This window comes from Micromonospora sp. SYSU B005 (assembly GCF_055362685.1).
The window spans coordinates 1-56213 of record NZ_JAXCFU010000005.1 but is presented as its reverse complement, the minus strand read 5'-3'; the positions used below and the strand labels follow the sequence as shown (position 1 = coordinate 56213).

General features: G+C 72.5%; 56 protein-coding genes (1 of these 56 running past the window's edge). 36 read left to right on the top strand and 20 right to left on the bottom strand.

Annotated features, from left to right (window positions below):
• Positions 1–217, top strand: partial view of an acyltransferase family protein gene (locus tag SM452_RS13895; protein ID WP_463840050.1) — the end only. 1958 nt of this gene lie to the left of the window's left edge; the window shows 217 of its 2175 coding nt (coding positions 1959–2175); the start codon falls outside the window, past its left edge; its stop codon occupies positions 215–217.
• Positions 218–261: 44 nt separating this feature from the next.
• On the top strand, positions 262–843 hold the full coding sequence (locus tag SM452_RS13890) for a DUF3592 domain-containing protein (RefSeq protein ID WP_463840145.1): 582 nt from the start codon (positions 262–264) through the stop codon (positions 841–843).
• A 29-nt stretch (positions 844–872) separates the two neighbouring features.
• Here SM452_RS13890 and SM452_RS13885 read toward each other — a convergent pair whose 3' ends face one another.
• Positions 873–1493, bottom strand: a complete 621-nt coding sequence (locus SM452_RS13885; protein WP_463840049.1) for a pyridoxamine 5'-phosphate oxidase family protein — start codon at positions 1491–1493, stop codon at positions 873–875.
• Between the two features lie 165 nt (positions 1494–1658).
• Here SM452_RS13885 and SM452_RS13880 point away from each other — a divergent pair, with 165 nt between their 5' ends.
• The 3 genes from SM452_RS13880 to SM452_RS13870 are packed head-to-tail and all read left to right on the top strand — an operon-like array spanning position 1659 to position 3869.
• Positions 1659–2165 (top strand): DUF2231 domain-containing protein, encoded by a 507-nt coding sequence (locus tag SM452_RS13880; protein ID WP_262015365.1) that lies wholly within the window; start codon positions 1659–1661, stop codon positions 2163–2165.
• Entirely contained in the window at positions 2162–2698 is a 537-nt protein-coding gene (locus SM452_RS13875) for an Hsp20/alpha crystallin family protein (protein ID WP_262015366.1), read from the top strand. The genes SM452_RS13880 and SM452_RS13875 overlap by 4 nt, the downstream gene beginning before the upstream one ends.
• Before the next feature lie 7 nt (positions 2699–2705).
• Positions 2706–3869: a glycosyltransferase family 9 protein gene (locus SM452_RS13870; RefSeq protein ID WP_463840048.1), complete on the top strand. Its 1164-nt coding sequence runs from the start codon at positions 2706–2708 to the stop codon at positions 3867–3869.
• On the opposite strand, the gene SM452_RS13865 is transcribed toward SM452_RS13870, so the two are convergent.
• Together SM452_RS13865 and rfaE2 are read right to left on the bottom strand one after the other, a co-directional pair.
• Entirely contained in the window at positions 3844–4716 is an 873-nt protein-coding gene (locus SM452_RS13865; protein ID WP_355512385.1) for a glycosyltransferase family 2 protein, read from the bottom strand. The two genes, SM452_RS13870 and SM452_RS13865, sit on opposite strands and share 26 nt — an antisense overlap.
• Positions 4713–6539 (bottom strand): D-glycero-beta-D-manno-heptose 1-phosphate adenylyltransferase, encoded by a 1827-nt coding sequence (rfaE2, locus tag SM452_RS13860; protein ID WP_262015369.1) that lies wholly within the window; start codon positions 6537–6539, stop codon positions 4713–4715. The genes SM452_RS13865 and rfaE2 overlap by 4 nt, the downstream gene beginning before the upstream one ends.
• A 120-nt stretch (positions 6540–6659) precedes the next feature.
• Here rfaE2 and SM452_RS13855 point away from each other — a divergent pair, with 120 nt between their 5' ends.
• Both SM452_RS13855 and SM452_RS13850 read left to right on the top strand, forming a co-directional pair.
• Entirely contained in the window at positions 6660–7217 is a 558-nt protein-coding gene (locus SM452_RS13855; protein ID WP_194798915.1) for a type 1 glutamine amidotransferase domain-containing protein, read from the top strand.
• Between the two features lie 53 nt (positions 7218–7270).
• Positions 7271–8938 carry an MDR family MFS transporter gene (locus SM452_RS13850; RefSeq protein WP_463840047.1) on the top strand — a complete coding sequence of 556 codons (1668 nt, stop codon included), beginning with the start codon at positions 7271–7273 and terminating at the stop codon, positions 8936–8938.
• 7 nt (positions 8939–8945) lie between these two features.
• Here SM452_RS13850 and SM452_RS13845 read toward each other — a convergent pair whose 3' ends face one another.
• Complete coding sequence (locus SM452_RS13845) at positions 8946–9437, bottom strand: NUDIX domain-containing protein (protein ID WP_018785677.1); 492 nt, start codon at positions 9435–9437, stop codon at positions 8946–8948.
• Between the two features lie 100 nt (positions 9438–9537).
• Here SM452_RS13845 and SM452_RS13840 point away from each other — a divergent pair, with 100 nt between their 5' ends.
• The gene (locus SM452_RS13840) at positions 9538–11172 is read left to right on the top strand and encodes a fatty acid--CoA ligase (protein WP_355512438.1); all 1635 of its coding nucleotides are present in this window, start codon (positions 9538–9540) and stop codon (positions 11170–11172) included.
• A 180-nt stretch (positions 11173–11352) separates the two neighbouring features.
• Here the strand turns inward: SM452_RS13840 and SM452_RS13835 are convergent, their stop codons facing one another.
• A complete protein-coding gene (locus tag SM452_RS13835; protein WP_463840046.1) occupies positions 11353–12366 on the bottom strand; it encodes an NADPH:quinone reductase in 1014 nt (337 codons plus the stop codon).
• A 203-nt stretch (positions 12367–12569) separates the two neighbouring features.
• On the opposite strand from SM452_RS13835, the gene SM452_RS13830 reads away from it, so the two are divergent.
• Both SM452_RS13830 and SM452_RS13825 read left to right on the top strand, forming a co-directional pair.
• Positions 12570–14825, top strand: a complete 2256-nt coding sequence (locus SM452_RS13830) for a hypothetical protein (protein WP_463840045.1) — start codon at positions 12570–12572, stop codon at positions 14823–14825.
• Between the two features lie 78 nt (positions 14826–14903).
• Entirely contained in the window at positions 14904–15308 is a 405-nt protein-coding gene (locus SM452_RS13825) for a hypothetical protein (protein WP_355512392.1), read from the top strand.
• Between the two features lie 49 nt (positions 15309–15357).
• Here SM452_RS13825 and SM452_RS13820 read toward each other — a convergent pair whose 3' ends face one another.
• Together SM452_RS13820 and SM452_RS13815 are read right to left on the bottom strand one after the other, a co-directional pair.
• A complete protein-coding gene (locus SM452_RS13820; protein WP_463840144.1) occupies positions 15358–16206 on the bottom strand; it encodes an SCO6745 family protein in 849 nt (282 codons plus the stop codon).
• A 139-nt stretch (positions 16207–16345) separates the two neighbouring features.
• Complete coding sequence (locus SM452_RS13815) at positions 16346–17095, bottom strand: FKBP-type peptidyl-prolyl cis-trans isomerase (protein ID WP_262015373.1); 750 nt, start codon at positions 17093–17095, stop codon at positions 16346–16348.
• Between the two features lie 63 nt (positions 17096–17158).
• Between SM452_RS13815 and SM452_RS13810 the strand changes: the two genes are divergently transcribed.
• Entirely contained in the window at positions 17159–17551 is a 393-nt protein-coding gene (locus SM452_RS13810; RefSeq protein ID WP_120572015.1) for a PPOX class F420-dependent oxidoreductase, read from the top strand.
• 49 nt (positions 17552–17600) lie between these two features.
• Here SM452_RS13810 and ku read toward each other — a convergent pair whose 3' ends face one another.
• Complete coding sequence (gene ku, locus SM452_RS13805) at positions 17601–18596, bottom strand: non-homologous end joining protein Ku (RefSeq protein ID WP_463840044.1); 996 nt, start codon at positions 18594–18596, stop codon at positions 17601–17603.
• 87 nt (positions 18597–18683) lie between these two features.
• Between ku and ligD (SM452_RS13800) the strand changes: the two genes are divergently transcribed.
• The 7 genes from ligD (SM452_RS13800) to SM452_RS13770 all read left to right on the top strand — a co-directional run bounded on the left by ligD (SM452_RS13800) (position 18684) and on the right by SM452_RS13770 (position 26831).
• Entirely contained in the window at positions 18684–19622 is a 939-nt protein-coding gene (gene ligD / locus SM452_RS13800; RefSeq protein ID WP_463840143.1) for a non-homologous end-joining DNA ligase, read from the top strand.
• Positions 19612–20526 (top strand): non-homologous end-joining DNA ligase, encoded by a 915-nt coding sequence (gene ligD / locus SM452_RS13795; RefSeq protein ID WP_366618357.1) that lies wholly within the window; start codon positions 19612–19614, stop codon positions 20524–20526. The genes ligD (SM452_RS13800) and ligD (SM452_RS13795) overlap by 11 nt, the downstream gene beginning before the upstream one ends.
• Positions 20527–20584: 58 nt before the next feature.
• Positions 20585–21283 carry a TIGR03089 family protein gene (locus SM452_RS13790; RefSeq protein WP_463840043.1) on the top strand — a complete coding sequence of 233 codons (699 nt, stop codon included), beginning with the start codon at positions 20585–20587 and terminating at the stop codon, positions 21281–21283.
• 316 nt (positions 21284–21599) lie between these two features.
• A complete protein-coding gene (locus SM452_RS13785) occupies positions 21600–22457 on the top strand; it encodes a GNAT family N-acetyltransferase (protein WP_463840042.1) in 858 nt (285 codons plus the stop codon).
• A 108-nt stretch (positions 22458–22565) separates the two neighbouring features.
• Positions 22566–22673 carry a toxin-antitoxin system HicB family antitoxin gene (locus SM452_RS13780; RefSeq protein WP_463840142.1) on the top strand — a complete coding sequence of 36 codons (108 nt, stop codon included), beginning with the start codon at positions 22566–22568 and terminating at the stop codon, positions 22671–22673.
• Positions 22674–22817: 144 nt separating this feature from the next.
• Positions 22818–23774, top strand: coding sequence for a zinc metalloprotease (locus SM452_RS13775; RefSeq protein ID WP_463840041.1), 957 nt, complete (start codon positions 22818–22820; stop codon positions 23772–23774).
• 150 nt (positions 23775–23924) lie between these two features.
• A complete protein-coding gene (locus SM452_RS13770; protein ID WP_463840040.1) occupies positions 23925–26831 on the top strand; it encodes an RHS repeat domain-containing protein in 2907 nt (968 codons plus the stop codon).
• Between the two features lie 47 nt (positions 26832–26878).
• Here the strand turns inward: SM452_RS13770 and SM452_RS13765 are convergent, their stop codons facing one another.
• Positions 26879–28558 (bottom strand): DNA repair helicase XPB, encoded by a 1680-nt coding sequence (locus SM452_RS13765; protein WP_463840039.1) that lies wholly within the window; start codon positions 28556–28558, stop codon positions 26879–26881.
• Positions 28559–28774: 216 nt separating this feature from the next.
• On the opposite strand from SM452_RS13765, the gene SM452_RS13760 reads away from it, so the two are divergent.
• Both SM452_RS13760 and SM452_RS13755 read left to right on the top strand, forming a co-directional pair.
• Positions 28775–29650 carry a L,D-transpeptidase family protein gene (locus SM452_RS13760; protein ID WP_463840038.1) on the top strand — a complete coding sequence of 292 codons (876 nt, stop codon included), beginning with the start codon at positions 28775–28777 and terminating at the stop codon, positions 29648–29650.
• Between the two features lie 145 nt (positions 29651–29795).
• A complete protein-coding gene (locus SM452_RS13755; RefSeq protein ID WP_262015385.1) occupies positions 29796–30032 on the top strand; it encodes a hypothetical protein in 237 nt (78 codons plus the stop codon).
• Position 30033: 1 nt separating this feature from the next.
• Here SM452_RS13755 and SM452_RS13750 read toward each other — a convergent pair whose 3' ends face one another.
• Entirely contained in the window at positions 30034–32496 is a 2463-nt protein-coding gene (locus SM452_RS13750; RefSeq protein WP_463840037.1) for a helicase-associated domain-containing protein, read from the bottom strand.
• 37 nt (positions 32497–32533) lie between these two features.
• Here SM452_RS13750 and SM452_RS13745 point away from each other — a divergent pair, with 37 nt between their 5' ends.
• Together SM452_RS13745 and SM452_RS13740 are read left to right on the top strand one after the other, a co-directional pair.
• On the top strand, positions 32534–33157 hold the full coding sequence (locus SM452_RS13745) for an HAD family hydrolase (protein WP_262015387.1): 624 nt from the start codon (positions 32534–32536) through the stop codon (positions 33155–33157).
• Positions 33158–33185: 28 nt separating this feature from the next.
• Positions 33186–33572, top strand: coding sequence for a cold-shock protein (locus SM452_RS13740; protein ID WP_026267952.1), 387 nt, complete (start codon positions 33186–33188; stop codon positions 33570–33572).
• On the opposite strand, the gene SM452_RS13735 is transcribed toward SM452_RS13740, so the two are convergent.
• Both SM452_RS13735 and SM452_RS13730 read right to left on the bottom strand, forming a co-directional pair.
• A complete protein-coding gene (locus SM452_RS13735) occupies positions 33533–34363 on the bottom strand; it encodes a 1,4-dihydroxy-6-naphthoate synthase (protein WP_463840036.1) in 831 nt (276 codons plus the stop codon). The genes SM452_RS13740 and SM452_RS13735 overlap by 40 nt on opposite strands.
• 34 nt (positions 34364–34397) lie before the next feature.
• Positions 34398–35108, bottom strand: coding sequence for a TetR/AcrR family transcriptional regulator (locus SM452_RS13730; RefSeq protein WP_463840035.1), 711 nt, complete (start codon positions 35106–35108; stop codon positions 34398–34400).
• 118 nt (positions 35109–35226) lie between these two features.
• On the opposite strand from SM452_RS13730, the gene SM452_RS13725 reads away from it, so the two are divergent.
• Positions 35227–36210, top strand: a complete 984-nt coding sequence (locus SM452_RS13725; protein ID WP_463840034.1) for an NAD(P)-dependent alcohol dehydrogenase — start codon at positions 35227–35229, stop codon at positions 36208–36210.
• A 57-nt stretch (positions 36211–36267) separates the two neighbouring features.
• Here the strand turns inward: SM452_RS13725 and SM452_RS13720 are convergent, their stop codons facing one another.
• On the bottom strand, positions 36268–36963 hold the full coding sequence (locus SM452_RS13720; RefSeq protein WP_463840033.1) for a futalosine hydrolase: 696 nt from the start codon (positions 36961–36963) through the stop codon (positions 36268–36270).
• Positions 36960–38576, bottom strand: a complete 1617-nt coding sequence (locus SM452_RS13715) for an MFS transporter (protein WP_463840032.1) — start codon at positions 38574–38576, stop codon at positions 36960–36962. Before SM452_RS13715 ends, SM452_RS13720 begins: the two co-directional genes overlap by 4 nt.
• Before the next feature lie 87 nt (positions 38577–38663).
• Between SM452_RS13715 and SM452_RS13710 the strand changes: the two genes are divergently transcribed.
• Positions 38664–39503, top strand: coding sequence for a DUF3027 domain-containing protein (locus SM452_RS13710; protein ID WP_135242967.1), 840 nt, complete (start codon positions 38664–38666; stop codon positions 39501–39503).
• Positions 39504–39507: 4 nt separating this feature from the next.
• Here SM452_RS13710 and SM452_RS13705 read toward each other — a convergent pair whose 3' ends face one another.
• Positions 39508–39771: a DUF2530 domain-containing protein gene (locus tag SM452_RS13705; protein ID WP_135242968.1), complete on the bottom strand. Its 264-nt coding sequence runs from the start codon at positions 39769–39771 to the stop codon at positions 39508–39510.
• Positions 39772–39863: 92 nt separating this feature from the next.
• Here SM452_RS13705 and SM452_RS13700 point away from each other — a divergent pair, with 92 nt between their 5' ends.
• The 5 genes from SM452_RS13700 (at position 39864) to thpR (ending at position 44367) form a co-directional block, all read left to right on the top strand.
• The gene (locus SM452_RS13700) at positions 39864–41345 is read left to right on the top strand and encodes an NCS2 family permease (RefSeq protein ID WP_355512420.1); all 1482 of its coding nucleotides are present in this window, start codon (positions 39864–39866) and stop codon (positions 41343–41345) included.
• Between the two features lie 61 nt (positions 41346–41406).
• On the top strand, positions 41407–41856 hold the full coding sequence (locus SM452_RS13695; RefSeq protein ID WP_030274920.1) for a MarR family winged helix-turn-helix transcriptional regulator: 450 nt from the start codon (positions 41407–41409) through the stop codon (positions 41854–41856).
• Between the two features lie 68 nt (positions 41857–41924).
• Positions 41925–43211: an MFS transporter gene (locus tag SM452_RS13690; RefSeq protein WP_262015392.1), complete on the top strand. Its 1287-nt coding sequence runs from the start codon at positions 41925–41927 to the stop codon at positions 43209–43211.
• A gap of 75 nt (positions 43212–43286) precedes the next feature.
• Positions 43287–43796 carry a hypothetical protein gene (locus SM452_RS13685; protein ID WP_463840031.1) on the top strand — a complete coding sequence of 170 codons (510 nt, stop codon included), beginning with the start codon at positions 43287–43289 and terminating at the stop codon, positions 43794–43796.
• A 4-nt stretch (positions 43797–43800) separates the two neighbouring features.
• Positions 43801–44367: an RNA 2',3'-cyclic phosphodiesterase gene (gene thpR / locus SM452_RS13680; RefSeq protein ID WP_463840030.1), complete on the top strand. Its 567-nt coding sequence runs from the start codon at positions 43801–43803 to the stop codon at positions 44365–44367.
• Between the two features lie 64 nt (positions 44368–44431).
• Here the strand turns inward: thpR and SM452_RS13675 are convergent, their stop codons facing one another.
• The 4 genes from SM452_RS13675 to SM452_RS13660 form a co-directional block, all read right to left on the bottom strand.
• Complete coding sequence (locus SM452_RS13675) at positions 44432–45418, bottom strand: aldo/keto reductase (protein ID WP_463840029.1); 987 nt, start codon at positions 45416–45418, stop codon at positions 44432–44434.
• Between the two features lie 62 nt (positions 45419–45480).
• Positions 45481–46569, bottom strand: coding sequence for a septation protein SepH (gene sepH, locus SM452_RS13670; protein ID WP_355512428.1), 1089 nt, complete (start codon positions 46567–46569; stop codon positions 45481–45483).
• Positions 46570–46760: 191 nt separating this feature from the next.
• The gene (serC, locus tag SM452_RS13665) at positions 46761–47888 is read right to left on the bottom strand and encodes a phosphoserine transaminase (RefSeq protein WP_463840028.1); all 1128 of its coding nucleotides are present in this window, start codon (positions 47886–47888) and stop codon (positions 46761–46763) included.
• Between the two features lie 251 nt (positions 47889–48139).
• Positions 48140–49246, bottom strand: a complete 1107-nt coding sequence (locus SM452_RS13660; protein WP_262015397.1) for a citrate synthase 2 — start codon at positions 49244–49246, stop codon at positions 48140–48142.
• A gap of 273 nt (positions 49247–49519) precedes the next feature.
• On the opposite strand from SM452_RS13660, the gene pdxH reads away from it, so the two are divergent.
• From pdxH to SM452_RS13625, 7 genes are all read left to right on the top strand, one after another.
• The gene (pdxH, locus tag SM452_RS13655; protein WP_209310504.1) at positions 49520–50149 is read left to right on the top strand and encodes a pyridoxamine 5'-phosphate oxidase; all 630 of its coding nucleotides are present in this window, start codon (positions 49520–49522) and stop codon (positions 50147–50149) included.
• Complete coding sequence (locus tag SM452_RS13650) at positions 50146–51438, top strand: MFS transporter (protein WP_262015398.1); 1293 nt, start codon at positions 50146–50148, stop codon at positions 51436–51438. The genes pdxH and SM452_RS13650 overlap by 4 nt, the downstream gene beginning before the upstream one ends.
• Positions 51439–51454: 16 nt before the next feature.
• A complete protein-coding gene (locus tag SM452_RS13645) occupies positions 51455–52381 on the top strand; it encodes an aldose 1-epimerase family protein (protein ID WP_262015399.1) in 927 nt (308 codons plus the stop codon).
• A 2-nt stretch (positions 52382–52383) separates the two neighbouring features.
• Entirely contained in the window at positions 52384–52986 is a 603-nt protein-coding gene (locus SM452_RS13640) for a nitroreductase family protein (RefSeq protein WP_262015400.1), read from the top strand.
• A 53-nt stretch (positions 52987–53039) separates the two neighbouring features.
• Positions 53040–53345 carry a type II toxin-antitoxin system VapB family antitoxin gene (locus SM452_RS13635; protein ID WP_013283726.1) on the top strand — a complete coding sequence of 102 codons (306 nt, stop codon included), beginning with the start codon at positions 53040–53042 and terminating at the stop codon, positions 53343–53345.
• A gap of 31 nt (positions 53346–53376) precedes the next feature.
• Complete coding sequence (locus SM452_RS13630; RefSeq protein ID WP_463840027.1) at positions 53377–54537, top strand: acyl-CoA dehydrogenase family protein; 1161 nt, start codon at positions 53377–53379, stop codon at positions 54535–54537.
• A 99-nt stretch (positions 54538–54636) separates the two neighbouring features.
• Positions 54637–55407 (top strand): DUF4230 domain-containing protein, encoded by a 771-nt coding sequence (locus SM452_RS13625; RefSeq protein ID WP_262015402.1) that lies wholly within the window; start codon positions 54637–54639, stop codon positions 55405–55407.
• 85 nt (positions 55408–55492) lie between these two features.
• On the opposite strand, the gene SM452_RS13620 is transcribed toward SM452_RS13625, so the two are convergent.
• Positions 55493–55696 (bottom strand): PspC domain-containing protein, encoded by a 204-nt coding sequence (locus SM452_RS13620; RefSeq protein WP_135242981.1) that lies wholly within the window; start codon positions 55694–55696, stop codon positions 55493–55495.
• Positions 55697–56213: the final 517 nt, after the last annotated feature.

Below are 56213 nucleotides of genomic sequence, written 5' to 3'. Positions count from 1 at the left end.
GCAGCGGCAGGCGGTGTCCGGCGCGCCGAAGGTCAAGATGATCGACCTGTTCGACGCCGTCTGCCCGACCGACAGGTGCCCCGTGGTGTTCGGCAACGTGCTCATCTACCGGGGTGGCTCGCACATCGGGGCGGCGTACGTGAAGACGACAGCGCCGCACCTCGCCCGCGCCCTGTCCGACGTCGGCGTGCCGGCGCGCTTCAGCCCGGCCGGGTAGCTCGCCCGGGGGTTGCGGCGCCCGGTCACGATATCGGCGTGATCATGCGTCGGCCGCTCTGGCTCAGCTTCGCGTACGCGCTGCTGGCGGTCGCCGGTGCCGCCCTGCTCTGGCTGCCGTTCCACACCCAGTCGGCGCTCGACGACTGGGCGGTGACGCTGCGCGAGCGGGGTACGCCCGCCCGGGCGACGGTGGTCGACCAGGTGACCGAGAGCGGCGGTAACAAGGGTTCCTCGTCGAGCACCATGTACTTCAGCTACGTGGTCGACGGCCGGACGCACGCGCAGGAGGTGCCCTGCTTCGAGGTGTGCCGGGCGGCGGGCACCGAGGTGCCGATCTGGGTCAACCCGGCGGACCCGGGCGACTTCGTCACCGACTTCGGGCAGCTCAGCGGCCATCGCGGGCGCGTGCAGGGCGTACTCGGCGTGGTCGGGCTGGTCGCCCTGGGCGCCGGCGTGGTGCTGACGCTGTCCCGCATCCGGCGCGCCGCCCGACCAGGCCACGACCGCGAAGCCCGGCCGGGCAAGGACCGCGCCGTCCGGCTGCGCCGGGTGGCGCCGGCGTCGGTCGGAGACGGCCGCCCCTACACCGGCCGGGGCAAACGCAAGCGCAACGTCCGGCGCTGACGCGAACGCACCGCTCGGCGCCGACGCGCTCAGCGGTAGAGCGTCTCCAGGTAGCCCGGGCCGTAGTGGCGTTCCAGGTCGGCCAGGCTCTCCGCCGGGGCCTCCACCTCCTTGATCAGCCGGGCCCGCGTCGGCAGCACGTCCGGCTGCCAGGTCTCCGGCTGCCACAGCTCGGAGCGCAGGAACGCCTTCGCGCAGTGGTAGAAGATCTGCTCGATCGCGACCTCGACGGCCAGCACCGGCCGGTGGCCCTTGACCTCCATGCCGGCGAACCACGGCGCGTCGGAGATCAGCCGGGCCCGGCCGTTGATCCGCAGCGTGTCGGTGCGGCCGGGGATCAGGAAGATCAACCCGACGTGCGGGTTGGCCAGGATGTTGCGGTAGCCGTCGGCCCGCCGGTTGCCGGGCCGCTCCGGAATCGCGATCGTGGTGTCGTCGAGCACCAGCGCGAAGCCCGGCGGGTCTCCCTTGGGGGAGACGTCGCAGGTGCCGTCCGCGCCGGCGGTGGCGATCAGGCAGAACGGCGAGGCGGCGAGCCACTCCCGGTCGCGTTCGTGCAGCGTACGGCGGTCCTTGGCGGCCGCCCGCGGCATCGGTGTGCCGATCAGTTCGCGTAGCTCGGCCTCGCTGGTGATCTCCCGGGTCGTCACGTCTTCCTCCCCCGTCCGTTGATCGTCACGACGGTTCCGGCCCGCGACGGGCTGGTTTCCGCCACTGTCAGCCTAGGAGACGCGTCGAGTGCCGGTTTGCCCCCGGGGCCGGCGGGTAGGGACCGGTTCGCAGCGTGCGTCCGGACGTGACGGATGGAGGCCGAGATGGAGAGCCGACTGAAGGTACTCGGCCATCCCGTGCATCCGATGCTCGTGATGTTCCCGGTGGCGCTCTTCGTGACCGCGGTGATCTTCGATGTGGTGGACACCGTGGGCGGGCCCGGCTTCCTGGCCGAGGTCGCGTACTGGAACATCACGGTCGGTCTGATCGGCGGCCTGCTGGCCGCGGCGGCCGGGGCGTTCGACCTGCTCGCCCTGCCGGCCGGCACCCGCGCCAAGCGGGTCGGTGTCACCCACGCCGCCGCCAACGTGGCGGTGATCCTGCTGTTCGCCGCGGTCTGGGCGGTCCGGCTCAACGCCGACTCCCGCGCGGCCGGCGGCGCGCTGATCGCCATCGAGGTGGTCGCCCTGGCGATCCTCGGCGTCAGCGCCTGGCTCGGCGGTGAACTGGTGGACCGGCTCGGTGTCGGCGTCGACCCGGAGCACGATCTGAACGCGCCCAGCTCGCTGCGACCCCCCTCGGCGACACGGCGGATCGGAGACGCGCGATGACCGAACAGGGCAGCGGACGGGGCTGGCGTGGCCGCCAGCAGGGTTGGGATCCGATGGGCGAGCTCCAGTCGCTGCGCTCCGAGCTGAGCCGGCTGGTCGGCGGACGGTCCGGCAGCCAGGACGTGGATCTGGCCGAGACGGCCGACGGCTGGGAGGTGGTCGTCCGGCTTCCCGGCGTGGCGCCGGAGGAGGTCGCCGTCGAGCTGGACGACCGGGAGCTGTGCGTACGTGCCCGGTCGGAGGCCGAGGTGAACGCCGACCACGGCATCGCTGGCGGGTTCACCACCCGGGGCTTCGAGTACCGCGTGGACCTGCCGTCCCGCGTGGACCCGGACCGGATCGACGCGGTGATGGACCACGGCCTGCTCCGGGTGCGCCTTCCCCGGGCGTCCCGGCCCGCGCCGCGCACCATCACCGTCGGTCGTACCGGCCCGCGACCGGGCGCCGGCCGTACGCAGATGCCCGCCGACCCGGCCGCGGACCGGGAGCTGCACCACCCGGACACCGCGCTCGACGAGATCGACAGGCCGTAGGGGCCGCGTGACCAGCCCGTCGGGCGACTCCGACTCGCCGCGCCGCGACCTGGGGCCGTCGTCGGTGCTCGGACCGGTCGGCGAGCGAGTCCCCGACGTCGAACGGATCGCCGTGCTGCGCGCCAACGCGCTCGGCGACTTCATCTTCGTGCTGCCGGCGCTGGACGCGCTGCGGTCCGCGTACCCGTCGGCAGAGATCGTGCTGCTCGGCGCGCCGTGGCACGCGGCGCTCTGGCGCGACCGTCCCGGCCCGGTGGACCGGGTGCTGGTGGTGCCGGCGGTGCCCGGCATCCGCGACCCGGGGCCCGGCGAGTCGCCGGGTGACGTCCCGGCGTTCCTGGCCGCCGCCCGCGCCGAACGGTTCGACCTGGCGTTGCAGGTGCACGGCGGCGGCGGCAACTCGAACCCGTTCGTGGCCGGGCTCGGCGCGCGGGTCACCGCCGGTCTGCGGGCCGAGGGAGCGCCGCCGCTGGACCGGTGGCTGCGCTACGTCTACTACCAGCACGAGGTGATCCGCTACCTGGAGGTGGCCGCCCTGGTCGGCGCGCCCGCCACCACGATCACCCCGGCGCTGGAGGTCACCGCCGCCGACCGGGCGGAGGCCGCCGCCGTGCTCGGCGAACCCACCCGGCCGCGGGTCGCGCTGCACCCGGGCGCCACCGACACGCGGCGGCGCTGGCCGCCGGAACGCTTCGGCGAGGTCGCCCGCGAGCTGACCGGAGACGGGTACGAGGTGCTGGTCACCGGCACCCCCGCCGAGCAGGAGACGGTCGACGCGGTGGTGGCGGCAGCAGGCGTTCCGGTGCGTCCCCAGGTCGGCACGCTCAGCCTGGGCGCGCTCGCGGCCGCGTACGTGGACTGCGCGCTCGTGGTCTCGAACGACACCGGCCCGCTGCACCTGGCCGCCGCGGTGGGCGCGCCGACAGTCGGTGTCTTCTGGGTCGGCAACCTGATCAACGGGGCGTCGCCGCTGCGCGGGCGGCACCGCCCGATCGCCGCCTGGACCACCCACTGCCCGGTCTGCGGCGTCGACTGCACACCCGGGATCTACCCGCACCGGCCCGGCGACGGCGAGTGCCCGCACCGGGTGTCGTTCGTGGCCGACGTGCCGGTGGCCGAGGTGGTCGAGGCGGCCCGCGAGCTGCTCACACCTCCGCCGGCGACTCGCTGAGCACCACTTCCCACGCCTCCACGTCGCGTTCGGTGACAGTGGTCGGCGACTCCAGGTGGTAGGCCCCGCTGGGCAGCACCCCGGCGCCGCCGTGGCGCTCCAGCACGGCGAGCTGCGCGGCCACGTCCTCGCCCTGGTGCCGCTCGGGCAGCCGCTCCCAGAAGTCGAAGCCGCCGGCGTCGACGAGCTTGGCCCGGTCGTAGAGCACGCACCCGCCGACCCAGGAGACCTTGTACGCGCGCCACTCGCCCGCCGCCAGGTTCAGCTTCTCGGTGATGTGCAGCAGGTTCGCCGCCGGGTGGATGGACGCCCGGTGCCACTCCGGCGTGCCCGGCATGATCCGCTCCGGCACCGGCGGCCCGGTCCACTCCTCGTAGTGCTGGTGCGTGTCCGGGCGGACGTCGTCGGCGTAGGAGAGGCCGTGCACCGCGTTGCCGACGAACCCGCAGCCCAGCTCGTCGAGCGCGGTGACCAGGCGGGACAGCGCACCCGGCTCCAGCCACACGTCGTCGTCGAGGCAGAGCACGGCGTCGGCCGCCGACTGGGCCAGCAGGTACGACCGGTGCTCGGCCAGGCCGCGCCGGGGCAGCCGCCGGGTCAGCAGCACCGGGTGCCCCCGGTGGCGCAGCGCCCGGACCATGGTGGCCGCCGCCGGGTGCGCGTACGCGGGCTCACCGTCGGACTGGTCACTGACCACCACCCCGAACCCGGGTACGCCCTCCTGGGCGGCCAGCCCGGACAGGGTGACCGCCAGTTCGGCGGGCCGGTTGCGGGTGGGGATCAGCACGTCGAGCCGCCGGTGGTGCCGGAACCGTCCGGGCGTGCCCGGGTCGAGCGGACGGGTCACGCCGGCCTGCTCTCGCCGACCGTGTCAGTGACCGGGTGGGCGCGGATCCGGTCGATGATCGCCGAGGTGGAGCGGTCCGGCACGTACCCGAGTGTGCGCACCTGCCCGCCCAGCCGCCGTACCAGCGGCGCCTCCGGCACCATCTCCGGCGGGTAGTCGCCGCCCTTGACGTAGACGTCGGGCCGGACCGCCTCGATCAGCCGGGCCGGCGAGTCCTCCTCGAAGACCACCACGTGGTCGACGCAGGCCAGCGCCGCCAGCAGCGCGATGCGGTCCTCGACCGGGTTGACCGGCCGGTCCGGGCCCTTGAGCCGGCGGACGCTGCCGTCCGAGTTGACCGCCACGATCAGCAGGTCGCCGAGCGCACGGGCCTGGGTCAGGTAGCGGACGTGCCCGGGGTGCAGCACGTCGAAGCAGCCGTTCGTGAACACCACCGACCGGCCGGCCTGCCGGTGCTCGTCCACCAGCGCGGCCAGTTCGTCGGCGCCGACCAGTGCCGGGTGCCCGCCCTCGTCCGGGCCGGTGCCGAGCGCGGCCAGCAGGTCCTGCCGCCGGCACACGCAGGTGCCGGTGTCGGCCACAGTGATGGTCGCGGCGAGCTGGGCGAGCTGGGCGGCGGTGGGCAGGCCCGCGTCGGCGGCGAGCGCCAGCGTCATGGCCGCCAGGTACGCGTCCCCGGCGCCCACCGCGTGGCTGGCCGGGACCGGGGTGCTGTGGCTGCGCCGGGGCTCGCCCTCGGCGCCGCCGACCACAGCGCCCTCGGTGTCCAGGGTCACCGCCACCACGTCGGCGCCGGTGTGCGCGCGCAGCTCGGGCAGGCGTGACTCGGCCAGCACGGCCCGGTCCACGCCGGCGCCGGCCGCCGCGCTCACCGTCACGCCGGTCCCGGTGACGCTCAGGCCGTCGCCGGTCAGCGCCACCCGCTCCTCGCCGGGCATCGGCTCGCCGGTCGGGCCGGAAGGGGCCTCGGCGGCGGGCGTACCGGAGGTCGGGTGCGGGCTGCCCGGTACGCGCTCACCGGACCCGCCGGGCGCGGCGCCCACCATCAGCTCGGACGGGCCGTCGGCCTCGGCCGGGTGGTCCAGGTGCACGTCGCCGCTGGGGACGGCACCCCGTTCGGCGTGCGCGAACCCGGCGGCGGCGCGGGCCAGCAGCCGGGTCGCCTCGGCGAAGCTCGGCGTCACCACTGTCGGGTTCAGTCCGCGCCAGTCGGCCAGGTCGTGCGCGTCGAGCGCCACAGTGCCGTACCGGTCGCGGTTGGCGACCAGCCAGGCGCGCACCGCCGACGGCAGCGCGCCCAGGCCGTAGTCGCAGACCACAAGCGTGAGCGGCTGGCCGGCGGCCACCGCGCGCAGCTCCTCGGTGGCGCAGTGCAGCGCGGTCAGCAGGCGGGCCACGCCGTCGGCGTCCAGCCCTTCCTCCGGGCCGCCGGAGTCCTCGCGGAGCAGGATCTGGTTGCCGGCGAGCATCCGCCGCTTGACCGGCGTGGGCCGGCCCGGCTGGCTCACCGTACGGTCCCAGACCGCCGCCCGGTCCAGGCAGTCGTGCAGTTCGTCGCCGGCCACGTCGGCGCCGACCGGGGCGACCAGCGCGGCCCGGCCGCCGAGCGCCGCCACGTTCACCGCCGTGTTGGCGGCGCCTCCCGCGGCGGAGATCCGCCGCCGCAGGGTGAGGACCGGTGCGGGCGCCTCCCGGCAGAGCCGCTCCGACTCGGCGAACCGCCACTCGTCCAGCATGGCGTCCCCGACGACCAGCACGGGGCGCTGCTGCCAGCTCGCCACGACTGTGGCGAGCCGGCGCTCTTCCGCTGCTGCTCCTGCCATGCCCCTGCGGATCCCCCCGGGCCGTCGGGCCAAACGCGACGCGGGCCACCCGATGCGTCCGGTTTCGCGGCATCGGGCGGGGGAACCGTCTCAGACGTACCCCGGAGAGGAGAGAACAGCATGGCAGCGACACTTCAGGGCAAGCGCATCGCCTTCCTGGCCGCCGACGGCGTCGAGGAGGTCGAGTACACCAAGCCCCGGGAGGCGGTGGAGAACGCCGGCGCCCAGGTCGAGCTGGTCTCCATCGAGTCCGGCACGATCCAGGCCTTCAACCACCTCGACCACGGCAAGCAGTACCAGGTCGACGTCACCACCGAGGAGGCGGACGCCGGGGCGTACGACGCCCTGGTCCTGCCCGGTGGCGTGGCGAACCCCGACTTCCTGCGGACGGACCCGGAGGCGGTCCGGTTCGTCAAGGCGTTCTTCGACGCCGGCAAGCCCGTCGGCGTGATCTGCCACGGCCCGTGGACGCTCGTCGAGGCGGACGTGGTGCGTGGCCGCACCATCACCTCCTGGCCGAGCCTGCGCACCGACCTCACGAACGCCGGCGCGAAGTGGGTCGACCAGGAGGTCGTCACCGACAACGGGCTGGTCAGCAGCCGCAAGCCGGACGACCTGCCGGCGTTCTGCGCCAAGATCGTCGAGGAGTTCGCCGAGGGGCGACACGCCGCCCGCTGAAACTCGTACGCCCACCGGGGGCATGATCCGCCCCCGGTGGGATAGGAAGCGGGATGACCGCCCAGGCCGCCCGTCCCGCATTGCCCGCCCGACAGATCCGCCTGCTGATGTTCGGTCTGATGACCGGCATGCTGCTGGCGGCGCTGGACCAGACCATCGTCGGTACCGCGTTGCCGACCATCGTCGGCGAACTGGGCGGCATCAACCACTACTCGTGGGTGGTCACCGCGTACCTGCTGGCCTCGACCGCCTCGACGCCGCTGTACGGCAAGATGGCCGACCTGTACGGGCGCCGGCCGGTCTTCCTGTTCTCCATCGGGATGTTCCTGCTCGGCTCGCTGCTGGCCGGGCTGTCGCAGGACATGACCCAGCTGATCGTCACGCGGGGCGTGCAGGGCCTGGGCGCGGGTGGCCTGATGACGCTGGCGTTCACCATCATCTCGGACGTGGTGTCGCCCCGGGAGCGCGGCCGCTACCAGGGGTTGTTCGGCGCGGTGTTCGGCGTGTCGTCGGTGGCCGGACCGCTCGTCGGCGGTTACTTCGCGGAGAACAACTGGCGGTGGATCTTCTACATCAACGTGCCGCTGGCGATCCTCGCCATCGTGGTCTGCTGGCACGTGATGCGGCTGGTGCCGTTCGAACGGCGGGAGCACACGGTCGACTGGATCGGCGCGGCGCTGCTGGTCGCCGGCGTGAGCTGCCTGCTGCTGGCGCTGAGCTGGGGCGGCGCCGAGTACGCCTGGGGCTCCGGCGTGATCTTCGGGCTGTTCGCCGCGGGCGCGGTGCTGGGCGTGCTGTTCGTCGTCCAGGAGGCCCGGACCAGGGAGCCGATCCTGCCGCTGCGGCTGTTCCGCAGCGCCACGTTCGCGCTCGCCAACGGCGCGGGTTTCGTGCTCGGTCTGGTGATGTTCGGGTCGATCATCTTCATCCCGCTCTACCTGCAGATCGTCAAGGGCGCCTCGCCGACCCGCAGCGGTCTGCTGATGCTGCCGATGATGGCCGGCGTCATCGTCACCTCGGTGCTGACCGGCCGGGCGATGAGCCGGATCGGCAGGTACAAGTGGTTCCCGGTGGCCGGCGCGGCCGTGCTGGTGGCCGGCATGCTGCTGTTCCAGCAGCTCCAGGTGGACACCTCGCTCTGGCTCGCGTTCGGCTACATGGTGGTGATCGGCGTCGGGCTGGGCCTGTGCATGCAGTCGCTGATCCTGGCCGTGCAGAACGCGGTGAGCGTCCGCGACCTGGGCGCGGGCACCTCGTCGGCGACGTTCTTCCGGTCGCTCGGCGGCTCGTTCGGCGTGGCCATCCTCGGTGCGGTGCTGTCGTCCCGGCTCACCTCGGAGATGTCCGCGCGGCTGCCGGGTGCGCTGGCGCAGCTCCCGCCGGAACAGCGCGCCGCGGTGACTGCAGGCGGGGACTTCTCGATCAACGATCCGGCGGCGATCCTCGCCCTGCCCGCCCCGGTACGCGCCGCCGTCCAGGCCGCGTTCGTCGAGTCGCTGCACCTGGTCTTCCTGACCACCGGGCTGATCGCCGTGGTCGCGGTGCTGGTCACGCTGGCCATGCCGAACCTTCAGTTGCGCGGCACCGGCCCGCAGGGCGCCACCGGCGGCGCCGACCCGCTCGGCGGGAAGGCGCCCGCGCCGGGCGGCAAGCCGCTGACAAAGGAGTCGAAGGACGAGGCCGCCGCCGACATGGAGGCGAAGTCGCAGACGATGCTGTGACCGGCGGCTACTTGAGGATCAGCCGGTTGGTCTGCTCGAACACGTCGAGGTCGGCGAGCGTCTCGTGCACGCTCGACGACAGCGGGTGCGGGAAGTCCGCCGGGTGGAAGAACCCGGAATCGGTGGTCTCGTCGGTGAACCGGGCGAGTTCGCCGTCCCACTCGTCGACCCGGAACGCCGTGGTGAAGACCTGGTACGTGTGTCCGTACATGTTGGTGTGGGTGCGATCAGGGCCGGTGTAGAGCGCGAACGCGCTGACCCGCAGCGCCCGCAGCCCGGTCTCCTCCCGGACCTCCCGGACCGCGCAGTCGGCGATCGACTCGCCGAGTTCCATGGCACCGGCCGGCAACGCCCACTGGCCGTTGTCGGAACGCTGGATCAGCAGCACCCGGGCGGCGTTGTCGCGCACCACGGCGCGCGCGCCGACGAACATCAGGGTGCGGTCACCGGCCAGGGCGCGGAGCTGCCCCACGTACGAGTCGGCCCACGAGATGCTCACCCGGACAATCTACGCATCATCCGTGATCACCTAGCCGATTCCGGGGGGTTCCGCAGATGTGACCGCCGCCACTACCTTGTTACCCATGCGTAGCACGATGATGGATGCCCCTCTCCAGGTCGCCCGGATCCTCGAACACGGCTCCACCGTGCACGGCGCGGCGGAGGTGGTCACCTGGACCGGCGCCGAACCCCGCCGGATGACGTACGCGGAGGTCGGCCGCAGCGCCGCCCGGCTGGCCCACGCGCTGCGCGACGAGTGCGGGGTGACCGGCGACGAGCGGGTCGGCACGTTCATGTGGAACAACAACGAGCACCTGGTGGCGTACTTCGCCGTGCCGAGCATGGGCGCGGTGCTGCACACGCTCAACATCCGGCTCTTCCCCGACCAGGTCGCCTACATCGCCAACCACGCGCAGGACCGGGTGGTGCTCGTCGACACCACGCTCATCCCGCTGCTCGCCCGGGTGATCGGCGAGATGACCACAGTGGCCCACGTGGTGGTGGTCGGCGGTGGCGACCCGGCGCCGCTGCTGGCCGCGGCCGGCGACCGGATCACCGTGCACCACTGGGACGCGCTGCTGGCCGACCGCCCGGACCACTTCGACTGGCCGGAGGTGGACGAGCGCGACGCCGCCGCCCTCTGCTACACGTCGGGGACCACCGGCAACCCCAAGGGCGTCGCCTACTCGCACCGCTCGATCTACCTGCACTCGCTCCAGGTCTGCATGCCGGAGGGCTTCGGGCTCGGCCCGAACGATCGCGAGCTGGCGATCGTGCCGATGTTCCACGCGATGTCGTGGGGCCTGCCGTACGCGGCGTTCCTCTCCGGCGCGTCGCTGATCATGCCGGACCGATTCCTGCAGGCCGAGCCGATCGCCGCGATGATCGCCGCCGAGCGCCCCACGCTGGCCGGCGCGGTGCCGACCATCTGGACCGACCTGCTGGCCTACCTGGACGCGCACGAGGTGGACCTCTCCTCACTGAAGGAGGTCATCGTCGGCGGGTCGGCCTGCCCTCCGGCGCTGATGCACGCGTTCCACGACCGCTACGGCATCGACGTCATCCACGCCTGGGGCATGACCGAGATGTCGCCGCTGGGTTCCGTCTCCCGGGCGCCGGCCGGCGCGACCGGCGACGACGCCTGGCGCTACCGCTACACGCAGGGCCGCGTCCCGGCGGGCGTGACCGCGCGGATCGTCGGCCCGCTGGGCGAGCCGCTCCCGGCCGACGGGACGTCGGTGGGCGAGCTGGAGGTACGCGGGCCGTGGGTGACCGCCCGCTACATCGGCGACGACGCCCCGGACGAGGAGAAGTTCCGGGACGGCTGGCTGCGGACCGGTGACGTCGGCACGCTGTCGCCGGACGGCTACATCACGCTCACCGACCGCGCCAAGGACGTGATCAAGTCGGGCGGGGAGTGGATCTCCTCGGTCGAGCTGGAGAACGCGCTGATGGCCCACCCGGCAGTGCTGGAGGCCTGCGTGGTGGGCGTACCGGACGAGCGCTGGGACGAGCGGCCGCTGGCCACCGTGGTGGTCCGCGAGGGCGCCTCGGTGACCGCGGAGGAGCTGCGGGACTTCCTCGCCGGCTCGGTGGCGCGCTGGCAGCTGCCGGAGCGCTGGGCGTTCATCGACGCGGTCCCGAAGACCAGCGTCGGCAAGTTCGACAAGAAGGTGGTGCGCTCGCGGTACGCCGACGGCGGCCTCGACGTGCGGGAACTGACCGCGTCGTAACGTTTCGCGGCGTACCGTCGCCTACACGGGTAGGAACGCGTTCCCAACGGACATTCCTCCCAGAGGGCGGCCCCGGCGTTCGCACCGCGCCGGGGCCGCCCGTCCGTTACGGGGTGACCCGCACCGTCATTGTTGCGAAACTTGTTCGCGTCTGTCCGGCTGTCGGGGAAATCCGGTCGTCTACTCGTCGGCGGTGCTCACCAGCACCTTGCCCACCACACTGTCCTGCACCGCCTGCTGCGCGGCCGCGGCCTCCGCCAGCGGATACCGGTGCAGCGGCAGGCCCGCCTCCGCACCGACGCGGATCGCGCCCTGCGCCACCGCCGCCGCGATGTCAGTGACCGCCTGCGCCTTCGCCACCTTCGGCGCGGTGTAGATCAGCACGAACTGCCAGCGCGCGTTCGGGCCCATCAGCGGCCGGATCGGCAACGTCACCTCGTCGCCGCCGTCGTCCGCGTACACGCACACCGCCCCGCCGGTACGCAGCATCCGGACGTCGGCGGCGGCGTTGCGGGCGGCGGACACCTCGACGATCGTGTGCACCCCGTCGGGCGCGACCTTGCGGACCTCCTCGACCACGTCCTGCTCGCGATAGTTGATCACGAAGCTGGCGCCCGCCGCCGCCGCGAGCTGCGCCTTCTCCGGGCTGCTCACCGTGGCGATCACGCACGCGTCGGCCCAGCGGGCGAGCTGGATCGCCGCGTTTCCCACCGCGCCCGCACCGCCCTGCACCAGCACCACGTGGTCGCTCAACGCACCGGCGTGCAGCTTGTCCGGCATGAACTCACCGGCGGTCAGGCAGCGGTGCGCGGTCATGAACGGGATACCGAGCGCCGCACCCAGGTCGAACGAGGCCGGACCGAGCGGCACCGCGTGCCGGACCGGCACCAGCGTGTACTCGGCGGCAGTGCCCCACGGGCGCTGCCACGCCGCCTCCCACACCCAGACCCGCTCACCGATCAGCGTCCGGTCCACGCCCTCACCGACCGTCTCGACCACCCCGGCGCCGTCCTGGTGCGGGATCTGCCAGCCGGCCGGCAGCGGCCACGCCTGGCGTGCCTTCCAGTCGGTCGGGTTCACCCCCGACACGGCCATCCGCACCAGCACCTCGCCCGGCCCGGGTTCCGGCACCGGCCGCTCCACCACCTGGAGCACCGAGGCGTCCCCGCTGCGCTCGTACACGATCGCCTTCATCGTCCTCCGCTCAGGCCGAACCCACCGCTTGTCCCATCCTGCCGGATCCGTCGGACCGCTGCCGGCGGGTCGTCCGTCGCGCCCGTCCAGATGGCGAAGTTCGCCGCACCGCGATGCCTGCCGCCGGACCTCGGCCGGGGCAGCGCACGGCCATCGTTGCTGACTAATCTATGGCGACAATCCATCGACAGTTGGGAGTACCCATGGGATTCCGTGGGCAACTGCGTCGAAGAAGCCTGGCCGCGGCGGTGGCGACTGCCGTCGTGGCGCAATTGGCGATCTTCGGCGGTGAGGCGCTGGCGGGGGAGACGCCTCTGTGGCAGAAGGAGGTCGGGAAGATCCCGACCGCCGATTACACGCGCGACGCGAAGCTCTACATCACCGAGTCCTGTGAGGCGCTGGGCCCGTACGTCGCGGGTGGGCTGGGCGACAGCCGGCTCGCCCCGGTGCTGGCCGACGTGCAGAGCCGGTACTTCGACGGCGCGCGCCTCAAGAACGCCGCCGACGGCACGGCGGTGTTCGATCACCTGAAGCCGTTGGAGTCGTTCCTCAAGAGCCGGCTGACCGGGGCGAGCCCGCCGAACGGCGAGGCGGAGCAGGCCCACGTCCGGGCGCTGGTGGAGACCCTCACCGGGGCTCGACTGCTGGCGGACGCGGCGATCCAGGACGCCGAAGCGACAATCGGTCCGTTCCGGGCCAGCCCGCCCCCCGCACCCGCCCCGGTGGGGCTGACCGAGGCGTTCGCGGACCTGGCGGCAGCCCGGACGAGCCTGGCCAAGGCCGACGAGATGCTGCTCAAGGCCAACCCGGAGCCGGCCACCATCCAGTTGACGCGATCCTGGACCAGCGCCTTCAACGTGCTGACCCGGCTGGGCATCACCTACGAGGGTGACCACGACTCCGACGGCGTGACCGACGTGGTCGAACTGCGCTTCGGCTCCAGTCCGTTGCTCGTCGACTCCGACGGCGACCGGCTCACCGACAAGTTCGAGATCACCAGGTTGGCGGGCTGGACGAGGCCGAACATTGCCGACACCGACAGCGACGCGGTCGCCGACGGGGCCGAGGACGTCGACAGCGACGGACTCACCAACCTTCAGGAACAGGATCTGGGGACCTCGCCCACCGAACCGGACACCGACGGTGACGGCGTGAACGACGGTGCCGAGGTCGCCAAGGGGAGCAACCCCCTGGTCGCCGACCAGCCCCGCGCTCCGCCGTCACCCGGCACGGTGCCACCGATCGTGCCCGTGCCGAACGAGGCGGACACCGACGGCGACGGGTTGATCGACGTCGCCGAAGAGGAGGTCCTCAGCGACGTCAACAACGTCGACAGCGATGGAGACGGTCTCTCCGACGGCGTCGAGGTCAACGACTGGGGCATCAACCCCCTGGTGCAGGACACCGACGGGGACGGCCTGCGCGACGACTACGAGGCGGCGCATAAGGACGACCAGGGCCTCGACCCGGGCCGGCCGGACGAGCAGATCAGCAAGTGGACGTACGTTTCCGACTTCCTGCTCGGCATGTTCGCCGGCGACTTCGCGCCACGTGACTCCATCGCGTGGCTTTCCGGGAACCTGTGCTCCGGCGCGCTGAGCTTCATTCCGGTCGTGGGTTGGATCGTCGGCGGTCTCGCCGACATTCGCGACACCATCGCCGGGCTGATAAATGGTGACTGGGTCAGCGCGGGTCTGAGCATCCTCGGCGTCGTCCCCTATGTGGGTGACGCCGTGGCCATCCCGGGGAAGGCCGCTCGGTTCGTCGCCCGCTTCGCGCACCGGACCGAACAGGTCGTCCTGCTCGTCGCGACCTACGAGATCATCCCGGACAGCGTCAAGGAAGCCGCGCTCGAACAGATTCTCGGTGAGGACTGGACGGCGCTCCAGGATGCCGGGCTCGCGGGGGCCTCGGCGGGCGACGGCTTCGACGCCCTGGCGGCCCGAGCCGGCATGCTGCGGCTCGCCAAGGGCACGCGGACCAACTTCGCCAGGCTGCGGGCTGCGTACCAGCACCCCCTGCACGTGAAGGGCCCGCGGGTTCGCTACATGTACAACTGGCAGGACGGAGAGAACTACGTCCTCAACAATCTGCTCACGGGTGTCCGGCACCGGAACCTCAAGGTTCTCACGCCGCAGTTCCCGACCCCGAGGTCGATTTCCCGGAAGCCGGACATCGCCGTCGAGGATCCCCCGGGCGAGCTGACACTGCACGAGGTCAAGACCGGCGTCCCCAACTACGGCGGCGAAGTGGCCGAATGCGAAAAGGATGCCTGGACGCTACGGCAGGCGAGTGTCGACGTGGTGGACGCGAACAAGCAGACGACGAAATACAAGGTACGCGGGATTCAATGGCATTTCCTGCCGCACAACGCGTACGACACGTTGGGCCCGACGCAGGAGGTGCTCGACTGTTTGATCCGCAATAACATTCCCTATACCATCCACTTCCCCGAATAGAGCTTCAGGAGGTGAACGGGTTGGGTCGGTCGTACGGCCGGCCCAACCCGGCCTTTCATGGGTGACCAACTCGTCGTCATGCGATTCGATGAAACCGGTGCGCCCGGCACCGAGCTGCCGGTCGACGCCGTTATCGACAGGTTGCGTGAGGTGTTCGGGGACGACCCCGAGCTGGACCTGCCGATGGCTGACGGGGACATCGTCGAGCTCGAACTCGCCGGAGAGCGAGCCAGCATCGACGGGTTCGTCTATGCCGGAGCGCACGGCGTGCAGCGGGTGGTGGTCGAGTTCGCCGACAGCTCCTGGGGCGAGCCGGTGCGCGCATTCCGGGAAGAGATCGCGCCCGTACTGGACGTGCTCGTCGCTCTCGCACACCAGACCGGCGCACGCCTGTTCGACTCCGCCGACCCCGACTCGTCCAACCTCACCACGTCGATGGCGCTGGACCTGCTCGCCCCGGCCCTCCCACCCGACGTCGGCTGAACTTCGCCGGTGTCGGCGAGGACAGCCCTGCCCAGCCGGGCGGGACGGTTTACCGCGGCTGCGTCGCCCTCGCCGAGCGCTGCGCCGGAAGGCCGATCGGGGCCTTGGCCGGGATGATCGTGCGGCAGCGCGTCGCGATCGGTTCCAGCAGCTCCCGCAGCCGGGCGGTACGCTCCGCGCCCAGTGCCCGCCACGGGCCCGACGCGGCGCGGTCGGTGGCCTCCTCGACCACGCGGAACGTCTCCGTGGCGTACGGCGTGGGGTCCAGGTCGTCGGTCAGCCAGCCCTTGTCCACCAGGCGCTGCTCGGCGGCGGTCCACTGCTCGTCGGTCCAACCCCGGGCCGGCTGGTGGAACTCGCGCGACTGGTCGACCCGGCACCGCCAGGCCACCACCTCGACCGGTTCCAGGCCCGTGGTCACCAGCGCCGCCACGTGCCCGTCGCCCCGGTGCTCGCGCAGCGTCGCGGCGGCCTGCCAGAGCCGGGCAAGCGGGTATTCGCCCCGGGGCAGGGCGGCGTTCGCCGCGCCGAGCACCCGCCCGGCCGTGTCCACCCGCCCGGCCGCCTCCTCCAGCAGGTCGGCGGCCTCGACCAGGTGCGATTCGGGCAGCTCGTAGGTGAACTCGGCGAGCGCCTGCACGCCACCGGTGAGCCGGGCCCGCAGCGCCTCCTCCGGGGTGGCCAGGCGCCACACCGACGGCAGGGCGCGGGCCACCATGGCCGGCGCGAAGCTGAAGAACGCCGCAGTCACCGCCGGCGCGTCGACCGCCCCGAGCGGCGCGGCCCGGCCGGCGAAGTAGCCGCGCCAGTAGCCCCGCAGCCCGACCGCCTCGAACGCGGCCCGGGCCCGGGGGTGGAAGTAGGTCACCGCGTGGACCGGCTCGTAGAGCGTCCACATCTGCCGGGTCACCCCGGCCTCGTCCAGCGCCGCCACGTGCACCTCCGCGTCGGTGGGCAGATCACCACGGACGGACGTGCCGCCCGTGGTGACCATGAACCTACTGCCGCTGGGTGACCGGACGGAAGCCCGGAGTGATCTACTGCGCAGCGAGCACGTCGACGACGAAGCGCAGCGGGCCGGCCGGGCGCCCGCCCGCGGCGTCGTTGCCGTACGCCAGCTCGGCCGGGAGGTCCAGCTGGACCCGGCTGCCCACCGGCACGCCGACCAGGCCCTGGTCCCAGCCCTTGATGACCTGGCCCACGCCGATCTGGAAGGTGGCCGGCTGGCCGTTGTCCCAGGACGCGTCGAACTGCTTGCCGTCCTTGTAGAACACGCCCACGTAGTTCGTGGTGATGTTCTGACCCGCCTTCACCGCCGGCCCGGTGCCCTTGACGAGCGTGGTGACCGTGAGCTTCTTCAGCTCACCGGTGCCGGCCTGCACGGTCGGCTTGGTCTTCAGCGCCGGGTCGATGCCGGCGGGCAGCTCCTGGGCGGGCGCGGTGGGCTCGGCCGGTGCGGTGGGGCTGGCCGAGGAGCCGGCGGTGGACGCCTTGTCGTCGTCCCCGCTGTTCAGCCAGACCAGGCCGCCGACCAGGGCCACCACCGCGAGCACGCCCACTGCCGCGCCGAGGATCGACTGCCGGCGGCGACGCGCCTCGGCTGCCTTCTTCTCGGCCAGCTGGGCGGCCAGCCGCCGCTGTGCCTTGGTGGCCGGGGCCTGGCCCGCCGACCGGTTCTCCACACGCTCGCTCACGTCGACTCCCTGCAGGGTGGGTGGGTGCGCCCCCGGCGGGCCGCCGCCGAGGCCAGCGCACACGGTACCCGCCCGGAGCCCCAGCGTGCCCATACGGCCACCACGATCCGGACACGAAGCCCGATACGAGGGCACCGCGCGGGGTAGTTTCCGACCATGGCGATCCTCAACGAAGAAGACCTGGCCCTGCTCGGCGAGCCGCAGCTAGCGCACGTGGCGACGGTCGAGGCCGACGGCACCCCGCACGTCACCCCGGTCTGGGTGGACACCGACGGTGAGCACGTCGTGTTCAACACGGCCAAGGGCCGGCAGAAGTACCTGAACATGTCCCGCAACCCGGTGGTCGCGGTGTCGGTGGCGGACAAGGCCGACGACTACCGCACTCTGTGGATCAAGGGCACCGTCGAGTTCGTCACCGAGGGCGCCGACGAGCACATCGACCGGATGGCGAAGAAGTACCTGGGCCAGGACACCTACCCCTGGCGCCGCCCCGGCGAGGAGCGCGTCATCGTCCGCGTCACCCCGACCGAGAAGCTCGGCCGCGGCTGAGCGGTGCGGGCCCCGCCGTCCATCGGGGGCGGGGCCTTCGCCGTACGCGTCAGGCGCTCTTCTTCTTCGCGGGCGCCTTCTTGGCCGCGGTCTTCTTGGCCGGCTCGGCCTTCTTCGCCGCCGTCTTCTTCGCCGGTGCCTTCTTGGCAGTGGTCTTCTTCGCCGGTTCGGCCTTCTTCGCCGCCGTCTTCCCGGCCGGCGCCTTCTTCGCCGATCGGGCCGACGAGATCGGCGTCGGCTCGGCCCCGCCGCCGGACGGCGCCTCGCCCCGGGCCGCCCGGGCCCGCTCGACCGACGCCTTCAGCGCGGCCATCAGGTCCACCGCGGCGGCGGGCGCGGCCTCTTCCTCCTCCGGCTGCACCACCTCGCGGCCCTCGACCTTCGCGTCGATGACCTCCTGCAACGCCGCCCGGTAGTCGTCGGTGAACGCGTCCGGCTCGAACTCCCCGGCCATCGAGTCGATGAGTGAGCTGGCCATCGCCAGCTCCGGCGGGCGTACCTTCAGGTCCTCGTCCAGGAAACCGAAGTCGGGCCGGCGGATCTCGTCCGGCCACAGCATGGTGTTGAGCAGCAGGACGCCCTCGCGGACCCGCAGCGTGGCCAGCTGCTCGCGCTGGCGCAGCGCCACCTTGACGATCGCCACCCGCTCCGAGTCGGACAGCGCGTCGCGCAGCAGCACGTACGGCTTGGTCGCCGAGCCCTCCGGCTCCAGGAAGTACGCCTTGTTGTAGAGGATCGGATCGACCTGCTCGGCCGGTACGAACTCCAGCACGTCGATCGCGTGCGACGTGCTCAACGGCAGGTCGGCGAAGTCCTCGTCGGTGAGGATGACCATCTCGCCGCCGCCGATGTCGTACCCCTTGGCGATGTCGTCGTAGGTGACCTCCTCGCCGCAGACCGAGCAGGTGCGCTTGTAGCGGATCCGGCCGCCGTCCTCACGGTGCACCTGGTGGAAACGGATGTCCTTCTCCTCGGTGGCCGAGTAGACCTTCACCCCGATCGACACCAGGCCGAACGACACCGCTCCTTTCCAGATCGCCCGCATTCCCGCGCTCCTCTCCCCGGTTGACCACCAGAATCGCAAACGATCGAACGGGACGCACGCGCTTCCGTGCCCAACTACAGTCAGGAGGTGCCCGGCGCGCCGTTGAAGCCGATGCTCGCGACGACCGGGCCGCTCCCGGCCGGCGCCGCCTGGTCGTACGAGTTCAAGTGGGACGGCGTCCGCGCGCTCGCCGACATCTCTCGCGGCGACAGGCACTTCTACGCCCGCTCCGGCGTCGAGATCACCACCGCGTACCCGGAACTGCTGAACCTGGCCGAGCAGGTAGGCGACGCGCTGCTCGACGGCGAGGTCGTCCTCTTCACCGACGGGCAGCCCTCGTTCACCGCGCTCGCCGAGCGGATGCACGTGCGTAACCCGGTCAAGGCGGCGCGGCTGGCGGCGACAGTACCCGTCACGTACATGATCTTCGACCTGTTGCGGCTGGACGGCGTCGACCTGACCGCCCGGCCGTGGCGGGAGCGGCGGGCGGCGCTGGAGTCGCTCGGACTCGGTGCCGCCCGGTGGGCGGTGCCGCCGGTCTTCGGCGACGGCCCGGCCACCTATGCGGCGGCCGGCGAGCACGGGCTGGAGGGGGTGATGGCCAAGCGGGTCGACTCGCTCTACCGGCCCGGTGTGCGCTCGCCGGACTGGGTGAAGGTCAAACTGGAGGTCACCGGCGACTTCGTGGTCGGCGGCTGGCGACCCGGGGCGCGGCGCGTCGGTGGCCTGCTCGTCGGCGTGCCGGGCCCGGACGGGCGGCTCGTCTACCGGGGGCGGGTCGGCGGCGGGATCGGCGCGGCCATCGAACGGGAACTGCTGCGCGAGCTGGAGCCGCTGCGCGCCACCGACTCGCCGTTCGCGGCCGGCGTGCCGCGCGAGGATGCCCGGGGCGCGATCTGGGTAACTCCCCGGATCGTGGTGGAGGTCAAGTACGGCCAGCGCACGCCGGACGGCCGGCTGCGCTTCCCGCGTATCCTGCGCCTGCGCCCGGACAAGCCGCCCGAGGAGGTCGACGATGCCGTCTGACCGGCTCAAGGTCGAGGTCGAGGGGCGCTCGCTGGAGCTGTCCAACCTGGACAAGGTGCTGTTCCCGAAGGCCGGGTTCACCAAGGGCGAGGTGATCGACTACTACACCCGGATCGCCCCCGCGCTGCTGCCGCACCTGAGCGATCGCGCGCTGACCCGGATCCGGTTCCCCAACGGCGTCGACGGCGGCTCGTTCTTCGAGAAGAACGCACCCGCCGCGACCCCCGGTTGGGTACGCACCGAGAACCTGCCCGCCCCCGGGTCGACGAAGGGGCGGGAGACCATCGACTACGTGGTCTGCGACGAGCTGCCCACGCTGGTGTGGCTGGCGAATCTCGCCGCGCTGGAGCTGCACACACCGCAGTGGAAGATCGGCGCGCACCCGGACATGATGGTCGTCGACCTGGACCCGGGCGCCCCGGCGGCGCTCAAGCAGTGCTGCCAGGTCGCGCTGCTGATGCGCGACCGGCTGGCTTCCGACGGGATTTCCTCGTTCCCGAAGACGTCGGGGAAGAAGGGCATGCAGCTCTGCTGCCCGATCGCCGGCACGCAGGACGCCGAGATCGTCTCCGACTACGCCAAGCGCATCGCGCAGGAGCTGGAGCAGGCGCACCCGAAGCTGATCGTGTCGAAGATGGCGAAGAACCTGCGCCCGGGCAAGGTCTTCATCGACTGGAGTCAGAACAACGCGGCGAAGACGACAGTGGCGCCGTACTCGTTGCGGGCCCAGTCGGTGCCGTCGGTGTCGACGCCGCTGACCTGGGACGAGGTCGAGGCCGGGGCGGCAGGGAAACGGCCGTCGACGCGGCCGTACACGGCGGGTGAGGTGCTCAAGCGGGTGGAGAAGCAGGGCGACCTGCTGGCGCCGCTGCTCGACGGTGGTCCCGAACTGCCCGCGCGCTGACCCGGAGGGCCGGGGACGTCGGGCTAGGGTGAGCGGACCGGCCGACAGGAGTCCGCGCATGGCCCACCAGACAACCGTCGCCGTCGCGCCCGACGCGGTCGGATACCCGCTGCTCAGCTACCACGACGACGCGACCGGGGAACGCACCGACCTCACCGCCGCGCAGCTCGGTGAGTGGACCGCCCGCAGCGCCGGGCTGCTCCGCGACGGGTGCGGGCTGCGCCCCGGTGACCGGGTGGCGGTGCTCCTGCCGCCGCACTGGCGTACCGCCGCGGTGCTGCTCGGGGCCTGGTCGGTCGGGCTGTCCGTCTCGTTCCGGCCCCGCGCGCTGGCCGGGCTGCCGGTGCTGGAACCGGACGCGGACCGGCCGTACGACGCGGTGTTCGTGACGCCGGAACGCCTCGACGACTGGCTGGAGGACGTACCCGAAGGGACGCACCGCTACCTGGTGGGCACCGGGCCGGGCCAGCTCGCCGAGGTGCCGCCGGGCTGGCTGGACTGGTCCGCCGAGGTGCTGCGGCACACGACCGACCCGCCGGACTACACCGCCGTCGACCCGTCCGACCCGGCCACGCCGGACGGCACCAGCTTCGGCGCGTGGCGGCGCCTGGCCGCCGAGATCGCCACTCGGATGGACCTGCACCCGGGCGACCGCCTCGTGGTGAACCCGACCGAGGACGAGCAACCCCTGAAGTGGCTGCTGGCCCCGTTGTCCGCAGGCGCCACAGTCCTGATCCACGCCACCCCCACCCCGTAGCCCTCTCGCTTCACCCCCGCCCCCCGCTCTCGTCGATCTTGCGGTTTCGGCCCTCCTGGTGCCCGGGTTGCGGCTTCTGTCGGGGCAGCAACTGCATGATCGACAGGGTGGTGGGGGCGCTTCTGCCGATCTTGGAGTTGTGGCGCCCAGATGGTCGGATCGGCGGCCTTTGTGAGGTGCCACAACTCCAAGATCGCGGTGGGCGGGTGGGTGGGGTGGGGCGGGTGGGGAAAGTGGTTGACCGTGGGGGGCGGGGTGGGGCCTACTGCGTCGGGGTGCCGGACCGTGAGGGTCGGGCGGGGTGGCGGGAGTGGGCGTGGGCGGGATCGATGGGCTGGTGTGGCGGGAGTTCGGCGAGGAAGACCTGCCCGCCTTGACCGGCCTGGCGCAGGCGTGCCTCGCTACTGACGGCGGGTTGCCGCTGTTCGGGCGTACCCCGTTGGCGCGGGCGCGGCTGCTGCACACGCGTACCCACGGCGCCTGGTCCGGCGACGACCTGGTCGCGGCCGTCGGGGTCGGCACCGGGCGGACGCCCGCCACCGCCACCGGCCTGGTGCACCCGGCGTGGCGCGGGCGCGGGCTCGGCGGCGCGCTGCTGGACCGGGCCGAGAAGCACGCCGGCGACGGGGGCCTGCTGGTCACCACGGAGACGTGGAACGTGGCAGCGGAGGAGTTGTTCGCGGCGCGCGGGTACACGCGGACGTTCCTGGAGTGGGTGCTGCGGCACGACCTCGACGTGCTGCCCGAGGTCGCCGCGCCGAACGGCGTGGCTGTGGAGCCTGCCACGCTGGGGCCGGAGTTGTTCACCACCTACCGCGCGTCGTTCGCCGACCGGCCCGGATTCGTGGAGCCGGAGGCCGACGAGTGGCTGGGCGACCTGCGCGACGACGAGGACTTCCGCCCGGAGCTGACGCTGCTCGCACGCGGCCCGGACGGTGCGGCGGCCGGCTTCGTCACCGTGCTCGACAACTGGATCGACCAGGTCGGCGTGGTGCCCGGGTGGCGCGGGCGACGGGTCGGCGCGTACCTGGTGGCGCGCGTCCTGCGCGGCCTCGCCGACGCGGGCGCGGACGCCGCATGGCTCTGCGTCAACGACGACAACCCGGCCGCCGGGCTGTACCGGCGGCTCGGCTTCCGCGACTTCGGCCGCCGCGCCCGCTACCTCCGTGACTGATCCGGCGCGGGAGGCGATTCTGCGGGCCCTCGCCGACCTGTGGGCGAACGGCTGCCCGGTGCCCGCGCCTGAGCTCCACGAACGGATCGCCGACGTCGGACTGCGGCGCTGGCGCAGCGTCGCGCGCCGGCACCGGGGGCGGAGCTGGCCCTCCATGCCGCCGAGGAGGGCATGAGCCTCAACCAGTACGTGCTACGGAAGCTGAGCGCCGCCTGACCCGCCCCAGGGCGAGCCTCCCCCGCCGGGGGCTGTTGCGGATGCTCGGTGACGTGGTCTTATGGCGGGACGACGACGTCATCGACCCGCAGCTTTGACAACCCCGCGTCGATACTCCTTTCATGCCTCTCGAAAGGTGCAACGATGCACAGGAAACCGACGATCCACCTGGCAGTGCTCGTCGCTGCCGCAGCCGCCTTCCTGACCGCCGGCGGAGCCCCCGTCGCGGCCACGGCCGCACCCGTGACCGCCTCTCCCGCCGCCGAATGTGAGCCGGGCGCCGACACGCACAGCGCCGCCCGGGTACGCGAGGGCGCCACCGCCAAGGAGCCCGAGCTCTACTCGACGAACGAGGCCAAGGCGTACGGCGTCATCAAGGACTCGCCGCGCCTCGCGAACGGCAGCGTCACCGTCCCGACGATCTTCCATATGATCTCGGACCACGAGCTGAGCGCCGCCGAGAAGGCCCGCTGGAACACGCTCATCTCGGCGCAGATGACGGTGCTCAACGACTCGTTCGCGGGTCGTACGGCGGCCGCCGCGTCGGACACGCCGTTCCGCTTCTCGCTCGTCGACACCACCTGGACCGTGAACAGTGCCTGGTACACGGTGGTGCCGGGCAAGAACGAGCGGGACATGAAGAAGGCGCTCTACACCGGCGACTCCCGCACCCTGAACGTCTATGCGGCGAACATCGGTGACGGGCTGCTCGGCTGGGCGTACTTCCCGAAGGGCTACAACAACGGCCGCGACTACATCGACGGCGTGGTGATGCTCGACGAGTCGATGCCGGGCGGCACGGCCGGCAAGTACGCGCTCGGTGACACGCTGACCCACGAGGTCGGGCACTGGCTGATGCTGGAGCACACGTTCGCGCACGGCTGCTCCGCGTCCGGCGACTTCGTGGCGGACACGCCGCGTGAGGCGGCGCCGCAGTTCAACTGCCCGATCGGGGCGGACACCTGCACCGCGCCGGGTCTCGACCCGATCCACAACTTCATGGACTACACGCAGGACTCCTGCATGAACATGTTCACCCCGGGCCAGGCCGACCGAATGAGCGACGCCTGGGTCGCCTTCCGGGCCAGCGGCAAGGGCTGACCGTCGGACCGGGCGGGCCGCGCCGATGCGGTCCGCCCGGTCGGCTCAGGCCAGCCGAATCGGCGTACGCCTCTGTCGTCCCCCTTCGATACCCTCATGCGACTCGACGGCGATGCACGCCGTTGTCCTACGGGGGGAAGGGGCATCGTCGTGCGCGCACGAAGAATGCTCGCCGCGTCACTGGGCATAGTGCTCGGTGCCGGCCTGATCAGCGTCGACACCGCTCCGGCGCAGGCCTACGAGCACCGGACCACCGGCAAGTCCGGCTGGGCCTACACGGATTCGCAACAGCCGAGGAAGTCGTTCGTCAACACGGACGGGGACGCGCCGGTCGGCGCCTGGACGGACGCGACCGGCACGAAGCACAAGTCCCGGTCCTACTTCACCTTCGACGTCTCGCGTTTCCGCGGGACCGTCATCCACAAGGCGGACCTGGTCGTCGCGGAGCGCTCCGCGGCGGACTGCTCGATCGCCCAGCCGGTCGAGCTGTGGCGTACCGACCCGATCACCGCGACCACGAGCTGGGCGTCGAGCCCGCGCCGTCGCGAGCTGCTCGGCACGGTCCAGGCCGGCGGGGAGGCGGCCTGCCCCGGCTATCTGGCGTGGGACATCATGCCCGCCCTCCAGAAGCTCGCGGATCAGGGCAAGCAGACGCTCACCGTCGAGATCCGGCTGCCGCACGGCTCCGAGGGCAAGCTCTCCCACGGTCGTAAGCTCCGTCCGTTCCCGGTGATCAACAGTGAGGCGAACCACGCGCCGACGGTCGGGCAGATCGGGATCGACTTCCCGGCCTGGGCCTGCGGGACCAAGACGAAGCCGCAGCCGGTGGGGCCGCGCAACCACGGCCTGATGGTCAAGGGCGCGGACGCGGACAGCAACGACGCCAACTACCGGGGGCAGTTCGCGGCATGGCCGGTCGGCCACGAGGAGCAGCGTGCCGAGCAGTTCGGATACAGCTACGGCGGCGCCCTCTCGAAGCTCGACTGGGACATGTCGCAGTACCCGCACGGCACAGTGGTGGCCTGGACCGCCCGCGCCTACGACGATCACGACTTCTCGCCGTGGGCCGAGCCGTGCTACGTCAAGGTGGACGCGCAGCGACCCGCCACCCCCGTGGTGACCTCGGAGAAGTACCCGAATGACGGCCTGCCGCACGGTGGGTCGGGGGTGCCGGGGACGTTCACGTTCAAGGCCAACGGCTCGCCGGACGTGGTCGGCTACTACTGGGGCCGCTTCGGCGACGCGTACCACTACATCCCCGCGCCGTCGCCCGGCGCCGACGTGACGCTCGAATACACCCCGACCTCGTTCTCCGACTCGCTGAGCGTGCGCAGCGTGGACAGCGCGTCCAACTCGTCCGAGACGGTCCACTACGAGTTCCGGGTGAAGTCGACCGCGCCGCAGGTCGAGGTGACGATGGCCGGCATCGGGCTGCCCAGCAAGCTGGCCGTCTCCACGAACGTCGAGGGGGTCACCGAGTTCGGGTACCGCATCGGTGACGGCGCGGAGACCCGGGTGCCGGTGAACCCTGACGGCCCGACCGAGATCCCGGTGACGTTCGCCGAGGGGGGCCTCGTCAAGGTCGAGGTCCGCAGCTACGCCGGAAGCGAACTCGTCGGCGGGTACACCGAGAACGTATCGGTCCGGGACCTCCCGACCGTGGAGTCGGACGACTTCGACTTCCCCGAGCACGACGGGGTGGTGGACCGTCCCGGCACCTTCACGTTCCGGCCCGGCCGGACCGGTGTGGTGGCGTACGAGTACACGTTCGGTGGTGGCGATCTGCTGCGCATCGACGCGGCCGCGGACGGCACGGCGGTGCTGCGCTGGACGCCCACCGAGGGTGGCTGGCACGTGCTGAACGTCCGGAGCATCAGTGCCGACGGCACTGTTTCGGAGACGCAGGAGCAGCAGTTCAACGTCATCGACACCAAGCCGTACGTCTCCTCCAGCACCTACTACGAGAACGGCGCCTGGGGCGGCGTGGGCATCCCCGGTGAGTTCAACTTCGACACCGGCATGCCCGACGTCGACGCCTACCTCTTCCGCCTCAACGACGGGCCGGAGCAGGTCGTCGACCCGGACTACAGCTGGGCACGGGTGACGCTCACCCCGGACCGTTCCGGCAGCAACACGCTGACGGTGCGTACCCGGTTCCAGGACGGCTCCTTCTCCCCGACCCGGACGTACACGTTCGAGGTCAGCGACGCGCCGGTGGTGACGTCCGAGGACTACCCGGAGAACGGTGAGGGCGGCCAGCCCGGGCAGACGGGCCGGTTCACCTTCAACCCGGGCCGTTCCGGCGTGACCGAGTACCGCTACGTGCTGGAGTACGCCGGGGAGGAGCAGGTGGTGGCCGCCGGCGCGGACGGCCGGGCCACCGTCGAGATCACGCCGACGCACTCCGGCTACACGTTGCTGACTGTCACCAGCCGGACGGCCGACGGCACGGTCAGCCCGGAACGCCGGTACTACTTCCGGGTCCGCGACGCCCGGGTGAACGTGAGCAGCGCCTACGACGAGTACAGCCCGCGTGGCGGGATCGGGTCGGTCGGCACGTTCGGGGTCTACACCGAGATCAGCGAGGTGACGACCTTCGAGTACCAGCTCAACGGCGGCGCCTGGCAGAGCGTGCCGAAGAAGCCTGATGCGCTGGTCACGGACATCACGGTGACCATGGACCGCAACGGCGCCAACCTCATCTCGGTACGGGGGCGTACCGCCGCGGGCGACTACACGCCGCAGACCGACTACCCGTTCCTGGTCGGCACGGCGCCGCTCGTCAGCTCGGGCACCTACCCGGCCGGTCAGTGGTCCGGCGGTGTGGGCGTGGCCGGTGAGTTCACCTTCACCCAGGGCAGCCCGGGTGTGACCGAGTTCGAGTACACAGTCGAGGACGGGCAGCCGGTGACCGTGGCCGCGAACGCCGCCGGAGTCGCCACGGCGACCTTCACGCCGACCTCGGCCGGCTCGTACAGCATGCGGGTGCGCGGCCGGACCACCGACGGCGCGTGGACCGACACGACGAGCTACTACTTCCTGGTCAACTACTCCTGACCCGGTCGTGACGGTGGGTCGCCCGATAGGGGCGGCCCACCGGTCGCTCAGTCGACTGTGGGCAGCGACGGCCCGAGCACGTCGTCGGCGTCCACGATGGTGTACGCGTACCCCTGCTCGGCCAGGAACCGCTGCCGGTGCGCGGCGTACTCGGTGTCGATGGTGTCCCGGGACACCACCGTGTAGAAGTGCGCCTGCCGGCCGTCGGCCTTCGGGCGCAGCACCCGGCCCAGCCGTTGCGCCTCCTCCTGCCGCGAGCCGAACGTGCCGGACACCTGGATCGCCACCGCCGCCTCCGGCAGGTCGATGGAGAAGTTGCCGACCTTCGAGAGCACCAGGGTCCGCAACGAGCCGGAGCGGAACGCGTCGAACAGCCGCTCGCGTTCCTTGTTCGTGGTGGAGCCCTGCACGATCGGCGCGTCCAGGTATTGGCCGAGCTGGTGCAACTGGTCGAGGAACCCACCGATGACGAGGACCTGCTCGTCCGGGTGCCGGTCCACCAGGGCCCGCACCACGGGCAGCTTCGTGCGGGCGGTCGCCGCCATCCGGTAGCGCTCCTCGGCCTCCGCCGTCGCGTACGCGAGCCGTTCCGCGTCGGTGAGCGTCACCCGTACCTCGGTGCACTCCGCCGGGGCGATCCAGCCCTGCTGCTCGATGTCCTTCCACGGCGCGTCGTACCGCTTCGGGCCGATCAGGCTGAACACGTCGCCCTCGCGGCCGTCCTCGCGTACCAGAGTCGCGGTGAGGCCGAGCCGGCGACGGGCCTGGAGGTCGGCCGTGAAGCGGAAGATCGGCGCGGGCAGCAGGTGCACCTCGTCGTAGACGACCAGGCCCCAGTCGCGGGCGCCGAACAGGTCCAGGTGGGTGAACGCGCCGCCGCGCCGCGAGGTCAGCACCTGGTACGTGGCGATGGTGACCGGGCGGATCTCCTTGCGCTCGCCCGAGTACTCGCCGATCTCCTCCTCGGTCAGCGAGGTGCGGGCGATCAGCTCCCGCTTCCACTGCCGTCCCGCCACCGTGTTGGTGACCAGGATCAGCGTGGTCGCCTTCGCCTCGGCCATCGCCGCCGCCCCGACGAGCGTCTTGCCGGCGCCGCAGGGCAGCACCACCACGCCGGACCCGCCGGCCCAGAACGCCTCGACGGCCTCCCGCTGGTACGACCGCAGCGTCCACGGCTTGCCGCCGTCCCTGCCGGCCTCGGCCAGCTCGATCGGGTGCGCCTCGCCGTCCACGTACCCGGCCAGGTCCTCGGCCGGCCAGCCCAGCTTGAGCAGTGCCTGCTTGAGCCGCCCCCGCTCGGACGGGTGCACCGCGATCGTGTCGTCGTCGATCTTTGCGCCGAGCATGCCGGCGAGCTTCTTGCTCTTGGCGACCTCGATCAGGACCACCCGGTCCAGCGCGCGCAGCACCAGACCGTGCACGGGGTCGTTGGCGAGCTGCAGCCGGCCGTACCGGTCCATCGTCTCGGCCACGTCGACGAGCAGTCCGTGCGGCACCGGGTAGCGGGAGTACTTGATCAGCGAGTCGACCACGCCCTCGGCGTCGTGGCCGGCGGCCCGGGCGTTCCACAGGCCCAGCGGCGTGAGCCGGTACGTGTGCACGTGCTCGGGGGAGCGTTCCAGCTCGGCGAAGGGCGCGATCGCCATCCGGCACGCCTGCGCGTCGGGGTGATCCACCTCCAGCAGCAGCGTCTTGTCCGACTGCACGATCAGTGGTCCACCGCTCACGCCAGCGTCCTCTCGCATCGCCCGGAACCCGCTGCCCGGAAACTCGTCGCCCGGAACCCGGTCGCCCGGCATCCCGTCCACACCCCGGCTGACCTGCCGCAGGCCGACCATCCAGTGTTGCACGCCGGAGGGCGCCGCAAAAAAGTCTCGCTGGACAGGCAACGTCATACTCGTCCCACACGTCTAGCAAGCGGGACGACTGTCCAGGGAGGGCCCATGCAGCGTGTCCGGTTTCTCGCACGGGCCACCGCCCTGGCGGTGGTCGTGCTGGTCGGTGTCGGCGCCTGCGCGCTCGATCCGCAGGCGGAAGGCGCCGGGGGCAGCGCCCCCGGCCCGGTCGGGCTGACGGAGGGAGCATCGGGGGCGAGCGCGTCGCCCACGTCGGAACAGCCGGTCACGTCCCCGTCGGCGCAGCCGAGCCGGACGGCCTCGCCGAAACCCTCCCGGTCGCCCGAGGCGACGAGGACGACGAAGCCCAAGCCGAAGCCGAGCGCGTCCGCCGGGTGCCCGCAGGGGGAGCACCAGCGGGCGGTGGAGACGTACCTGACGCGGCTGGGCGGCTTCGGGACGCTGACCGTGGACGGCGAGCAGTCCGCCGCCGACTGCGCGGCGATCAAGAAGTTCCAGATCCGGTACGGGATCAGCCCGTCCTCGGGTCGCGCCGGCCCCACCACGTACGACGTGGCGAAGCGGCTCGCCGCCACCGACACCGCGCGGTGCAAGGCCGGTTCCCGGCTCACCTTCTGCGTCGACCTGACCCGGCAGACGGTCTGGGCGATGCGCGGCGGGAAGGTGGTGATGGGTCCGACGGTGACGCGCACCGGCATGTCCGGCTACGCCACTCCGGCCGGCACGTACTCGGTGGGCCGGAAGAACCCGCGCGAGTGGTCCAACCCGTACGAGGTGTGGCTGCCGTACTGGCAGCAGTTCAACGGCGGGATCGGCTTCCACGAGACCACCACCTACCTGCACAACGGCGCGATCGGCTCGCACGGCTGCGTGAACCTGCTGCACCGTGACGCGGTACGCCTCTGGGAGCTGGGTTCGGTCGGCACCCGCGTGGTCGTGATCGGCCGCCGCCCCGGCACCTGAGCCCGCCGCCCCGGCACCTGAACCGGCCCGGAACCCGCCCCACCCGTGACCGGACCGCCCGGATCAGGGTTTTAACCCCTGTCCGCGCGCTCCGGTTGGTGTAACCCTGGAAGCCGGGTCCATGCCGGGACGGGGAGGGACTGCCATGACCGTTGACCAGGACGTGCTTCCCGAGGACGAACGGACGCGGCAGCAGGAGGTGCCCACGGCGGTGGTGCTCGCCTACGCGGCCGCCGCCGCCGGGGTGTTCGGCTGGTTCCTGTTCGGGCTGCTCGTGCAGCAGCAGGGCTTCGTCGACTCGGTGGGTGAGGCGGCCGGTACCGCGTTCGCGTTGCTGCTGGCCGTGTCGGTGATCGGCACGCTGCGCCGCAACGGGGAGTAGCTCACTCCTCCAGCACGGCCGCCGTGATCCGGTGCAGCGCGAACGTGTGCAGCATCTCCGTCCGGTCGTCCTCGGCGCGCAGGTAGCCGGCTCCGATCGACACCGGCCGGACCAGCCGGGACGCCGTCGCCCCGTGCGCGTCGACGTAGCCCACCCAGACCAGCGCCTTGTCCCGTACCGCCTGTTGGAGCACCGCCAGCGCGTCGCCGTGCCCGGACACGGGCACCGGCCCGCCCGCCGCCGGGGCGCCGCGGACCACTGCCGGGGCCCGCCGGGCCGCCCTCGCCGCCGCCTCGCCCCGGCGGATCTGCTCGACCACGCCGAGCAGGCGGGGCATCGGCAGCTTCGGCGTGGCGAGCGGGTCGACCGCACGACCGATAGCGGTACGCGCCGGTGCCCGCCGGGTCTTCGGGCGCGCCAGCACCGTCGCGCCGCCGGCGTCCTCCGGCACCGGGGCGTACCCGGCGTCGCGCAACGCGGTGAGCATCCGGTTGACCTGGTACGGGGTGACCAGCACCGTCGGCGCGAGCCGGCGGAACGCCAGCGGCTCCAGTCGCCGGTCCGCCTGCACCTCGGTGAGCAGTGCCTCGTCGTCGCTGCGCACGTACGCGCCGGCCGACCCGACGCGCAGGCCACCGTGCTTGCGGGCCACGTCGTCGACCAGATAGGTCAGGCCCTGCGGCACCGGGGTACGCGAGCGGCGGCGGAACAGCGCGTGCAGGTCGTCGGCGGTGTAGCCGGCGTCGAGCGCCCGCCTGATGCTCCCCGTGGTGACCCGGTGCACGCTGGCTCCGCCCGCCGACTCGTGCTCGGCCACCACGTCGAGTTCGGCGGCGAGCGCCGGGTCGGGCGGGCCGGGCACCACCACCGTCAGGTCGGCCTGCACCAGCACGTGGTCGACCGGGGCGGGCAGCAGCCCGTCCAGCGCCCGTACCGTCGTCGAGGCGTCGCCCGACTCGGCGTCGGAGCGCAACCCGAGGGGGTCGTCACCGCGCTCGTCGGCCTCGGTCAGCTCGGCGAGCAGCAGCCGCCCGTACGAGGTGAGCGCGCCGAGCCCGGTCACGCCCAGCGTGGCGGCCTCGGCGAGCACCTCCCGGTGCGCCGTCTCCCGGCCCCGGGCCCGCCGGGGCGCGCGCCAGTCCAGCAGTTCCAGCACCTCGTCGGTGGTCGGCGCGGTGCCGGCCGGCAGGTCGGCCAGCACCGCGAGCACCGCACGGCGGGCGGCGGGCGCACCGGCTCGTTCCGCCTCGGCGGAGAGCACCGAGATGGGCCGGTCCCGGTCGTCGCGCTGCCCGATCAGGCCGGCCTGCCGGGGCATCGACATCCAGGCGCGGGCGAGCTGCTCCCAGCGCTGGGCCAGCGACACCGCGCGCCACACCTCGTACCCGCCGGTGGGCAGGATCTGCTGGTCGCCGCCGTACCGGGTGGTGGCCGCGCCGGTCAGCTCCATCTCCCCGGTCAGCCCGGCCGCGTACGCGACCTCGAACAGCAGCGCGGTGGTCGGCTCGTCCAGCCCGAGGCCACGGGCGAGCCGCCGCAGGTCGCGGACGCCGACGCCGCCGGAACGCAGGACCGGTGCGGGTTCGGCGGTCAGCGCCTCCAGCATCGCCTCGGTGTGCCGGACCACCTCCATGGTCTGCCCGGCGCCGGCCGAGTCGACGGACTTGACCTCGCGGGGCGGGCCGGACACCACCGGCGGGCTGGTGCGCAGCGGGCCGAGCGGACCGGCGTCGCGGCGCAGCACCAGCCCCACCTCGCGGGGCAGTTCGACGGTGCCGTTGCGGCCGCCGGACATCCGGACCAGCAGCCGGTGCTCGACCAGCCAGCGGATCGGTGAGCCGGTCGGCGCGCCGCCGTTCACCAGGTCGGGCGGGAGGACGTCCTCGGTGCCGGTGGCGGGGGCCTCCAGCGCGCCGGGCGCCACGGTCCCGACCGGCGGCCCGGCGGCGAGCCGGTCCAGGACCGCCCGGGCGGAGGGCGGCGCGGACAGCAGCGTCCGCCGCAGCTTCGCCGGGTCCGCGCAGAGGGCCGCCGCGCGTGGGTCCAGCTCCGCCGCCGGTCGGCCCAGCCCCGCCGGGTACGGGGACACCTCGTCGATGCCGCCGGCCACGCACAGGTCGTGCTCGGGGCCGTACAGCAGGAACCGGGCCCGGAGGCGGTCGACGGCGGCGCGGACCGCTGTGGGTGCGGGCGGGTGCGGCCCGGCGGTGGCCATGGCGAGGATCTGGTCGGTGGAGGTGGCGCCCTCGGGGCCGCGGGTGAGGCGGGCGGCGTCGAGGATCTGGAGGGTGAACTGGTCCAGCCCGTCGAGCGCCCGGGCCACGGAGACCCGGGACTGGGCGCGCAGGGCGAGGGCGGACACGTCGGCCGGCACCGGCACGACGAGGTCCGGCCGCAGCTGGAGCAGGGCGGCAAGCGACTCGTCGGGGAGGGCCCGCAGGTGGTCGGCGAGTGAGGTGGTCATCGTCGTACCACGCTAGCCCGCTGGGTAGGTTCTCGGCATGCCTCCGCTGATGGTCGGCTTCGACCTCGACATGACACTGGTCGACTCCCGCCCCGGGATCGCCGCCGCGTTCCGTGCGCTCACCGCGCGCACTGGGGTGCACGTGGACGGGGAACTGGCCGTCTCCCGGCTGGGCCCGCCGCTGCGTACCGAGCTGGCGCACTGGTTCCCGCCGGAGCGCGTCGAGGAGGCGGTGACGCTCTACCGGGAGCTTTATCCGGCGTACGCGATCACCCCGACCGTGCCGATGCCGGGTGCGGAGGCCGCGCTGCGCGCGGTGCAGGCGCGCGGCGGGCGGACGATGGTGGTGACCGCGAAGATGGGCCGGCTGGCGAAGCTGCACCTGGACCACCTCGGGCTACCGGTGGACGAGCTGGCCGGGGACGTGTTCGCCGAGCAGAAGGCGGTCGCGTTGCGGGAGCACGGCGCGACGCTGTACGTGGGCGATCACGTGGCCGACATGGCCGCCGCGCGAGCCGCGGGAATCCCGGGCGTGGCAGTGGCGACCGGCCCGTGCTCGGCCGACGAACTGACCGAGGCCGGGGCGTACCTGGTGCTTGATGATCTCGTCGAATTCCCGAGGGCGCTGGACCGGATCATCGGGCTAGCCTTGGAGGGGTAGACGGTTCGAGTGGAGCGGGGTTCAACAGGTGCCGACGGGTCGAGTGAAGTGGTACGACGCCGCCAAGGGGTACGGGTTCGTCACCAGTGACGAGGGTGGCGACGTGTTCCTGCCGAAGGGCGCGCTACCGGCGGGTGTCGCCGACCTGAAGGGTGGCCAGCGGGTCGATTTCAGCGTGGTCGACAGCCGGCGGGGCGCCCAGGCGATGGGGGTCAAGCTGCTGGAGGCGCCGCCGTCCGTGGCGGAGCTGCGCCGCCGGCCGGCCGAGGAACTCCACGGCCTGGTCGAAGACATGATCAAGGTGCTGGAGGCGAAGGTCCAGCCGGACCTGCGCCGGGGTCGCTTCCCGGATCGGAAGACCGCGCAGAAGATCGCTCAGCTGGTCCACGCGGTGGCGCGCGAGCTGGAGGTCTGAGGGACGAGCCCGGCGTCGGCGGCCCGGCCCAGCAGCGCCTCCACGGCGGCGAAGCCGGCCTCTCCCAGGTCGGCGGTGAACTCGTTGACGTAGAGGCCGATGTGCCGGTCCACCACGTCGGGCTCCATCTCCTGCGCGTGCGCGAGGACGTATTCGCGGCTCGCCGCCGGGTCGGCCCACGCCTGGCGTACCGACTCGCGGATCCAGGCGGCGGCCTCGACCGGGTCGACAGCGCCCCGGCGGGCCAGGATCGCGCCGAGCGGGATCGGCAGCCCGGTGTCGCCCTCCCACCACTCGCCCAGGTCGACCAGGGCGGTCAGGCCGTGCCGCGGGTAGGTGAAGCGCGCCTCGTGGATGACCAGGCCCGCGTCGTACCGGCCGGCAGCCACGCCCGGCATGATCTCGTGGAACGGCACCACCTCGATGCGCGCCGGTGCCTGGCCGGCCGCCCAGAGGCGGAACAGCAGGTACGCGGTGGTCCGCTCGCCGGGCACCGCCACCGTCGCGCCGGACAGGTCGGTCCGGTCGCCACGGGTCAGCACCAGCGGGCCGCAGCCCCGGCCCAGCGCGCCGCCGCAGGGCAGCAGGTGGTAGTCGTCGAGCAGCCACGGCAGCGCCGCGTAGCTGACCTTCACCAGGTCGAACGCACCCTTCTCGGCGGCGGTGTTCGTGACGTCGACGTCCGCGTAGGTCACCTCGACCGCCGGCGCGCCCGGCACCCGGCCGTGCACCAGTGCGTCGAAGACGAACGTGTCGTTGGGGCAGGGGGAGATCGCCAGGGAGAGCGCCACGGTCCCACCGTAACCCCGGCGGCCGGGCGGCCCGTCACCCCGTCCGGTGTGACGTCCAGCCGTTCCGGTGCAGCCGCTCGATGCCGTCGAGCAGCAGGTCCAGCGCGAATTCGAACTCGAACTGGTCGTCGCAGCCCGGCCCGACCACCGAGTCGTCGTCGTGGGACGCGGCGGTGGCGATGGCCGCGAGGTGCGGGAACCGGGCGGCCGCCTCCGGCGGCAGGTCCGCCGGTGGGTCGGCGCTCGTCACGCCCGACCGGCCCGCCTGCCGGGAGGTGTCGAACAGTTCCTGGCTGAAGCCCAGCACCCGGCTGCCCAGCGCGTGCATGACGTGGTGGGCCAGGTCGGTGGAGAACCCACCCGCCCGCAGCGCGCCCACTGTCGAGTCGAGGTACGCCAGGACGGCCGGGGTGGGCGTGGTCCGGGACTCGATCGCCAGCGACGCCCAGGGGTGGCGGAGCAGCATCTGCCGCGCCGACAGGATGCGGCGGCGGATCGCCTGCTTCCAGTCGCCGGCCGCCGGCGGTTCGATCTCCGCGACGACGATGTCGATCATGCCGTCGAGCAGTTCGTCCTTGTTCGCGACGTGCTTGTAGAGGGCCATCGGCACGACGCCCAGGTCCTGCGCGAGGTTGCGCATGCTCAGCGACTCGATGCCGGTCCGGTCGGCGAGCACGACTGCGGTACGCAGGACGCGATCCCTGGTCAGGGGTGCCCTTCGCGCCGTCTCCACCCGCTCCGCCATGTCGTCCCCAGTCCTCCCGAAGGCCGTTGACACAGTAACCGTCTTGACTGGTGTACGGCGTACACCTAGCCTTGCCCTCATGAAGGTGTACGCCGTACACCTGGGAGGGAGTGGGGACATGAAGGCGATCGTCCAGGATCGGTACGGCCCCCCGGAGACACTTGTGCTCGCCGAGGTCGAGACGCCCGCGCCCGGCCCCGGCGAGGTCCTCGTCCGGGTCGAGGCCGCCGCGCTGAACGCGTACGACTGGCACGTCATGCGCGGCGACCCCCGGCTGTCGCGGCTGGCGCTCGGCCTCGGGCGGCCCCGCGCCCGCATCCGTGGCCGCGACTTCGCCGGCCGGGTCGAGGCCGTCGGCGCCCAGGTGCGGCAGGTACGCCCCGGCGACGCCGTCTTCGGCGACCTCGGCGAGGCCGACGGCGCGTTCGCCGAGTACGTCTGCGCGCCCGAGCACCTGGTCGCGCCGCGCCCGGCGAACCTGACCCCGGCGCAGGCGGCAGCCCTGCCGCTGGCCGGTGTCACCGCGCTCCAGGGCCTGCGCGACGCCGGGCAGGTCCGGCCCGGCCACCACGTCCTGATCAACGGGGCCTCCGGCGGCGTCGGCACGCTCGCCGTCCAGTTGGCCAAGGCGCTCGGCGCGACGGTGACCGGCGTGTGCCGCACCCGCAACGTCGACCTGGTCCGCTCCCTGGGCGCCGACCACGTGGTCGACTACACCCGCGAGGACTTCACCCGCGACGGCCGCCGCCACGACGTGGTGTTCGACCTGGTCGGCAACCGCTCCCTGACCGCGTTGCGGCGGGCGCTCACACCGGACGGGACGCTCGTGCTCTCCGGCGGCGGCGTATACCGGGGCGGCAGCCTGCTCGGCCCGATCGGGCTGCTGGCGCGGGGACGGCTGCTCGCGCCGGTCATCAGCCAGCGCGTCGTCGTCCTCGCCACCTCACCCGGCCGGGCGCACCTCGACGTGCTGCGCGAGCATGCCGAGGCGGGCCGGCTCACGCCTGTGGTCGACCGGACGCATCCGCTGCGCGAGGTGCCCGAGGCCGTCCGCTACCTCGAGACCGAGCACGCGCGCGCCAAGGTCGTCATCACGATCTGACCCTGGCCGTCCCCAGCCCGACGACTTCTCCACAGGGTTATCCACAGGTGGACGAGATCAGTGGAGGGCGGCCGCCGCGGCGGTGAGCGCGGCGAACGCCTCCCGCATCCGCCACGCGCTCCGGTCGCGCGGTCCGATCGGGTTGGAGACGGTACGCAGCTCGGCGAAGGGCACACCGGCCTGAGCGGCGGCGACCGCCACGCCGTACCCCTCCATCGCCTCGGCCACCGCGTCCGGGTGCCGTTCGGCGAGGGCCGCGGTGCTCGCGGCGGTGCCGGTCACCGTGCTGACGGTGAGCACAGTGCCGACGGTGGCCCCCGGCAGCGCGGCGCGCAGGCGGGCCAGCAGGCCCGGGTCGGCGGGCACGATCCGGCCGCCGCCCAGCAGCTCGGGAGGCATGCCCAGATCCTCGACCGGGATGAACCCGGCCGGTGACTCGGCGCCCAGGTCGGCGGCGACGCTGCGGTCGGCGAGCACCGTGCCGCCCACCGCGACCCGGCCGACGAACCCTCCGGCGATGCCGGCGCTGACCACCGCCCGGTACGGCCGCCCGGCCGCCTCGGCCAGCGCCAGCAGCCGTGCCGTGGCCGCCCCGGCGACGGCCGGGCCGACCCCGACCGGCAGCACCGTCACGTCCGGCGGCACAGTCCCGTCCGGCGATGCTGTCCCGTCCGGCGCTGCCGGTGCGGTGAGGCCGGCACGGATCGCCTCGGCCTCGGCCGGCACGGCCGTGACCACGAGCAGACCGGTCACGCCACCGGCCCCCGGGGATCGCGCCGCTCGGTGTCCTCGACGCCGCCCGGCCCGCCCACCGAGGAGGACGGCCGGTAGATGTGGAAGCCGGGCGGGGCCAGCCCGTCGTCGTCCGGTGGCGGGCCGGAGCGCTGGGGCGCCGGCGACGTGGGCGCCGGGTCGTCGAACGAGGTGGTGGCCGGTTTCTCGTCGCGGGTCGCCTGCTCCGCCGCCAGTTCCTCGTCGCCGAGCGGCCGGCCGGCCAGGTGCTCACCGCGCAGCTTGCCGGCGACGAGCACGCCGCGTACGGCCACCAGCGCGGCCACCGCGGCGGCGACGGTCACCCCGATCAGGCCGGTGAACGGCACCAGCCCGAGCCCGCCGCCGGCCACGAACGCGAGCATCAGCGCGGTCTCCGAGTGCGCGAACGAGCTGGCGCGCAGCCGCTCCGGGATGCGTTCCTGGATCGACGCGTCCACCGCCAGCTTGGCGATCCCGCTCATCATCGCCGCCACCAGGCAGAGCAGCGCCACCATCGGCAGCGAGAACTTCAGCGCGGCGAGCACCGCCACACCGGCCACCACGATCGTGCCGCTGGACTGGAGCGCTGTCGGCCGGTGGATGCGCAGACGGGTGCCGAGCGCGGTGGCCAGGAACGTGCCGACCGCCAGCGCGCCGCCGACCAGGCCCAGCGCGCCCTGGGCGCCGAGGTCGCGGCCGAAGAAGTCGGTGGTCAGGTCACCGGACTTGATCGCGAAGGCCAGGAACAGCAGCAGGAAGCCGTAGAGCCCGCGTAGCGCCGCCGCGCCGATCAGCGTGGCGATCACCAGCCGGCCACTGGGGCGACCCCGGCCCAGCGGGCGCTCGCCGTCGCGGCGGCGCAGCGCGCGCAGCGGGTGCGGCATCCGCTCCGGCGGCTCGGAGTCGGCCTTCGGCGGCAGCCGGAGCGAGATCACCATGCCGATCAGGAAGATCACCGAGGCGACCCGCAGCGGCCACTGCGGCCCGAACCAGAACGCGGCCAGCCCGATCGGCGCGACGAGCGCGCCGGCCACCGTGCCGTAGACGCTCGCGCGCGCCCCGACCTGGGACAGCCCCAGCCCTTCGGGGAGCAGCCGGGGGACAGCCGCCGAGCGGGCCACGCCGTACGCCCGGGAGAGCGCGAGAACGCCGAACGCCGCCGGATAGAGCCCGAAGCTGCCGATGTAGTCGGAGATCAACCAGGCCAGGAACGCCCGGCCGAGCATGGTGGTGGCCAGCGCGTACCGCCGGCCGTGGCGGAAGTGGTCGAGCAGCGGGCCGACCACGGGGGCGAGCATGGCGAACGGGACCATGGTGACCAGCAGGTAGAGGGCCACCTTGTTGCGCGCCTCGCCCAGCGGCACGTCGAAGAAGATCGTCCCGGCCAGGCCGATCGCGATGAGCGTGTCACCGGCGCAGGAGAGCGCGTGCAGGTCGAACAGGCGGACCATGCCCACCTCGTTGCCGGCGCTGCGGGCCCGGGCGGTGCCGGCCCGCCGGGTCATCCAGCGCCCGCCGTGCATCGAGCCCCGCAGCAGCAGCCGGGTGGCGCGGATGCCGGTGCCGACGGTCCGCCCGAGGAAGGAGCGGCCGGAGCGGGAGGACAGCGCCATGCGTCCCATCCTCGCCCATCCTTTCCACGTGCGCCGCATCACCCGGAGAGAATGACTCCGGGGAGTGCCTGTCGCCCGTGGACGGGCATGGGGAACAATGGTCCGGTGACCAGGCCCGCCTCCGCCCGCGCTCCCCGGCTCGACCAGGTCTGCGCCGCCGCCGTCGAGGTGGCCCGCGACGCGATCACCGAGGTGGAGCCCACCGACATCGGCGATCATCTCCAGGCGGTCGCCGAGGGCGATCGGGTCGTCACCCACTACTTCGAATGCCGGATGGCCGGTTACCGCGGCTGGCGCTGGGCCGTCACGGTGACCCGGGTGCCGCGCAGCCGGCACGTCACCATCTGCGAGACGGTGCTGCTGCCCGGCCCGGACGCGCTGCTCGCACCGGGCTGGCTGCCGTGGCAGGAGCGGCTCAAGCCGGGCGATCTGGGCCCCGGCGACCTGCTGCCCACCCCTGCCGACGACGAGCGGCTCGCCCCCGGCTACCTGCTCTCCGACGACCCGGCAGTGGAGGAGACCGCCTGGGAGCTGGGCCTGGGCCGGCCCCGGGTGCTGTCCCGGGAGGGCCGCGCCGAGGCCGCCCAGCGCTGGTACGACGGCGACCACGGCCCGGACGCCGCGATCTCGGTCGCCGCGCCGGCCGCCGCCCGCTGCGGCACCTGCGGTTTCTACCTGCCGCTCGCCGGTTCGCTGCGCCTGGCCTTCGGCGCCTGCGGCAACTTCTTCGCCCCGGACGACGGCCGGGTGGTGAGCGCCGACCACGGGTGCGGCGCGCACTCGGAGACGCTGGTCGAGGCGGCCGAGACGCCCGTCGACGAGCTGCCGACCGTCTACGACGACAGCGCGGTCGAGGCCATGACCGTCAGCCGGGCCCCGGGCTCGGTGGAGTCGGCCGAGCCGGCGGAGCCGTACGGCCACCCCTGACGGGTCAGCGCTGTCGCTGCGCGGCGGCAGCGCGTCGGCGACGCCGGTTGGCGTCGTGCCGCATCATCACCGCCAAGCCGGGAAAGCCCCACAGAAAACCGGCCAGGCAGGTCCAGAGCCAGTTCTGACGCCCGGACTCGGTGAGCCAGTCCCGGAAGAAGATCAATAGCACCAGGCCGGCCACCGCCCAGGCGATCAGCCCGGCGACGGCGAACGGCACCATCGGCGGGTCGAGCGGCTCCGGCCGCGGCTGTTGCTCCTGTGACACCGGCCCAGCCTACGTGATCGTTCTTCCCTGCCCGCCAGGTGATCTGGGACGATGCGCGCGACAAAACCCGGCCGATGACCAGATGAGGAACCATGTCCATTGCCCCGCCGCCGGATCACGGCACTCCGCCCGATCCCGCACATCCACGTAACGCCTTCGACCGCTACTTCCTGATCTCGGCACGCGGGTCCACGCTGAGCCGAGAGCTGCGAGGCGGCTTCGCCACGTTCTTCACGATGGCGTACATCGTGGTGTTGAACCCGCTGATCCTGGGCAGCGGGAAGGACGGCGACGGCCGTTCGCTTGCGATTCCGGCGCTCGCCGCGGCGACCGCGCTGGTCGCCGGCCTGATGACCATCCTGATGGGCGTGGTGGCCCGGTTCCCGATCGCGCTCGCGGCCGGCCTGGGCGTGAACGCGCTCGTCGCGTACGAGATCGCGCCCCAGATGACCTGGGCGGACGCGATGGGCCTGGTGGTCATCGAGGGTGTGCTGATCGGCATCCTGGTGCTCACCGGCCTGCGTACCGCGGTGTTCCGCTCGGTGCCGACGCAGCTCAAGACCGCGATCGGCGTCGGCATCGGTCTGTTCCTGACCATCATCGGCCTGGTCGACGCCGGTTTCGTCCGGCGCGTGCCGGACGCCGCGAACTCCACCGTGCCGGTCGGCCTGGGCATCAACGGCAAGATCGTCAGCTGGCCGATGCTCGTCTTCGTGGTCGGCCTGCTGATCACGCTGGTCCTGGTGGTACGCCGGGTCCGGGGCGCGATCCTGATCGGCATCCTGGCCTCCACCGTGCTGGCCATCGTCGTCGAGGCGATCGCCAACATCGGCCCGTCCTTCGTCGACGGCAAGCCGAACCCGAAGGGCTGGGCGCTGAACGTGCCCGAACTGCCCAAGCAGATCGTGGACCTGCCCGACCTGTCGTTGCTGGGCCAGTTCAACGTGCTGAACTCGTGGAGCCGGGTCGGCTGGCTGGTGCCGCTGATGTTCATCTTCACGCTGCTCATCACGGACTTCTTCGACACCATGGGCACGATGGTCGCGATCGGCCAGGAAGGGGACATGCTCGACGAGACGGGCACCCCGCCGAAGGCCAAGGAGATCCTGCTCGTCGACTCGATCGCCGCCGCCGCGGGTGGTGCCGCCTCGGTGTCCAGCAACACGTCGTACATCGAGAGCGCCGCAGGCGTCGCGGAGGGTGCCCGGACCGGCGTGGCCAACCTGGTCACCGGCGCGTTGTTCCTGCTCGCCATGTTCCTGGCGCCGCTGTCGCTGATCGTGCCGTTCGAGGCCGCCTCGACGGCGCTGGTGGTGGTCGGCTTCCTGATGATGACGGCGGTCCGCACGATCGACTGGACCGACTACGAGATCGCCATCCCGGCGTTCCTCACCATCGCGCTGATGCCGTTCACCTATTCGATCTCGAACGGCATCGGGGCCGGCGTGATCAGCTTCGTGCTGCTCAAGGTGGCGAAGGGTAAGGCCCGGGAGGTCCACCCGCTCCTGTACGGCGTCGCCGTGCTGTTCATCGTGTACTTCCTGCGCGGGCCGGTCGAGTCCGTGTTGCTCTGACGCTGGTGAGCCTGGTCATAACGCATGTCGTTAGCCAGGCTCATTAGTTAAGCTAACTAGTGTGACGGAGCGGACGGTGACGGCGAAACGCGTGCCACCGGCGCAGCTGGCTCCTCAGCTGCGAGATGCGATCACCCGGCTCAACCGGCGGGTCCGACAGGCCCGGCCGGTCGGCGACCTCACGGTCACCCAGCTGTCGGCGCTCACCAGCCTCAATCTGGCGGGCGCCCTCACGCCACGGGAACTCGCTGATGTCGAACGGGTGCAGCCGCCCACGATGACGAAGATCGTCGCGAAGTTGGAGGAGCGCGGCCTCGTGCAGCGCACCCCCCATCCGACCGACGGACGGCAGGTCATCCTGGCGGCGACCGAAGGGGGAAGGGCCGTACTCGACCAGTTCGAGCGGGCCCGCAACGAGTGGCTGGCCACCCGGCTGGCCGCGCTGACCGAGGACGAACGCGAGACGCTACGGCGTGCAGCGGACATCCTCCAGGGCATCGCTCGCGCCTGACACCGCCGCCCGCGGTTCGCTTCGTCAGCTGTGGATGAAGCGTACCGACGCAAGGAGGCGCACCTAGAGTGCAGGCCAAGCTGAGCACGATGTTCCAGTCCCTACGAGTCCGCAACTATCGACTCTTCGCCACCGGGCAGCTGATCAAACTGATCGGCGTCTGGATGATGTTCATCGCCCAGGACTGGCTCGTCCTCGAGCTCAGCGACAACTCCGCGACCGCGCTCGGCGTGGTCACCGCGTTGCAGTTCACCCCCGTACTCCTGCTCACGCTGCTGTCCGGCCGGCTCGCCGACCGCTACGACAAGCGGATGCTGCTCTTCGTCGCCAACGCGTTCTGGACCGTGCTCGCGCTGGCCATGAGCATCCTGGTCCTCACCGGCCTGGTGCAGCTCTGGCACGTCTTCACGTTCGCCGCCCTGCTCGGCGTCTCCAACGCGGTCGAGACGCCGGTCCGCCAGGCGTTCGTCTCCGAGCTGGTCGGCATGCCGCTGCTGCCGAACGCGCTCTCGCTCAACGCAGCAGTGTTCAACTCCGCCCGGATCGTCGGCCCCGCCGTCGCCGGCCTGGCCATCGCCGTCGTCGACGTCGGCCCGGTCTTCCTGGTCACCGCGCTCAGCTCGATCGCCCCGCTGGTGAACGTGGTCCGGATGCGTACCGACGAGCTGCACCGCAAGGACCTGCCGCCGGTCGGTGAGCGCGACCAGGCCCGGGTGGTCGACGGCCTCCGGTACGTGGCACGCCGCCCCGACATCCTGCTGCCGATGGTCCTCATGTCGGTGATCGGGATGAGCCTGTTCAACTTCCAGCTCACCCTCGCCGCGCTCGCGAAGACCGTGTTCAACACCGGCGCCGCCTCGTTCGGCCTGTTCAGCACCGCCCTCGCGGCCGGCGCGCTGGTCGGGGCGCTGGCCGGCACCGGACGGCGCAGCCGGCCCTCGGTCTGGCTCGTGCTCGGTGCCGCGATCGGCTGCGCGGTCTTCGGCACGCTCGTCGGGCTCGCCCCGGCGTACTGGCTGGTCGTGACGCTGCTGCTGCCCGCCGGGTTCTTCATGATCTACTTCGCCCAGGCCGCAAACCAGCGCGTACAGCTCGGTGTCGACGCCTCCTTCCGGGGACGGGTGATGGCGCTGTGGGTGCTGGTGTTCCTGGGCACCAACCCGGTCGGCGCGCCGCTGATCGGCTGGGTCGCCGAGACGTACGGCGCCGGCGCGAGCATCTGGGCCGGCGGCCTGATCTCGCTGACCGCCGCGTTGCTGGCGCTCACCTGGCAGCTGCGCCGCTCTGGCGCCCGCCTGCGGATGCGGGTGCTGCCGATGCCCCGCTTCTACGTGGTGTCGCCCGGGGCGAAGTAGCCCCGATAGCCGGTCGTGCCGGTCCGATTACCCAAACGGGTGGCGGGCCGGTGCGGCAGGGCTTAGCGTCGATGTGTGGAAGTGGGGCAGGGACTGCTGCTGGCGCTGGCGATCCTCGCCGTCTGCTGCCTGCCCGCCCTGTTCGCGCTGCTGTTCTGCGCTGATGAGATCATCGACCGGGTCGCGTGCGGGTGGGCCGAGTGGCGGGAGCAGCGCCGGGAACGCCGTACCATCGCGCGGCTCGATCGGGCCATCGAGGCCGAGGCGCTGACCCGCGACATCGACCTCACCGAGTTCGACAAGGACGGCCGCCGCCCGCTGGAACAACTCGCCACCGACCTTCGCCGGCTCGGCGGCCACCGGCTCGCCGCCGCCGACCGCAGCGTGGTGTGGCACGGCGCGGTCATCGAGGCGTACGACGAACGGCTGCGCGCCGCCTGCCACGCGCTCGGCATCGCCGAACACCTGGCCGAGCTAAACGGCGTCGACCGGGAGATCGAACGGGTACGCGTCGAAGGGTTGCTGCACGCCGCCGGGCTGACCCTGCCGGCCGCCCGCGCCGCGCACCACCAGCGACACCGCTGACCGGGTGCGTCTCTTCGCGGCGATCTACCCGCCTGCCGTGGCGGTCGCCGACCTGACCGCCCGGATGAAGGGCCTGCGGGTCGCGTCCGCCCGCCACGCCCGCCTGGCCGACCCGGCGAACCTGCACCTCACGCTCGCCTTCCTCGGCGAAGTGCCGGACGACCGGCTGGCCGATGTGAAGCACGCGCTCGCCTCGGCCGCCCGGACGGTTCGCAGCCCACTGCTGCGCCTTTCCGGCGGCGGCTGCTTCGGTGCGGGCCGGTCCACTGTGCTCTGGGTCGACGTGCGCGGCGAGGTGGAGGTGCTCGACGCGCTCGCCCGGTCGGTCCGCGGCGGGCTGCGCGAGGCCGGGCTGCCGTGCGACGACAAGCCGTTCCGGGCGCACCTGACCATCGCCCGCCCCGGCGATCGGGTGCCCGAGGCCGACGTCCGCTCGGACGTGCACACGCTGCACGACTACGCCGGGCCGCAGTGGGCGGCCGACGAGTTGCTCCTGATCCGCAGCCACCTGGGCCGTACGCCGCCGCGCTACACCCGCGTCGCCGTGTGGGCGCTGGCGGCGGGGAGTTGATGCGGGCGGGGCGTTAAGAAGGGGCCCCTCCTCTACCGGAGGCGTTAAGAAGGGGCCCTTCCATTCACCAGGCCCAGGCTTCGGGGCCGGGGCCGCCGTTGCCCACCGGCGGGAACAGCTCGTCGAAGCGGGTCAGCGTCGACTCGTCCAGCCGGACGTCGAGGGCGCCGAGGTTGCGGTCGAGCTGGTCCATCGTGCGCGGGCCGACGATCGGGGCGGTCACGCCCGGCCGGGACAGCAGCCACGCCAGCGCCACATCCGCCGGGTCGTGGCCGAGGTCGGCGCAGAGCTTCTCGTACGCCTCGATGGTGTTCCGGTGCTCGGCCAGCGCGTCGGCCGAGCGGCCGCTGGTGCCGCGCGCCGCGCTGCCCTCGGCCATCTTGCGGATGATGCCGGAGAGCAGCCCGCCGTGCAGCGGCGACCAGGGGATGATGCCCAGCCCGTAGTGCTGCGCGGCCGGTACGACCTCCAGTTCGACGTACCGGGTCAGCAGGTTGTAGATGCACTGCTCGGAGACGAGCCCGAGGAAGTTGCGCTTGCCGGCCGCGGCCTGCGCCTGCGCGATGTGCCAGCCGGCGAAGTTGGACGAGCCGACGTAGATCACCTTGCCCTGGGCGACGAGCGTCTCCATCGCCTGCCAGATCTCCTCCCACGGCGTGGTCCGGGAGATGTGGTGCATCTGGTAGAGGTCGATCGTGTCGGTCTGGAGCCGGCGCAGCGAGTCCTCACAGGCCCGGATGATGTGCCGGGCGCTCAGGCCCTGCTCGTTGGGCCACTCGCCCATCTTGCCGTACACCTTGGTGGCGAGGACGACCTTGTCGCGGCGCCCGCCGCCCTGCGCGAACCAGCGGCCGACGATCTGCTCGGTGACGCCCTCACCGAGCTTCCAGCCATAGACGTTCGCGGTGTCGAAGAAGTTGATCCCGTGTTCGAGCGCCCGGTCCATGATGGCGAAACTGTCCGGCTCGTCGGTCTGCGGGCCGAAGTTCATCGTGCCGAGGCAGAGTCGGCTCACGGACAGGCCGGTGCGTCCCAGGTTCGTGTACTCCATGACTCCACCCTGGCACGCCGGCACTTAGAGTGCCCTCTCAACGAGCCAGGGTGGAGTGTGGATCAGGAGGATTCGCGGGCCGCCGGGCCGGTGCCGAACAGCACGTCGTCCCAGCTCGGCAGCCGCTTACGCGGCTTGCCACCGGCCTCGGTGGACTCGGCGGCCGCACCGCCGGTCGCCGCCGCGGGGCCGGTGCGGCGGGGCCGCAGCACGGCCAGCGAGGGTACGGCCGGGATCTCCTTCGGCGCGTCCGAGTCGTCGTCGAAGGCCGAACCCTGCCCACCACCGAGCAGCGCGGCGGCACCACCGGCGACGGCCCGCTGACGGGGCGCCTCCTGCCCGGCCAGCGCGGCCGGGGAGCGGGTGTCGAGACCACGCCCGGACGTGCCGCCGAGCGGACGGTCCAGCGAGGCGAGCAGCGCGTCCCGGCCGGCGCGGATCGGGTCACGCCCCGGACGGGCGTGCTCGGAGGCGGCCGGCAGACCGTGCCCACCCCGGCTCGGCTCGCCGCGCGACGGACCGGGCAGCGCGTGACCGCCCCGCTCCGGCGCCGGCTCCTGGCCGAGGATCGGCGTGGGCCGCTCGGCGCACAGGTATTGCGCCATGTCGTCGTGCGGGGTGACGTTCTGCCGGGTCTTGTCCAGATCCCACACCGCCTGCGCGGTGGCCTTGCCGGACGGCCAGGTCGCGATGATGCGCCAGGTGCCGTCGTCGCGGCGGTAGGCGTCCCACGAGATCTTCTCGGTGTCGATGCCGTGCTGGGCCAGCCGGCCGTTGACGACCTCGGCCAGCGGGGTCGGCTTCTCCGCGCCCTTGAGCCGGGTGCGGCGGGCGTGCTGGGCGAGCATGGCCCGCTCCTGGAGCACCGGACCGGCGTAGCGCAGCACCCGGTCGACCGGTACGCCGGCGATGCGGGCGACGTCCTCCGCGGACTCGCCGGACCGGATCCGGGCCTGGATGTCCCGTGGGGACAGCGACGGCGTCGGGTCGGTGGCGCTCGGCACCACCGCGAGCGGCGGGGCGCCCGGCTCGGCGTGCAGCGCCGACGCGATCCGCTCGTCGATGGGCAGCGCCAGCAGGCGCCCCACCTCGTCGGCGAGCACCAGGGCCTGGCCGTCCTCGGAGAGGGCGACGAAGCGTACTGGGCGCATGGGCTTGCCTCCGTCCCGCTTCGCTGGCCGTCACGCCACGGGAGCCGGCCACCCGGGCGTCTCGCACCACCGTACGCTCATCTACCCGCCGATGGGGACTGCGACACCCCGGCATGTCGTGACTGAGCTGCGGTAACGATCACGGTGGGTGGCCGCCGGAGCCCCGACGGCCACGCACCGTGACGACGTGATCAGAGTCGCTCTACCACGTAGTCGATGGACGCGGTGAGCGCCTCGACGTCGGCCGGCTCGACGGCCGGGAACAGCGCCACCCGCAGCTGGTTGCGGCCCAGCTTGCGGTACGGCTCGGTGTCGACGATGCCGTTGGCGCGCAGCGCCTTGGCGATCGCCGTCGCGTCCACCTCGTCGGCGAAGTCGATGGTGGCGACCACGTTGGACCGCAGCGCCGGGTCCGACACGAACGGCGTGGCGAACGACGAGCGCTCGGCCCAGCCGTACACGATGCCGGCGCTCTCGGCGGTGCGCTTGGCCGCCCAGGCCAGCCCGCCCTGGGAGTTCATCCAGTCGGTCTGCTCCGCGGCCAGGAAGATGGTCGCCAGCGCCGGGGTGTTGTACGTCTGCTCCAGCCGCGAGTTGTCGATCGCGGTGACCAGGTCGAGGAAGGCCGGGATGTAGCGGCCCGACTCCTTGACCTCGGTGGCCCGGGCCAGCGCGGCCGGCGACATCAGGGCCAGCCAGAGCCCGCCGTCGGAGCCGAAGCACTTCTGCGGCGCGAAGTAGTAGACGTCGGTCTGGGCGACGTCCACGTCCAGGCCGCCCGCGCCGGAGGTGGCGTCGACGAGCAGCAGCGAGCCCTCGTCGGCGCCCGCGACGCGGCTGATCGGCACCGCGACACCGGTGGAGGTCTCGTTGTGCGGGGTGGCGTAGACGTCCACGCCGGCCTCGGCCACCAGCGACGGGGCGCTGCCCGCGTCGGACTTGCGCACCGTCGGCTCACCGAGGAACGGCGCGTCGGAGACCGACTTGGCGAACTTGGCACCGAACTCGCCGAAGCTGGCGAACTGGGCCCGGTCGCGGATCAGGCCGAACGTGGCGACCTCCCAGAACGCGGTGGTGCCGCCGTTGCCGAGCACCACCTCGTACCCCTCGGGCAGGGAGAAGAACTCGGCCAGGCCGCGGCGCAGCCGGGACACCTGGTCGCGGACCGTCTTCTGCCGGTGCGACGTGCCCAGGTAGCTGGTGGCGACGTCGGAGAGGGCGGAGACCGCGGCCGGACGGACCTTGGACGGGCCGCAGCCGAATCGTCCGTCGGCGGGCCTGATCTCGTCGGGAATCCGGATGGTCGGTGCGTCAGCCACGGTCTTGAAGATCCTTCCGCATGGGCGAGAGGTGAGCTGGCAGGCGCGGACGATGTCCTGCCGCGTGGCGGCGGGCGGCGTCCGAGCCCGTTCCGGCGACACTGCCACGGCCATCCTCGCACCTGCCCGGGCACGTCCGGCGGGCTGTCCCACCCCGGTCGGTGAGGCGTCCGCCACACGTGGGCCGTGCCGGTCCCGGAAATGCCGGAGCCCCGCTCCACCGGCAGGGGAACGGGGCTCCGGGCGAGACGTCAGACGCCGTGCGGGATGGCGTCCCAGCCCTCGACCTGCTGCGGCTTGCGCGGGCCGTGGCCGACGTACGTGGCCGACGGCCGGACCAGCCGCTGCAGCTTCTTCTGCTCCAGGATGTGCGCGGACCAGCCGCCCATCCGGGCGCAGGTGAACATCGAGGTGAACATGTGCGCCGGCACCTCGGCGAAGTCCAGCACCACCGCCGACCAGAACTCGACGTTGGTGGCGAGGACGCGGTCCGGGCGGCGGGCCTGGAGCTCGGCCAGCGCGGCCTTCTCCAGCGCCTCGGCGACCTCGAAGCGGGGCGCGCCCAGCTCCTTGGCGGTACGCCGCAGCACGCGGGCGCGCGGGTCCTCGGCCCGGTAGACCCGGTGGCCGAAGCCCATCAGCCGCTCGCCCCGGTCGAGGACGCCCTTGACGTACCCGTCGGCGTCGCCGCTGCGCTCGACCGCCTCCAGCATGCTGAGCACCCGGGACGGTGCGCCGCCGTGCAGCGGGCCGGAGAGCGCGCCGATGCCGGAGGAGATGCAGGCCGCGGCGTCCGCGCCGGTGGAGGCGACGATCCGGGCGGTGAAGGTGGAGGCGTTCAGGCCGTGCTCGGCGGCCGAGATGAAGTACGCGTCGACGGCCTTGACGTGCCGCGGGTCGGGCTCACCCCGCCAGCGCTTCATGAACCGCTCGACGATGGTCTCCGCCTTGTCGATCTCCTTCTGCGGCACGGCCGGCAGGCCCAGGCCGCGCGCCGACTGGGCGACGAAGGACAGCGCGGTGACCGACACCCGGGCCAGGTCCTCACGGGCCTGCTCGTCGGAGATGTCGAGAAGCTGGCTGAGCCCCCAGTACGGCGCGAGCATGGCGACCGCGGACTGCACGTCGACGCGGATGTCACCGGAGTGCACCGGCACCGGGAACGGCTCGGCCGGCGGCAGGCCCGGGCCGAACCGGCCGTCCACCAGCAGCGCCCAGACGTTGCCGAACGAGACCTGGCCGATCAGGTCCTCGATGTCCACGCCCCGGTAGCGCAGTGAACCCCCCGCGCGGTCGGGTTCGGCGATCTCGGTCTCGAAGGCTACGACGCCCTCCAGGCCCGGTTTGAAATCGGACATGTCGTCTCCTGGCTTCGGCTCGGCGCGCCCGGGCGGGCTGATCGAGCCCCGCAGCTCAGGCGACCCTTCAGGGATGTGGTTCGGAACATCTTGCCCGCTGGGTAACAAGCTGCGCGACCCACAGCCACTGTGCGCCACGCGACATCCCCGCCGCTGGACGTCGGTGAGAGAGGGAGAAGACTGGGTACCGGGGCCTGGCCAGCGTCGGGGGACGCCGGCACGCCCGGGAGAGGGACAACCACAGTGACAGGCGACACACCCGCCCCGGCCGGCATGCGTAACGAGTACGCCGCCGACCTGGGCCTGACCGAGACGGACCTGGCACCGGACTGGCACACCCAGTTCGCCCGCTGGTTCGCCGACGCGGTGGCCCATCCGCTGCCGGAGCCGAACGCGATGGTGCTCGGCACCGCCGACGACCGGGGCCGGCCCAGCGGGCGCACCGTGCTGCTCAAGGGGTACGACCCGGAGGGCTTCGTCTTCTACACCAACCACGGTTCGCGCAAGGGCACCGAGGTGACCGGCAACCCGTGGGCCAGCCTGGTGTTCCCGTGGTTCCCGATGCAGCGGCAGGTGACGGTGACCGGCCGGGTCGAGCAGGTGGACCGGGCCGAGACCGAGGCGTACTTCGCCGGCCGGCCGCGCGGCTCGCAGCTCGGGGCGTGGGCCAGCGCCCAGTCGGCAGTGGTGCCGGACCGGGCCGCGCTCGACGAGGCGTACCGGGCGGCGGCCGAGCGGTTCGCCGACGTGGACCCGATCCCCGCGCCGCCGCACTGGGGCGGGTTCCGGGTCCGTCCGGAGACCGTCGAGTTCTGGCAGGGCCGGGCCAGCCGGCTGCACGACCGGCTGCGCTTCCGGCGTACCGGGGACGGGGTCTTCGTCGTCGAGCGGCTCGCGCCGTGACCGACGTCACGCAGGCCCGGCGGCGGGGTGCGCGCCGCTGGGCGATCGACCTGCGCCCGCTGCGCGTGCCCGCGTACCGGCGGGTCTGGACCGGCAACGCGATCGCCATGTTCGGCTTCCAGTTCACCGCCGTGGCGGTGCCGGTGGAGATGTTCGACCTGACCGGCGGCTCGCTCTGGGTCGGTCTGCTCGGCATCGCGGGCTTCGTACCGTTGCTGCTCTTCGGGTTGTGGGGCGGCGCGGTCGCCGACGCCCGGGACCGCCGCCGGGTGCTGCTCGTCGGCGGCTGCGTGCTCTGGGCCTCGACGCTCGGGCTGCTGGTGCAGTCGCTGGCCGGCGTGCGCAGCCCGCTGCTGCTCCTGCTGCTCGTCGCCCTCCAGTCGACCGCCTTCGCGATCACCTCGCCGGCCCGCAGCGCGATCCTGCCCCGGCTCGTGCCGGCCGAGCTGGTCCCGGCGGCCACCACGCTGAACTTCACCACGTTCACCGCCGCCGCCGTCTTCGGCCCGCTCGCCGCCGGCCTGATCTTCGCCGCCTGGCAGGTCGAGGTGGCGCTGCCCATCGCGTACGCGGCGGACGCGCTGCTGTACACGGCGGCGCTCTGGGCCACGCTGCGGCTGCCCGCGATGCCGCCCACGCCGGACCCGGACGGCGGCGTCCGCAAGGCCGGGTTCGCCAGCATCGTCGACGGCTTCCGTTACCTGGCCACCACGCGGGTGCTGCTGCTCTCCTTCGCCATCGACCTGATCGCGATGATCCTGGCCATGCCGCGGGCGCTGTTCCCGGAGCTGGCGCAGGATCGCTTCGGCGGCGCCTCGGCGGTGGGCTGGCTCTACAGCTCCATCGCCATCGGCGCGATGCTGGGCGGCCTGACCTCGGGCTGGATCGGCCGGGTCCGCCGCCAGGGCCTCGCGCTCACCGTGGCGGTGGTCGGCTGGGGCGTGGCGATCGCGCTCGCCGGGCTGGCCGGCCAGTTGTGGGTCGCAGTGGTGCTGCTGGGCGTCGCCGGCGCCGCCGACCTGGTCAGCGCCACGCTGCGCCAGTCGATGCTGCTGGTCTACGCGCCGGACCGGATGCGGGGCCGCCTCCAGGGCGTGAACACGGTCGTGGTGGCCGGCGGCCCGCGCCTGGGCGACCTGCGGGCCGGTGCGATGGCCGCCGGTTTCGGCACCGGCTTCGCCATGGTCGGTGGCGGTCTGGCCGCCGCCGTACTCGCGGTGCTGCTGGTGGTGGCGTTCCCGGCGCTGCTGCGCTATCGCTCGACCACCCCCGCCGAGGAGCGCCGCTGACGGTAGGGTCGCCGACATGGGGATCGACGCGCAGCCACCGTCCGGTGCACAGTGGACCATCGCGGCCGACGGCCACGAGGCCGTCGTGGTCGAGGTGGGCGGCGGGCTGCGGGCCTACCGCTACGACGGTGTGGACCACCTCGACGGGTACGCCGAGGACGAGGTCTGCCCCGGGTCGGCCGGGCAGGTGCTGGCGCCGTGGCCGAACCGCATCCGGGACGGCGTCTACACGGTCGGGGAGCGGTCGTTTCAGCTCGACCTCACCGAGCCGGAGCGGCACAACGCCCTGCACGGCCTGGTGAACTGGGTGCGGTGGCAGGCGATCGAGCAGTCGTCCGACAGCGTGACCATCGGCTACGACCTGCCGCCGAGCCCCGGCTACCCGTGGGCGCTGCGGATGCGGGCCCGGTGGAGCGTCGGCCCGGACGGCCTGCGGGCCGAGCACGAGGCGACGAACCTCTCCGACGAGCCCGCGCCGTTCGGCTTCTCCGTCCACCCCTATCTGCAACTGCCGAAGGTCGGCGTGGACGAGCTGCGGCTGCATCTGCCGGCCCGGCGGCGGGTGCTGGTGGACAGCCGCCTGCTGCCGGTCGCCGCCGCCGAGGTGACCGGCTCCGAGTTCGACTTCACCAGCCCGCGTCCGATCGGCGACCTGGTCCTCGACACCGCGTTCGGTGACGTCGAGCGGGACGCCGACGGCGGCTCGGCGGTGGTGCTCGGCGCGCCGGACGGCTCGTCCGGGCTGCGGATCTGGGCGGACCGCGAGTTCGGCTGGTGGCAGGTGTTCACCGGCGACACCCTCGGCGGGGAACGGCACCGCCGGTCCGTGGCGGTGGAGCCGATGACCTGCCCGCCCGACGCGTTCCGCTCCGGCAAGGACCTGATCATGCTGGAGCCGGGGCAGACCTGGCGGGGCGCCTGGGGCGTCCGTCCGGAGGTCTGAGCGTGGAGTTCGCCGAGGTCGTCCGGCGCCGCCGGATGGTGCGCAACTACGACCCCGACCGGCCGGTGCCGCCGGAGGTGGTGGACCGGCTGCTCGACCACGCCGTGCGGGCCCCGTCGGCCGGGTTCTCGCAGGGCTGGGGCTTCCTGGTGCTGGAGGAACCCGAGGACCGGGAACGGTTCTGGGCCGCCACCACGCCCGGTGGCGGCGGCCGGGAACGCTGGCTGGCCGGGATGCGCCGGGCGCCGCTGATCGTGGTGCCGCACGCCAACCGCGACGCCTACCTGGACCGCTACGCCGAGGCGGACAAGGGCTGGGCGGACCGCGACGAGGACCGCTGGCCGGTGCCCTACTGGTACGTGGACACCGGTTTCGCGGCGCTGCTGATGCTGCTCACCGCCGTGGACGAAGGGCTGGGCGCCTGCTTCTTCGGCATCCCGCCGCAGCGCATCGGGGCGTACCGGGACGCGTTCGGGGTACCGCCGGAACTGCACCCGATCGGTGCGATCACAGTAGGTTACCGAGCTGTCGACCACCGGTCACCGTCGCTGCGCCGAGGGCGTCGTCCGGTGCAGGATGTGGTGCGGCGGGGACGGTGGACCTGAGCGGTTAGGCTGACATCCACATTGTCAGCCTGGCCTGGGGAGGAGAGCACGCCGTGATCTTCAGGGCGGTCCGGGACGGGCGTCCCTACCCGGAGCACAACCTCACGCTGAAGCAGTGGGCCGAGATTCCGCCGCGCCCGCTGCGGCTTGACCAGCTCATCACCACCAAGCGCGAACTCGCGCTGGACAAGCTGCTCGCGGAGGACTCCACCTTCTACGGCGACCTCTTCCCGCACGTCGTCCAGTGGAACGGCGGCCTCTACCTGGAGGACGGCCTGCACCGGGCGCTGCGCGCGGCGCTCCAGCAGCGAAACCAGATCCACGCGCGGGTGCTCGTGCTCGGTGACCAGGGCGAGTGACGCCTCCCTGAGGCTTGGTTAAGGTGACGCCATGACTCCTCTCGACCTGCTCGACATCGATGCGTCGCTCAGCGACGAGGAGCGGCAGATCCGCGCCGTCGTGCGCCGGCTCGTGACCGACCGGGTACGCCCGCACGTCGCCGGATGGTACGAGGACGGCCAGGTGCCGGCCCGCGAACTGGCCCGCGAGTTCGGCAAGCTCGGCCTGCTCGGCATGCACCTGACCGGGTACGGCTGCGCCGGCTCCTCGGCCGTCGCGTACGGGCTGGCCTGCCTGGAACTGGAGGCCGGCGACTCCGGCGTCCGGTCCCTGGTCTCGGTGCAGGGATCGCTGGCCATGTACGCCATCTGGCGCTTCGGCAGCGAGGAGCAGAAGCAGCGCTGGCTGCCCGCGATGGCGGCCGGCGAGGCGATCGGCTGTTTCGGGCTCACCGAACCCGACCACGGCTCCGACCCCGGGTCGATGGCCACCCGGGCCCGCCGCGACGGCGACGACTGGATCCTCAACGGCAGCAAGCTGTGGATCACCAACGCGCCGATCGCCGACGTGGGCGTGATCTGGGCGCGTACCGACGACGGGGTGCGCGGCTTCGCCGTACCCATGGACACGCCGGGGGTGACGGCGCGCGAGATCCGGCAGAAGATGTCGCTGCGCGCGTCACTGACCGGCGAGATCGCGCTCGACGACGTCCGGCTGCCGGCCGACGCGCGACTGCCCGAGGCGATCGGGCTCAAGGCGCCGCTGGGGTGCCTGACCGAGGCCCGGCACGGCATCGTCTGGGGCGCGCTGGGCGCGGCCCGCGACTGCCTGGAGACGGCCCTGGAGTACGCGACCACACGCACCCAGTTCGGCCGCCCGCTCGCCGGTTTCCAGCTCACCCAGGCCAAGCTCGCCGACATGGCGGTGGAGTGGAACAAGGGGATGCTGCTCGCGCTGCACCTGGGCCGCCTCGCCGACGCGGGCACGCTGCGGCCCCACCAGGTGAGCGTGGGCAAGCTGAACAACGTCCGCGAGGCCCTCGCCATCGCCCGGCAGTGCCGCACGATCCTCGGCGCCAACGGCGTGTCCGGGGAGTACCCGGTGATGCGGCACGCCAACAACCTGGAGAGCGTGCTCACCTACGAGGGCACCTCCGAGATCCACCAGCTCGTCATCGGCCAGCGGCTCACGGGCCTGTCCGCGTTCGCCTGACCTGCGGTTTCACCCGATCGAGGCGCTCGGCGAGCGGCTGTCGCACGGTGGCCGTACCGTCATTGTCAGTCGATGTGTCGGACGAGGACGGTGACGGCGATGGCCCGCGACGGTGACATCAACGAGCCCACCCGGGAGTTCCCGGACTACCCCACCAGCGAGTCCCTTCGCGACCGGGCGGAGGGTTCGCCCGATCCGGATCCCGGTCCGGGCGCCCCGGCGTCGGGCGGCGGTGCGGCGCGCGGCCTGCTCTGGGTGCTCGGCGCGGCGGCGCTGGCGGTCGTGGTGCTGCTCGGCGTGCAGGCCACCGGTCTGCTGCCCGACTTCCGTAACCCGTTCGCCAAGGAGCAGACCGACCGCAGCCAGCCGCCGCTGCTCAAGTCGATCCGTGACCTGAGCCGCTACGTCGCCGCCGAGGGCAACTTCCAGGTCGTGGTGGACGTGCAGAACGACAGGCGCAACGTGCCCGACTTCCTGCTCAACGAGCGCACGCTGTTTGTCGGGGCGGGCCGGGTCGAGGCGTACGTCGACTTCACGAAGATCGCCGACGGTGCCGTGGTGGTCTCCGAGGACGGCAAGTCCGCCGAGATCAAGCTGCCCGCGCCGCAGCTCGGCGAAACCGATCTGGACATGGACAAGAGCTACGTGTTCGCCGAGCAGCGCGGCCTGATCAACCGGCTCAACGACCTGGTGGCCGGCGACCCGAACCGGCAGCAGCAGGTCTACAAGCTCGCCGAGGACCGGATCACCGCTGCCGCCCGGGACAGCGGCCTCACCGCCCGGGCCGAGGAGAACACCCGCAAGATGCTCGAAGGGCTGCTGCGCTCCCTCGGCTACGAGAAGGTGACTGTCACCTACGCGGCACCCTGACCTCCCTGCTCTGACGCCGCGCGCCCGCCCCGAGGATCCGGGGCGGGCGCGTCGCGTGTGTGCCGGCGTCCCGGCTCGTGTCGCGTCAGCGGGTGGCGAGGTAGCGGTCCTCGTTCGGCATCAGAACCCACAGGACCAGGTAGATGATGACCTGCGTGCCGGGCAGCAGCAGCGACAGCAGGAACAGCAGCCGGACCATGCCGGCCGACATGCCGAACCGCTGCCCCAGGCCGGCGCAGACACCGGCGATCATGCGCCCCTGGCGGGGCCGGACCAGTTTGCGACTCATCGTCGTCTCCCACTTCTGCGGCGATCCGCCGCGCTGATTCCACGGTAGAAAGGGGTACGCGCCGCGCCCTCAGCCCCGAGGAGGATCGGCGACCAGGGCACCCGTAGGTGCTTACCCCGGCCCCTCCCCACCAACGCACCCCCGCTCCCCGCCCCGCTCCCCGCCCCCCGCCCCGCTTACGCGATCTTGCAGTTGCGGCCCATGTTCTGCCCCATTCGCACCCTTTCTGAGGGCCGCAACTGCAAGATCGCGGGATTGGTGGGGTGGCGGGGCGTTCGGCTGGCCCGCTGCGTCGAGCGCGTTCCGCCTCGCGAGACAGGCGTTCCGTGGAGTGGGATCAGTGGAGATCTTGGTAGGAAAAGGCCCCCATGAGGGCCATTTGCTTCCAAGATCTCGCCGGGAGCCGGGATAGATGCGTCGATCTGTGAGTGGGGTTGTCAAGTGGTGCGGTGGTGGTTGGTGATGGTGCGGTAGATCTGTCGGGCGATGTAGCGCTTGAGGCAGCGGGTGATTTCTT

Coding starts and splice junctions, on each gene's coding strand:
- SM452_RS13750 (WP_463840037.1), bottom strand. CDS start 32,496: ATGACCACCTCACTCGCCGACCACCTGCGGGCCCTCCCCGACGAGTCG.
- SM452_RS13630 (WP_463840027.1), top strand. CDS start 53,377: ATGACTCCTCTCGACCTGCTCGACATCGATGCGTCGCTCAGCGACGAG.
- ligD (WP_366618357.1), top strand. CDS start 19,612: ATGCCGTCTGACCGGCTCAAGGTCGAGGTCGAGGGGCGCTCGCTGGAG.
- SM452_RS13835 (WP_463840046.1), bottom strand. CDS start 12,366: ATGAAGGCGATCGTGTACGAGCGCAGCGGGGACGCCTCGGTGCTCCAG.
- SM452_RS13725 (WP_463840034.1), top strand. CDS start 35,227: ATGAAGGCGATCGTCCAGGATCGGTACGGCCCCCCGGAGACACTTGTG.
- SM452_RS13730 (WP_463840035.1), bottom strand. CDS start 35,108: ATGGCGGAGCGGGTGGAGACGGCGCGAAGGGCACCCCTGACCAGGGAT.
- SM452_RS13645 (WP_262015399.1), top strand. CDS start 51,455: ATGGGGATCGACGCGCAGCCACCGTCCGGTGCACAGTGGACCATCGCG.
- SM452_RS13880 (WP_262015365.1), top strand. CDS start 1,659: ATGGAGAGCCGACTGAAGGTACTCGGCCATCCCGTGCATCCGATGCTC.
- SM452_RS13625 (WP_262015402.1), top strand. CDS start 54,637: ATGGCCCGCGACGGTGACATCAACGAGCCCACCCGGGAGTTCCCGGAC.
- SM452_RS13840 (WP_355512438.1), top strand. CDS start 9,538: ATGGATGCCCCTCTCCAGGTCGCCCGGATCCTCGAACACGGCTCCACC.
- SM452_RS13855 (WP_194798915.1), top strand. CDS start 6,660: ATGGCAGCGACACTTCAGGGCAAGCGCATCGCCTTCCTGGCCGCCGAC.
- SM452_RS13715 (WP_463840032.1), bottom strand. CDS start 38,576: ATGGCGCTGTCCTCCCGCTCCGGCCGCTCCTTCCTCGGGCGGACCGTC.
- ku (WP_463840044.1), bottom strand. CDS start 18,596: ATGCGGGCGATCTGGAAAGGAGCGGTGTCGTTCGGCCTGGTGTCGATC.
- SM452_RS13820 (WP_463840144.1), bottom strand. CDS start 16,206: ATGTGGACGCTCTACGAGCCGGTCCACGCGGTGACCTACTTCCACCCC.
- SM452_RS13745 (WP_262015387.1), top strand. CDS start 32,534: ATGCCTCCGCTGATGGTCGGCTTCGACCTCGACATGACACTGGTCGAC.
- SM452_RS13810 (WP_120572015.1), top strand. CDS start 17,159: ATGGCGATCCTCAACGAAGAAGACCTGGCCCTGCTCGGCGAGCCGCAG.
- SM452_RS13775 (WP_463840041.1), top strand. CDS start 22,818: ATGCACAGGAAACCGACGATCCACCTGGCAGTGCTCGTCGCTGCCGCA.
- SM452_RS13760 (WP_463840038.1), top strand. CDS start 28,775: ATGCAGCGTGTCCGGTTTCTCGCACGGGCCACCGCCCTGGCGGTGGTC.
- SM452_RS13675 (WP_463840029.1), bottom strand. CDS start 45,418: ATGGAGTACACGAACCTGGGACGCACCGGCCTGTCCGTGAGCCGACTC.
- pdxH (WP_209310504.1), top strand. CDS start 49,520: ATGCGTAACGAGTACGCCGCCGACCTGGGCCTGACCGAGACGGACCTG.
- SM452_RS13850 (WP_463840047.1), top strand. CDS start 7,271: ATGACCGCCCAGGCCGCCCGTCCCGCATTGCCCGCCCGACAGATCCGC.
- SM452_RS13660 (WP_262015397.1), bottom strand. CDS start 49,246: ATGTCCGATTTCAAACCGGGCCTGGAGGGCGTCGTAGCCTTCGAGACC.
- SM452_RS13825 (WP_355512392.1), top strand. CDS start 14,904: ATGCGATTCGATGAAACCGGTGCGCCCGGCACCGAGCTGCCGGTCGAC.
- rfaE2 (WP_262015369.1), bottom strand. CDS start 6,539: ATGGCAGGAGCAGCAGCGGAAGAGCGCCGGCTCGCCACAGTCGTGGCG.
- SM452_RS13875 (WP_262015366.1), top strand. CDS start 2,162: ATGACCGAACAGGGCAGCGGACGGGGCTGGCGTGGCCGCCAGCAGGGT.
- SM452_RS13790 (WP_463840043.1), top strand. CDS start 20,585: ATGGCCCACCAGACAACCGTCGCCGTCGCGCCCGACGCGGTCGGATAC.
- SM452_RS13710 (WP_135242967.1), top strand. CDS start 38,664: ATGGGGAACAATGGTCCGGTGACCAGGCCCGCCTCCGCCCGCGCTCCC.
- SM452_RS13830 (WP_463840045.1), top strand. CDS start 12,570: ATGGGATTCCGTGGGCAACTGCGTCGAAGAAGCCTGGCCGCGGCGGTG.
- SM452_RS13620 (WP_135242981.1), bottom strand. CDS start 55,696: ATGAGTCGCAAACTGGTCCGGCCCCGCCAGGGGCGCATGATCGCCGGT.
- SM452_RS13755 (WP_262015385.1), top strand. CDS start 29,796: ATGACCGTTGACCAGGACGTGCTTCCCGAGGACGAACGGACGCGGCAG.
- SM452_RS13700 (WP_355512420.1), top strand. CDS start 39,864: ATGTCCATTGCCCCGCCGCCGGATCACGGCACTCCGCCCGATCCCGCA.
- SM452_RS13890 (WP_463840145.1), top strand. CDS start 262: ATGCGTCGGCCGCTCTGGCTCAGCTTCGCGTACGCGCTGCTGGCGGTC.
- SM452_RS13815 (WP_262015373.1), bottom strand. CDS start 17,095: ATGGGCACGCTGGGGCTCCGGGCGGGTACCGTGTGCGCTGGCCTCGGC.
- sepH (WP_355512428.1), bottom strand. CDS start 46,569: ATGCGCCCAGTACGCTTCGTCGCCCTCTCCGAGGACGGCCAGGCCCTG.